The 57,671-nt window shown below is 68.0% G+C and carries 41 protein-coding genes and 1 pseudogene (2 of these 42 running past the window's edge); 19 read left to right on the top strand and 23 right to left on the bottom strand.

Annotated features, from left to right (window positions below; all coding sequences use genetic code 11):
• The 12 genes from THIX_RS03475 to THIX_RS03420 all read left to right on the top strand — a co-directional run.
• A protein-coding gene (locus THIX_RS03475; RefSeq protein WP_233224377.1) for a TolC family protein crosses the window boundary here: on the top strand, positions 1-478 show its 3' end. It extends 1,037 nt beyond the left edge of the window; only the last 478 of its 1,515 coding nucleotides appear in the window; its start codon lies off the left edge, out of view; the stop codon is at positions 476-478.
• Between the two features lie 73 nt (positions 479-551).
• On the top strand, positions 552-1,586 hold the full coding sequence (locus THIX_RS03470) for an efflux RND transporter periplasmic adaptor subunit (RefSeq protein WP_112488122.1): 1,035 nt from the start codon (positions 552-554) through the stop codon (positions 1,584-1,586).
• Positions 1,586-4,834 carry an efflux RND transporter permease subunit gene (locus tag THIX_RS03465; protein ID WP_112484960.1) on the top strand — a complete coding sequence of 1,083 codons (3,249 nt, stop codon included), beginning with the start codon at positions 1,586-1,588 and terminating at the stop codon, positions 4,832-4,834. The genes THIX_RS03470 and THIX_RS03465 overlap by 1 nt, the downstream gene beginning before the upstream one ends.
• 167 nt (positions 4,835-5,001) lie before the next feature.
• A complete protein-coding gene (locus THIX_RS03460; protein ID WP_112488121.1) occupies positions 5,002-5,565 on the top strand; it encodes a Cupredoxin in 564 nt (187 codons plus the stop codon).
• 144 nt (positions 5,566-5,709) lie between these two features.
• Positions 5,710-5,943 carry a hypothetical protein gene (locus THIX_RS03455; protein ID WP_112484958.1) on the top strand — a complete coding sequence of 78 codons (234 nt, stop codon included), beginning with the start codon at positions 5,710-5,712 and terminating at the stop codon, positions 5,941-5,943.
• Between the two features lie 227 nt (positions 5,944-6,170).
• Positions 6,171-6,815: a hypothetical protein gene (locus tag THIX_RS03450; protein ID WP_233224376.1), complete on the top strand. Its 645-nt coding sequence runs from the start codon at positions 6,171-6,173 to the stop codon at positions 6,813-6,815.
• 266 nt (positions 6,816-7,081) lie between these two features.
• The gene (locus THIX_RS03445; RefSeq protein ID WP_112484956.1) at positions 7,082-7,543 is read left to right on the top strand and encodes a hypothetical protein; all 462 of its coding nucleotides are present in this window, start codon (positions 7,082-7,084) and stop codon (positions 7,541-7,543) included.
• Between the two features lie 182 nt (positions 7,544-7,725).
• Positions 7,726-8,244, top strand: a complete 519-nt coding sequence (locus tag THIX_RS03440; protein ID WP_112488119.1) for a hypothetical protein — start codon at positions 7,726-7,728, stop codon at positions 8,242-8,244.
• A gap of 268 nt (positions 8,245-8,512) precedes the next feature.
• Positions 8,513-11,092: a penicillin-binding protein 1A gene (locus THIX_RS03435; RefSeq protein WP_112484954.1), complete on the top strand. Its 2,580-nt coding sequence runs from the start codon at positions 8,513-8,515 to the stop codon at positions 11,090-11,092.
• A gap of 246 nt (positions 11,093-11,338) precedes the next feature.
• On the top strand, positions 11,339-11,983 hold the full coding sequence (locus THIX_RS03430) for a TlpA disulfide reductase family protein (protein ID WP_112484952.1): 645 nt from the start codon (positions 11,339-11,341) through the stop codon (positions 11,981-11,983).
• Between the two features lie 247 nt (positions 11,984-12,230).
• On the top strand, positions 12,231-13,589 hold the full coding sequence (locus tag THIX_RS03425; RefSeq protein WP_233224375.1) for an MFS transporter: 1,359 nt from the start codon (positions 12,231-12,233) through the stop codon (positions 13,587-13,589).
• Between the two features lie 120 nt (positions 13,590-13,709).
• Entirely contained in the window at positions 13,710-15,419 is a 1,710-nt protein-coding gene (locus THIX_RS03420; RefSeq protein WP_112484950.1) for an Ig-like domain-containing protein, read from the top strand.
• Between the two features lie 322 nt (positions 15,420-15,741).
• Here THIX_RS03420 and hmgA read toward each other — a convergent pair whose 3' ends face one another.
• The gene (hmgA, locus tag THIX_RS03415; RefSeq protein ID WP_112484948.1) at positions 15,742-17,082 is read right to left on the bottom strand and encodes a homogentisate 1,2-dioxygenase; all 1,341 of its coding nucleotides are present in this window, start codon (positions 17,080-17,082) and stop codon (positions 15,742-15,744) included.
• 130 nt (positions 17,083-17,212) lie between these two features.
• On the opposite strand from hmgA, the gene THIX_RS03410 reads away from it, so the two are divergent.
• On the top strand, positions 17,213-18,136 hold the full coding sequence (locus THIX_RS03410) for a LysR family transcriptional regulator (RefSeq protein ID WP_112484946.1): 924 nt from the start codon (positions 17,213-17,215) through the stop codon (positions 18,134-18,136).
• A gap of 548 nt (positions 18,137-18,684) precedes the next feature.
• Complete coding sequence (locus tag THIX_RS03405) at positions 18,685-20,673, top strand: monovalent cation:proton antiporter family protein (protein ID WP_112484944.1); 1,989 nt, start codon at positions 18,685-18,687, stop codon at positions 20,671-20,673.
• Positions 20,674-20,857: 184 nt separating this feature from the next.
• Here THIX_RS03405 and gabT read toward each other — a convergent pair whose 3' ends face one another.
• The 16 genes from gabT to THIX_RS03320 all read right to left on the bottom strand — a co-directional run bounded on the left by gabT (position 20,858) and on the right by THIX_RS03320 (position 40,009).
• Positions 20,858-22,147 (bottom strand): 4-aminobutyrate--2-oxoglutarate transaminase, encoded by a 1,290-nt coding sequence (gene gabT, locus THIX_RS03395; RefSeq protein WP_112484940.1) that lies wholly within the window; start codon positions 22,145-22,147, stop codon positions 20,858-20,860.
• Positions 22,148-22,270: 123 nt separating this feature from the next.
• Positions 22,271-23,785, bottom strand: a complete 1,515-nt coding sequence (locus THIX_RS03390; protein WP_112488117.1) for an aldehyde dehydrogenase — start codon at positions 23,783-23,785, stop codon at positions 22,271-22,273.
• A gap of 121 nt (positions 23,786-23,906) precedes the next feature.
• The gene (locus THIX_RS03385) at positions 23,907-24,221 is read right to left on the bottom strand and encodes a cupin domain-containing protein (protein ID WP_112484938.1); all 315 of its coding nucleotides are present in this window, start codon (positions 24,219-24,221) and stop codon (positions 23,907-23,909) included.
• On the bottom strand, positions 24,221-25,606 hold the full coding sequence (locus THIX_RS03380; protein ID WP_112484936.1) for a DUF3138 family protein: 1,386 nt from the start codon (positions 25,604-25,606) through the stop codon (positions 24,221-24,223). The genes THIX_RS03385 and THIX_RS03380 overlap by 1 nt, the downstream gene beginning before the upstream one ends.
• A gap of 34 nt (positions 25,607-25,640) precedes the next feature.
• Positions 25,641-26,525, bottom strand: coding sequence for an ABC transporter permease (locus THIX_RS03375; protein ID WP_112484934.1), 885 nt, complete (start codon positions 26,523-26,525; stop codon positions 25,641-25,643).
• On the bottom strand, positions 26,522-27,451 hold the full coding sequence (locus THIX_RS03370; RefSeq protein ID WP_112484931.1) for an ABC transporter permease subunit: 930 nt from the start codon (positions 27,449-27,451) through the stop codon (positions 26,522-26,524). The genes THIX_RS03375 and THIX_RS03370 overlap by 4 nt, the downstream gene beginning before the upstream one ends.
• A gap of 12 nt (positions 27,452-27,463) precedes the next feature.
• Positions 27,464-28,585 carry an ABC transporter ATP-binding protein gene (locus tag THIX_RS03365; protein ID WP_112484928.1) on the bottom strand — a complete coding sequence of 374 codons (1,122 nt, stop codon included), beginning with the start codon at positions 28,583-28,585 and terminating at the stop codon, positions 27,464-27,466.
• 74 nt (positions 28,586-28,659) lie between these two features.
• Entirely contained in the window at positions 28,660-29,814 is a 1,155-nt protein-coding gene (locus THIX_RS03360) for a polyamine ABC transporter substrate-binding protein (RefSeq protein ID WP_233224374.1), read from the bottom strand.
• A gap of 130 nt (positions 29,815-29,944) precedes the next feature.
• Positions 29,945-31,345 carry an aspartate aminotransferase family protein gene (locus THIX_RS03355; protein ID WP_112484926.1) on the bottom strand — a complete coding sequence of 467 codons (1,401 nt, stop codon included), beginning with the start codon at positions 31,343-31,345 and terminating at the stop codon, positions 29,945-29,947.
• Between the two features lie 93 nt (positions 31,346-31,438).
• Positions 31,439-32,818: a glutamine synthetase family protein gene (locus THIX_RS03350; protein WP_112488115.1), complete on the bottom strand. Its 1,380-nt coding sequence runs from the start codon at positions 32,816-32,818 to the stop codon at positions 31,439-31,441.
• A gap of 91 nt (positions 32,819-32,909) precedes the next feature.
• On the bottom strand, positions 32,910-33,701 hold the full coding sequence (locus THIX_RS03345; RefSeq protein ID WP_112484924.1) for a gamma-glutamyl-gamma-aminobutyrate hydrolase family protein: 792 nt from the start codon (positions 33,699-33,701) through the stop codon (positions 32,910-32,912).
• A gap of 508 nt (positions 33,702-34,209) precedes the next feature.
• Entirely contained in the window at positions 34,210-35,469 is a 1,260-nt protein-coding gene (locus tag THIX_RS03340) for a DDE-type integrase/transposase/recombinase (RefSeq protein ID WP_112487438.1), read from the bottom strand.
• Positions 35,470-35,612: 143 nt separating this feature from the next.
• A complete protein-coding gene (locus tag THIX_RS03335) occupies positions 35,613-36,479 on the bottom strand; it encodes an ABC transporter permease (protein ID WP_112484922.1) in 867 nt (288 codons plus the stop codon).
• A gap of 51 nt (positions 36,480-36,530) precedes the next feature.
• Complete coding sequence (locus THIX_RS03330) at positions 36,531-37,421, bottom strand: ABC transporter permease (protein ID WP_112484920.1); 891 nt, start codon at positions 37,419-37,421, stop codon at positions 36,531-36,533.
• Positions 37,422-37,521: 100 nt separating this feature from the next.
• On the bottom strand, positions 37,522-38,811 hold the full coding sequence (locus THIX_RS03325; RefSeq protein ID WP_112484918.1) for a spermidine/putrescine ABC transporter substrate-binding protein: 1,290 nt from the start codon (positions 38,809-38,811) through the stop codon (positions 37,522-37,524).
• Positions 38,792-40,009, bottom strand: coding sequence for an ABC transporter ATP-binding protein (locus THIX_RS03320; RefSeq protein ID WP_112484916.1), 1,218 nt, complete (start codon positions 40,007-40,009; stop codon positions 38,792-38,794). The genes THIX_RS03325 and THIX_RS03320 overlap by 20 nt, the downstream gene beginning before the upstream one ends.
• A 414-nt stretch (positions 40,010-40,423) precedes the next feature.
• Between THIX_RS03320 and THIX_RS03315 the strand changes: the two genes are divergently transcribed.
• From THIX_RS03315 to THIX_RS24745, 5 genes and pseudogenes are all read left to right on the top strand, one after another.
• The gene (locus THIX_RS03315; protein ID WP_112484914.1) at positions 40,424-41,929 is read left to right on the top strand and encodes a PLP-dependent aminotransferase family protein; all 1,506 of its coding nucleotides are present in this window, start codon (positions 40,424-40,426) and stop codon (positions 41,927-41,929) included.
• Between the two features lie 245 nt (positions 41,930-42,174).
• Complete coding sequence (locus THIX_RS03310) at positions 42,175-45,783, top strand: indolepyruvate ferredoxin oxidoreductase family protein (RefSeq protein ID WP_112484911.1); 3,609 nt, start codon at positions 42,175-42,177, stop codon at positions 45,781-45,783.
• A gap of 22 nt (positions 45,784-45,805) precedes the next feature.
• Positions 45,806-46,189, top strand: coding sequence for a GlpM family protein (locus THIX_RS03305; protein WP_233224373.1), 384 nt, complete (start codon positions 45,806-45,808; stop codon positions 46,187-46,189).
• Positions 46,190-46,343: 154 nt separating this feature from the next.
• A complete protein-coding gene (locus tag THIX_RS03300) occupies positions 46,344-46,676 on the top strand; it encodes a chemotaxis protein (protein WP_112484909.1) in 333 nt (110 codons plus the stop codon).
• 147 nt (positions 46,677-46,823) lie between these two features.
• A pseudogene (locus THIX_RS24745) lies at positions 46,824-47,108 on the top strand (MFS transporter); the annotation flags it as partial.
• A 186-nt stretch (positions 47,109-47,294) separates the two neighbouring features.
• On the opposite strand, the gene THIX_RS03290 reads toward THIX_RS24745, so the two are convergent.
• The 6 genes from THIX_RS03290 to THIX_RS03265 all read right to left on the bottom strand — a co-directional run.
• Complete coding sequence (locus THIX_RS03290; RefSeq protein ID WP_112484907.1) at positions 47,295-48,233, bottom strand: transglutaminase family protein; 939 nt, start codon at positions 48,231-48,233, stop codon at positions 47,295-47,297.
• 64 nt (positions 48,234-48,297) lie between these two features.
• On the bottom strand, positions 48,298-50,871 hold the full coding sequence (locus tag THIX_RS03285) for a circularly permuted type 2 ATP-grasp protein (protein ID WP_112484905.1): 2,574 nt from the start codon (positions 50,869-50,871) through the stop codon (positions 48,298-48,300).
• 51 nt (positions 50,872-50,922) lie between these two features.
• Positions 50,923-54,597, bottom strand: coding sequence for a DUF2126 domain-containing protein (locus THIX_RS03280; RefSeq protein WP_112484903.1), 3,675 nt, complete (start codon positions 54,595-54,597; stop codon positions 50,923-50,925).
• A gap of 69 nt (positions 54,598-54,666) precedes the next feature.
• A complete protein-coding gene (locus tag THIX_RS03275) occupies positions 54,667-55,641 on the bottom strand; it encodes an alpha-E domain-containing protein (protein ID WP_112484901.1) in 975 nt (324 codons plus the stop codon).
• Positions 55,642-57,063 (bottom strand): circularly permuted type 2 ATP-grasp protein, encoded by a 1,422-nt coding sequence (locus tag THIX_RS03270; protein WP_112484899.1) that lies wholly within the window; start codon positions 57,061-57,063, stop codon positions 55,642-55,644.
• A 169-nt stretch (positions 57,064-57,232) separates the two neighbouring features.
• Positions 57,233-57,671 carry the 3' portion of a class I SAM-dependent methyltransferase gene (locus THIX_RS03265; RefSeq protein WP_158540789.1) on the bottom strand. The gene runs 431 nt beyond the window's last position, so the window shows 439 of its 870 coding nt (coding positions 432-870); the start codon falls outside the window, past its right edge; it ends in the stop codon at positions 57,233-57,235.

Below are 57,671 nucleotides of genomic sequence, written 5' to 3'. Positions count from 1 at the left end.
GCTGCCGCTGTTCAACCAGCACCAGGGACAAATTGCCGCCGCCCGCGCCCGCCTGGCACAGACCCGGGCGGCGCTGCAGCAGGTGCAAGGGCAGGTGCTTGAGCGCATCGAACAGGCCGAGGCCGCCTTGCAGGCCGCGCAAGACGAAACCCGCCGGGCCGACAGCCTGCGCGCGGCGAACCTGGAACTGCTGCAAGCCGACGAGGCCGCCCGGCACCAGGGCCTGATCGGCCCGGTGCAAGTGCTGCGCGCGAAGCTGCGCGCCCTCGCCACGGAACACGCCGCGCTGCAGGCCCGCACCGCGCAATGGCAGGCGCTGGGCGCGCTGCAGGCGGCTTTGCAGCATGAGCTGAAGCCACCGGATGGGCAGATGCGAAAAACCGCGGCACCCGCCGCTGCTCCCTTGGCGCCGCAGCCCAAGACCTCGCCACATCTTTCCGCCGTGGCGTGGCACTCCCAATTTTCAGAAGCGCGATGAGCGCCGCGCCTGTGGCGTGCCGCCGCCCGCGATCAACGCCCAACGCTTTCGCACAAACATCGATGAAGCCATCATGCAAACACCTGTAAATCCGCCGTCATTGCCACGCTTTTTCACGCTGGCCGTGGCCGCCGCACTGACCCTCGGCACCACGCCGGCCCACGCCGCGCTGCCGCAGGCGGTGCAGTGGAGCCTGGCGCAAATCGTCAGCGCCGACCTGCAGATCCAGCACCTCGCGCCAGGCGCGTATCGCCGGACGTTTCAGGCCAGCGCCACGGTGCAAAGCCCGGCCGCGCTCTTGCGCAACCTGAGCGCGCTGGACATGGCGCGCGCGCAACTCGCGGCGGCGCGTAGCAGTTTGCGACTCGCGCAATTGCAGGCGCAGCGGGCGCAGGGCTTGTTCCAGGCCGGGCAGAACATTGCGCTGGCCGAAGTGCAACAGGCGCAGACCGCGGCGCAAACGGCCCAGGCGCAGGTGGCTGTGGCGCAAGCCACGCTGCAGGCGGCGCAAGCCGAACTCACGGCCAGCCTCGGCCCGGCACTGGCGGCGCGGCTGCAAACGGCCCCCGCGCTGCGCAGCGCCATCGCCAGCGGGCGCGAACTCATCGTCGATCTCACCCTGCCACCAGGGACCGATCTGCCTGCGGCAGCACAGGTGCGGCTGCATGTCCCCGGGGGCTCGGGCGAGCTGCGCGATGGCTGGCTTCCCGCCACCGTCATCGGCCCGGCGGCGGTGGCTTCGGCCCATGTGCAGGGGCTGCGCTTTGTCGCCACCAGCCCGGCCGCGAGTGGCCTGATGCCGGGGCTGCAATTGCTGGCGCAGGTGCAGTCCGGCCAGGCGCAACAAGGCGTGCTGCTGCCTGCCGGCGCCGTGGTGTGGTCGGGCGGCCAGGCGCTGGTGTTCACGTCCACGCCCGCCGCCAACAACGCGCGCCGGTTCACTCCCCACGCGCTGTCCACCGCCTGGCCGCTGCAAGCCGGTTACATGCAGCCCGGCTGGGCGGCGCTGGATGTGGTGACGCACGGCGCGGGCCTGCTGCTCACGCCGCCGCCCAAGCCACAGGCCAAGGCCGTCGCGCATGACACAACCGCCGGGAACGACGACTGATGGCCCGCGCCCGTGGTCTGCAGGCGGCGCTGATCGGCGCCAGCATTCATCGCCGTGGCGTGGTGCTGGCGCTGGCCGTGCTGTTGGCGGCGCTGGCGGTCAACTTCTCGCGCCAGGCCACCACCGATGTGTTTCCCGAATTCGCCGCCAAGATGGTGAAGGTGCAGACCGAAGCTCCCGGCCTGTCGCCCGAGCAGGTTGAACTGCTCGTCACCGACCCGCTGGAAGCCGCGTCCAGCGGCATGCTGGGCGTGAAGCAGGTGACGTCGAAAAGCCTGCCAGGCCTCTCCATCCTGAAGCTGTATTTCGAGTCGGGCACCAAGCTTCAGGACGACCGCTGGCGCGTGGCGCAGCACCTTGCCACCGTGCATCTGCCCACGGGCGTCGGTGCGCCGCAACTGATTCCGCTGACCTCCAGCACCGGCACGGTGCTGATGGCTGGGCTCACATCGCAGCGCCACAGTCTGATGGACCTGCAGTCCATTGCGCAATGGCGCATCCGGCCGCAACTCATGGCGGTGCCGGGTGTGGACAACGTGCTGATCTTCAGCCAGCAGACACGCGCGCTGCAGGTGCTGGTGAATCCGCAGACGCTGCAGCGTTTTCACCTCGATCTGCAGGAGGTGCTGGCCGCCACGCAACACGCCACCGGTTTGCTGGGCGGCGGCTTCATGGCCACGCCCGAGCAGCGCGTGCTGCTGGTCAGCCACGGCCTCGCGCCCACGCCGCAGGCGCTGGCCGCCACGGTGCTGCGCGCCACGCCGCAAGGGGTGGTGACGCTGGGCGACGTGGCGCGGGTGGCCTACGCCTCGCTGCCCGCGATCGGCGGGGGCAGCGTCAGCGGCGAGCCCGCGGTGATCATCAAGATTCAGGAGTCTTACGGCGCCAACACCATGCAGGTGACGCGCGCGGTGCAGGCCGTGCTGCAGCAGCATCGCGCAGGTCTGCAAGCGCAGGGCATCACCCTGCACGGCACGCTGTTCAGGCCCGCCGACTTCATCACCATCGCCATGCACAACGTGCGCGACTCGCTCTTGCTGGGCGCTGCTCTGGTGGTGCTGGTCATCGCCCTCACGCTGCTGGACTGGCGCGCCGCGCTCATCTCCTCGCTCGCCATTCCGCTGTCGCTGCTGGCCGCCATCACGGTGCTGGTGTGGATGGGCGTGACGCTGAACGTGATGACCCTCGGCGGCCTGGCCATCGCCATCGGCGTGGTGGTGGACGACGCGGTGATCGACGTCGAGAACATCCTGCGGCGGCTGCGCGACAACGCCGTGGCCGAACAGCCGCAGCAGCCGCTGCGCGTCATCCTCGCCGCCTGCCTGGAAGTGCGCGGCGCGGTGGTGTACGCCACCGCCGCCGTGCTGCTGGTGGTGGTGCCGGTGCTGCTGCTGCCGGGGTTGTCCGGGCGGCTGTTCGCGCCGCTGGCGCAGGCCTATGCGCTGGCGGTGCTGGCCTCGCTGCTGGTGGCGCTCACCGTCACCCCGGCGCTGGCCGCGCTGCTGCTGGCGCGGCGCGGCCAGCGCCGCGCCATGCCGGACGGCACCAAGCCGCAGCACGGCACGTCCACGTCGATGTCCGCAGCAGCGCGCACTTCAGCGCCCCTGCACACCCCCGCCCCGGTGCGTGTGGCCCAGCGCGGCTACACCGCCTTGCTGCGGCGGCTGCTGCCGTACTGGCTGCCGGCTTCCATCATCATGCTCTTGCTCGTCATCGGCGCGGCGCTGCTGGCGCGGGGCATGGGCGGCAGCTTTCTGCCGCCGCTGCAGGAAGGGCAGTACATCGTGCACATGCGGCTGGCGCCGGGCGCGTCCATTCAGGCCTCGCTGGACGAAGGCGCCCGCGTGGTGAAAGCGCTGGAGCAGTTGCCCGAAGTGCGCCTGGTCGCCCAGCACACGGGGCGCGCCGCGCTGTCGCCCGACGCCTCCGGCACACAGAGCAGCTCGCTCGACGTCAACCTCAAGCCGGGGGCCGATTCGGCGCAGGCGCTCACCGCCATTCGACACGTGGTCGACGGCTTTGCCGGCGCCAGCTTCCGCATCAACAGCTTTCTCACCGAGCGCTTGGACAATACCGTGGCCGGCGGCGGCGCCGCCCCGCTGGTGGTGCAGGTGCTGGGCACCCATCTGCCGGCGATTGACGCAGTGGCCAAGCGGGTTGCGGCGGTCCTGGCCGCGCTGCCCACCGCCACCGGCGTGCAACTGCAAACCCCGCCCGGCGTGCCGCAGCTCGACATCGCGCTCAAGCCCGAGGCGCTGCGCGCCTGGGGCCTGCAGCCGCTGCCGGTGCTGCAGGCCATCCACACCGCCTTTGCCGGCAGCAGCGCAGGCACGGTGTTCCACGGTTCCGTTCCGGTGCCGGTGCGCGTGGTGCTGACGCGCAGCGCACGCAACAACCCGCAGGTGCTGGGCGACTTGCTCATCCACACCCCGTCGCTGGGCTTCGTCCCGCTGGCCCAGCTGGCCAGCATCAGCGCCGCCAGTGGCCCGTCGGACATTCGCCACCTCGGCGAGCAGCGGGTGCAAACGGTGCTGGCATCGACCACCTCGGCCGACATCACCGGCTTCGTGCAGCGCGCCCAGACCGCCATCCACGCGCAGGTTCAAGTGCCGCCCGGCGTCACCCTGCAGTTCCAGGGCGATGCGGCGCAGCGCAACGCCACGCTGCAGCGGCTGGGGGTGGACGTGCTCGGGGTGTTCGCCGGGCTGATGCTGTTGTTGTCCATGGCACTGGGGCGCAATGCCACCACCGCCGCTGGCGATGCGGCGGCGATCACACCACGCCAGGCCGCATCCACCACCACGCGGCAAGTGCTGCTGGTGCTGCTGTCCGTGCCCGCGGCCTGGGCTGGCGGGGTGTTCGCCGCCTGGCTGGTGGGCGGCGTGTTGTCGCTGGGCGCGGTCATCGGCCTGCTGGCGCTGATGGGCATCAGCCTGCGCAACGCCATTCTCATCTTCGCCCACGCCGCCCAGTTGCAGCGCGAGCATGGGCTGGCATGGAACGCCGACACCCTGCTGCGCGCCGTGGCCGACCGCCTCGCCGCGATCGTCATGACCTCGCTGGTCACGGCCCTCGGCGTGCTGCCGCTGGCGCTGGGCCTGCATGCGCCGGGCCGCGAAATTGAAGGCCCCATGGCCGTGGCCCTGCTCGGCGGCCTGCTCACCAGCCTGCTGTACAACCTGTTCGTGCTGCCGCAACTGGCGCTGCGCTTCGGCGTGGCGCCGGCGCAGCGCGAAAGCCGTGCATGAATGCCGCGCATGAAACCCGGCAGGCAAACCCCCATCAAACCAACTCAGCATGCCCACTTGGCCTGCCAACCAAGCCTGGCAGGAATGCCGCCTTTTCGTCCCCAGCCGACGCGCCGCGATGGGCGCTGCCGTCCTTCCCCTTCGATCCCATCGCCAAGGAGACTGCCATGACCAACGCCACCCTCGCATCCCGCGCCCTGCGCGCCGCTGGACGCCCGCTGCCGGCCGTTGCCGCGCTGCTCGCCTGCGCCCTGTTCGCCCCGCTCAGCCAGGCGGCCACGGCACCGGCCCACAAGCCCGCGCCGATCTACATCCACATGAACGGCGCCAATATGTTCCTGGAAAACGTGGTGGCAGTGCGCCCCGGGCAAGACGTGGTGTTCGTTGACCAGGACACCGGCGCGCACGCCATCGTCGGCTACAACCCGCTCACCGGCAAACCCAGCCCCCGCTTCGACGGCGCTGTGGAAGGCACGCCCGGGCCGGGGCACAAGGTGAGCACCTACGCAATAGCCTTCCGCCAGCCGGGATTGAAGTTCTACTACTGTTCCGTTCACGCCAAACTGATGAAGGAACCGGGCGGCCGCACCATGCCGAAAAAGCGCCCCACCGTCCACGGCTTCGGCGACCCGATGGCCGGCCTGATCATCGTCACCACCGACCCGCACTTGCTGGCCGACAACCCGGCAACGACGCACGAGAAGATTCTGCCGGGCTATTTTGGGGGGTGAGGTTTGAACGGCGGGACACGATTGGCCCCGCCCGCCGCGGCGCCTGTCCAGGGCTAGAACGTGTACCTAACTCACAGAAAAAGTCCGCCGTTTCCGCGGCAAACTGACCTGGGAAGGCGATCTCGATGCCATGAGGTCCGACAAGTGATCCTGGTCGATTCCAGCGTCTGGATCGACGACTTCCGTGGCTCCGCGACCCCGCAAACCGACAAGCTCGACAGCCTGCTCGGCAATCAACCCTTGGCCGTGGGCGACTTGATCCTGACCGAAGTCCTGCAAGGCTTGCGCCGCGACCAAGACTTCAACAAGGGCGAGAAACTGCTCACGTCCCTGATGGTGGTTGATGCAGGACAGCTTGCCTCCGCCCGCCACGGATGACCGGACACAATGCAGCAACAGGACTGGGTCAACATATGTAAATGGCGCCGTTCGGGCTTGGGCCCGGCAAACAGCAACCAACAAGCTGGCGCGGCGGGGGACCAACCCAGACCGGTGAACGGGCTGGCATGATTGATCCTGGGCGTGCCCCCGGCCGCCAATTTGCAGAGGCCCCGAGTTCTGAGAAGTCTTCGGGCGACCGTGCGTTTTCTCATGAAGGCACCAGCATGAAAACTCGATCCACCCCCACCTTGCGCACACTGGCGGCGCTGAGCCTGCTGGGCGCAGGCGCCCTGGCGCATGCGGAGGGGCCGCCGGTGAGCATTCAGTTCAGCATCGGCACGCCACCGCCGGTGTATGCCCCGCAGCCGATTTATGTGCAACCTGGCTACCCGCCTCCGGTGGTCGTGGCGCCGCCGTCGATGGTGTGGGTGCCGGCGCTCGGGGCGTATGTCGCCCTGGGAGTGCAGCAGCCCATCTTCTACCTCGGCGGGGTGTATTACTACAACTATGGCGGCGGCTGGTACCGCGGGCCGCATTACGGCGGGCCGTGGTACCGCCTGCCCGGCCCGCCACCGCAACTGCGCCGCTTCCACGACCGCGACTGGGGCCGCTACCAGGAGCAGGCGCGCCAGTATGGCCGCGACCCGCATTGGCGCCATTTCCGCGCGGCTGGCGACACGCAACAGCGACCACACGGGCCGCCGCAAGGCTATGGCCCTGGACGTGGCCCGGAGCATGGGCCTCAACAAGGTGGCCCTGGGCAGGGCCATGGACAGGACCACCAACAAGACCACGGCCGCGGCAACGGCGATGGCCGTGGTCCGGATCGCGGCCAGGGTGGACCTGGCCAGGGTGGCCCAGGTCACTGAAAACCAGGCACTGCGCGCTGCCAATCCGGCGCATGGCTCCAGGCAGGACGCTCGTGGCTGGAGCGCTCTGGGCGCAACAGAAACAGATCTTCAAACTGCGCACATCGACGGGACAAAAACCGGAGCTAGATTGACCCTGCCCGAAACCTCTCCTCGTGGCAAACCGAGCTTGAGGCCAGGCACGTTCCCCCGCGTACCTGGCCGTTTTTTTCCGGTGTGTCGGCAGGAACTGGACTGGATCGTTACAGTCAAAACATGAGAGGTGCATGATGATGGACGACTCCTTTGTTTCGCATCGCATCGGGCGCGTGGCTGGCGGCGTGTTCGGCTTGCTGGCGGCGCTGGCCTTGGCTTTGGCCCTGTCGCTGACCCTGGCTCCGGCCGCGCAGGCGCAGGGGCGTATGTACTGGAGCATCAGCGTGGGCATGCCGATGTATGCCGACTGGGACGGCGGTGATTGGGGTGACGGTTGGGATGGCGGCTGGGGCGACGATTGGGGCCCGGGCTGGAATGCCTGGGTCTATGCGCCGCCCTTGGTGGTGCAGGCGCCGCCGCAACGCATCCAGGTGCAGAACCTGCCCCTGGGCCCGGCTCCGCCCTCCTACTGGTATTACTGCAGCAACCCGGCCGGGTACTACCCGCAAATCGCCACCTGCCCGGCAGGCTGGGCGCAGGTCCTGGCGCAGCCTGCGCCTCCGGCGCCCACGGCCCCACCGGCCAAGCGCTGACTGGGGCGGCGACATGCAAGGCCCCGGCGCGCGCATGCCCCTCGGCTTCAGCCGCCCTTCAGCAAGGCACCGAACAATTTCCGACAATCCGGTATTGTCTGCTTCCCCGATCCGCTTCTCCCATCCATTCCCGCCTCTGCTCTGATTTCCCGACGACCCTTTCGACTCGCAGGATGAACACCATGCGCAAACTTCCCTTCCTCGGCCTGGGTGCCGTGGCCTCGGCCTTGTTGCTCGCCGGGTGCGCCTCCGCGCCCTTGGGTCCGACCATCGCCGTGATGCCGGCGCCAGGCATGCCGTTCGAGCAGTTCCAGGCCATCGATGCCTCCTGCCGCAACTTCGCGGCGCAGCGCATCGCCGGCTACAGCCAGTCCGCGAGCAATTCGGGGCTGGTCTCGGGCGCCACCGGCGCTGTGCTGGGCGCTGCAGCAGGCGCCCTGATCGGCGGCAACAGCCAGGGCGCCGGCGTGGGCGCGGGCCTCGGGCTGCTGGCCGGCAGCGCCGGCGGTGCCGGCACCTACAGCGACACCCAGGGCGGGGCGCAACGCGCCTACAACATCGCCTACCAGCAGTGCATGTACTCGCGCGGTGCGCAGGTGCCGGGTTATGCGGCGCCGCGCTATGTGCCGCCGCCCAGCTACGCGCCCCCCGCGCCGGGCTATGCGCCGCCGCAACCCGCCTACCGTCCGGCGCAGCCATAAACCCGCCCGCCAGCGCCATCGGGATGCTCAACCTGGGGATGCCGATCCTGGTTGGTGACCCTGATTGGCCACTGCCCGATTCCCGGAGGACTCGCGCCTCCGTGACCGCATGGCCCCTATGCGTGGAACAGCGGACGCAGGGCATGGCTCGATGGCGCGTCGCCTCTGCCATGGCATTGGGCGCCTCCGATGCCGAAACATCCCCTCACATTTCAGCCAGCCAAGCGCCCAAAAATGCGGCTTGCGGCGATTATCATCCCGCGCTGCAATGACTGAACCCACCTTCCAGCCGGACAAACCGGCGCCCTCGCCCGCCTCCCCGCCCCGCAAACCCCAGCCGCGTTCCCGCAAGCCCGCGCGCCGCGGCCTGCCGCGCTGGGCGTCCATCATCCTCGGGCTGGCGCTGCTGGGCCTGGCCGGAGCGCTGCTGCTGACGGTGTGTGTGGTGATGCTGTGGCCGCGCCTGCCCGACCTGAACAAAGTCACCGACTATCGCCCCGACCTGCCGCTGCGGGTGTACACCGCGCAGGGCACGCTGATCGGCGAATTCGGCGTGCAGCGCCGCGCCGTCATTGCCTACGACCAGGTGCCCAAGCAGCTCAAGCAGGCGGTGCTGGCGGCCGAGGACTCGCGCTTTTTCGAGCATGGCGCGGTGGACTTCACCGGCGTCATCCGCGCCGCGCTGGCCGACTTCGGCGCCGGTGGCGCGGTGCAGGGCGCATCCACCATCACCATGCAGGTGGCGCGTGACTTCTACCTCTCGCCCGAGAAAACCCCGCTGCGCAAGTTCGTCGAAGCGCTGATGGCCTACAAGATCGAGAACACGCTGAGCAAGGATCAGATTCTCGACCGCTACCTCAACCAGGTGTATCTGGGCCAGCGCGCTTATGGCTTCGCCGCCGCTGCGCAGGTGTACTACGGCAAGCCGCTCACCGAGTTGAGCCTGGCGCAGATGGCGGTGCTGGCCGGGCTGCCGCAAGCGCCCTCGGCCTACAACCCGCAGAACAGCATGAAGCTGGCCGTATGGCGCCAGCATTACGTGCTCGGGCGCATGCTGGCGCTGGGCGACATCAGCAAGCAGCAATACGACGACGCCATCGCCGCGCCGCTGAACGTGCTCGCCGGTCAGGGCGTGCTGCACTACAGCGTGGACGCCGATTACGCCGCCGAGGCGGTGCGCCAAATCATGGTGGCGCGCTTCGGCGAAGCCGCTTACACCGACGGCTACAAGGTCACCACCACGCTGTTGGACAAGGACCAGACCGCCGCCAACGCCGCGGTGCGCGCCGGCCTGCTGGCCTACGACCGGCGCCAAGGCTGGCGCGGTCCGGAGCGCCACATCGACCTGCCAGACGGCGAGCACGCCGCCACCCAAGCCGCCGTGGCCGCGCTGAAGAACGCGCACGACGTGGGCGGGCTGAAAGCCGCCGTGGTGTTGCAGGTGAGCCCCAAGACCGTGGTGGTGGTGCGGCGCGACGGCCAGCAGGAAACCATTACCGGCGACGGCCTGACGTTCTGCCGCCCCGGCCTGTACGACAAGGCTCCGGCCGCCAAGCGCGTGGTGGTGGGCAGCGTGGTGCGCCTGCTCAAACTGCCCAAGGGCGGCTGGGAAATTGCGCAACTGCCGCTGGCGCAATCGGCCCTGGTGTCGCTGCAGCCACAGACCGGCGCGGTGCAGGCCTGGGTGGGCGGCTTCGACTTCAACCACGAGAAGTTCGACCATGTGAACCAGGCCTACCGCCAGCCCGGCTCCAGCTTCAAACCCTTCATCTACTCGGCCGCGGTGGCCGAGGGGCTGGCGCCGTCCACCATCATCGACGACGCGCCCATCTCCATCAACCCCGGCGCCGGCCAGCCGCTGTGGCAGCCGCACAACTACGAGAACCACTTCGCCGGACCCATGCCGGCCGCTGCCGCGCTGGCGCATTCCGACAACGTCTGCGCCGTGCGCGTGGTGCTGGCCGTGGGCGTGCCGTATGCGCGCGACCATGCCTCGCAGTTCGGCCTGCCGCTCGACCAGATTCCCCCCTACCCCACCATGGTGCTGGGCGCCGGCAGCTTCACGCCGCTGCAGATGGCACGCGCCTACGGCGTGTTCGCCAGCGGCGGCTATCTGGTGCAGCCCACGCTCATCAGCACCGTGGTGGACGCGCGCGGCAATGTGCTGTTCACCGCGCCGAAAACGGCGCTCGGCCAGCCCGATGCGCCACGCATCATCAGCCCCGGCAACGCCTACCTGATGACGCGCATGATGCAGGACGTGATTCACTACGGCACCGGCGCCGCGGCGCAGGCGCTGGGCCGTACCGATCTGGCCGGCAAGACCGGCACCACCTCGCACTTTTTCGACGCCTGGTTCGACGGCTACAACCACAACCGCGTGACCATCACCTGGGTGGGCTACAACCAGCCGCGCAGCCTGGGCCGCGGCGAGCAGGGCGCCAGCGTGGCGCTGCCGATCTGGATGCAATACATGCGCACCGCGCTGCAGGGCGACCCCGACATCCCCTGGGCGGCGCCGCCTGACGTGGTGCAGATCCCGGTGAACCCGGCCACCGGCTTCGCCTCGGTGGGCCGCTTCGCCGTGCCCAACGCCAAAGAGGCCTATTTCCTGCAGCAATACCCGCCGCTGGACCCGGCCGCGGTGCCGGCGCAGTTGCTGGGCGCCGCCTCGGGCGCGGCGGCCGCTGCCGCGGTGGGTACGGCTGGCGGCCGGCTCACCTCCGGCTTCGGCGAGCCGATCACCAGCGGCACCCCGACGCCGAGCGCCAGACCCGCCGCCAAAGCCCAGCCGGTTCCGCAGCAGAACAACGCCCCCTTCATCGTGCTGCCGGGGCTCGGCAAGTAAGCCGGGCCGCGCCCATCGGGTCGGGTGGGGTGCGCCGTACGGCCTCCTGCGCGCCTTGGGCCGCTGGCCTGCGGCAGTCAAAGCCCAGGGGAACTTTCAGCCCCGGCCGGCGGCTCCAATCCGCATGGCTCGTGCGGGCGGGATTTTGCTTACAACCATTGCCGCCCGGCCTGCCTAAGATTGGTCAGTTCGGCGCGATCTGCCATGCTTTTCCCACAACTCGCACCCATCATTCGGAGATCGTTCATGTTGCGTTTCCTGCGTCACGCCCGGCCGGCTGCGGCCCTGTCGCTGGCCTGCCTGGTCCCCATGGCGCCGGCTTTTGCGGCCGGCTTCACCTTCACCCCCTACCCCACGGGCAAGCCGCTGCCGCTGGCCAAGGTCACGTTCGAAAACGCCCAAGGCAAGCCCATGACCCTGGCGGACTTCAAGGGCAAGGTGGTGCTGCTCAATATCTGGGCCACCTGGTGCCCGCCCTGCGTGCATGAAATGCCCACGCTGAACAAGCTGCAATCCATGCTGGGCGGCAAGAACTTCGAAGTGGTGCCGCTGTCGATCGACAAAGGCGGCATCTTCACGGTGAAAAGTTTCTACCAGGACAACTTCATCGACCATCTGCCCATCTACGTTGACCCCACCAGCCACGCGCTGGACATGCTCGACATTCTCGGCACGCCCACCACCATCCTGATCGACAAGCAGGGCCACGAAGTGGCCCGCACCCTCGGCCCGGAAGACTGGGACAAGCCGGCGGTCATCGCCCAGATCAAGCGCTACATGGCCGCGCCGGCTCCGGCCAAAACCGCCGCGCTGGCCCACACCCTGCCAACCCTGGCCGCGCTGGTTCCGGCGTCGGGAACCGACGGCACCAGGGCCCTGGTGCTGCGCTGAGCGCGACGCGCCACGCGACCCTGAGGCGACGCTGAACAAATCCCCGTGACGCCGCGCGCTGCAACCTGCGCGGAGACAGTCCGGCGAGGTCGCATGCGGCCTCGTTCGCCGATCAGGTGCGCGGAGCGAGTCTGCCGATCCGTCCGCTGACCGCTCGCCGACGCCCCCTTCATCACGTCCATGCATCACGTCCACCTGAAGCGTCAAACCGAAGCCCCGCCGCACTGTTCGCCACACCGCGATGTCCATGTCCACCGAAAGCCTGCCCAGCCCCGCGCGACGCGCGGATGAAGCCTGGCCGGCGGCGGTCAAGCTCGTCATGGGGGCGCGCTTTGGCCGCAGCGTCGGCCAGGGCGCGCTGGTGGTGGGCTTCTCCCTCTACCTGCACGCGCTGAACTGGAGCGCGGCGGCCATCGGCGCGGTGCTGTCGGCCGGGCTCTTGCTCGGCGTGGCGCTGACCCTGCTGATCGGCCCGGCCAGCGACCGGCTCGGGCGCAAACAGTTCCTGCTGGCGTACGAGGGTGTGCTCATCCTGAGCGCGCTGTTGGCGCTGGCCAGCAGCGCCACCTGGGTGCTGACCTTGGGCGCGGTGCTCGGCGGCTTCGGCCGTGGCGCCAACGGCGCGGCCGGTCCCTTCGGCCCGCTGGAACAGGCCTGGCTGGCGCAGGATCTGGCGCCGGCGCAGCGCTCGCGCGTGTTCAGCCTGAATTCCACGCTGGGCTTTTTCGGCATGGCGCTGGGCGCACTGCTCGCCGGGCTGCCCGCGCTGTGGGGCGGTTTGCTGCCCGGTGCGCTGGCCTATCGCCCGCTGTTCGTGCTGCCCCTGATGGGCTCGGCCATCGGCCTGGCGCTGATCTGGCGTGCGCCGGATGTGAAGCGGGCGCGGACCAAACCGCCGCTGTCCGCATCGGCCACGGCCATGCCGGATGCCGACACCGAGTTCCAGGCCGTGGAGGGCAACGGCCCAAGTGCAACGCCGGACACGCCCGCGGCCCATGAGGAGAAGACGCAGGGCCGCGGGCACTCCGCCACCCACGCCGAAGAGAACCGCATGCTCTGGCGCCTGGGTCTGGCCAATTCGCTCAACGGCCTGGGCATCGGCCTGGTGGCGCCGCTGATGGCGTATTGGTTCCTGCGCCGCTTCGACCACGGCCCGGCCACCATCGGCCCGGCGCTGGCGGCGAGTTTCGTCCTCGCCGCCGTCGGCGCGCAACTCGCCCAGCGCTTCGTGCCGCGCTATGGCGTGGTGCGCACGGTCGTGGGCATGCGCGGGGCGGGGCTCCTGCTCATGGTGCTCACGCCCTTCATGCCGGTGTTTGTCCTGGCGGCCGGGTTCTGGGCAGTGCGCGCCGCCTTCAACCAAGGCACGCTGGGAGTGCGCCAGGCGCTGACCATGGGGCTGACGCGCCAGCACCGCCAAGGCCTGGCGGCAACGGTGAACAACGTCTCCATCCAGGTGCCGCGCGCCATCGGCCCGGCCATCGCCGGCCTGATGCTGCACCAGGGCTGGTTGACCGCGCCGTTCATTGTGGCGGCGGGGTTTCAACTGGCCTACCTCGTCGCCTACCAGCGGTTCTTTGGCGACATGGAAAAGCCTGGCGCCTGATCCCCCAACACCGAGGAACGGCCTGGCCTGCGCAATGGCACGCCATCTTGCGCCGCCTTGTGCAGGCCTTGCGGGCCGGTGCTACAAACGGTGCCACACCGCCATCCAGCCATCCCCGCCATGCGCAAGCTCCATGTTGTCGTCGCACTCCTCACCCTTGGCATCACCCCGCTGGCGCTGGCCGGCACGCGAGCCGTGCAATGCATGCCGGCCGACGGCGCCACCCAGGTCGATCGTGTCGTGCAGCCCGGCGTGCGTCTGGCCTCGGCGCAAGCCGCAGCGGCGCTCACACCGGGGCGCTTGCAGTTGCGCACACCGATCGGCACGGTCGTCACGGGGCTGCTGAAAGTCAGCGGCGACACCGCGACCTTCGAGCCGGCCGCGCCACTGGCCGGTTGCACCCGCTACACGCTGGACTTCAGCGCCGCGCGCACGCCCGGCGCCCTGCCCGTCATGCCCGTGCGCAGCAGCTTCACCACGGCCTGCGGCGACTGGACACCGCCCACGGGAATCGACGACGCCCGCACCGCCCGCCTGACGGACCGCCCGGCCAGCGGCGTGCAGCTTGCGAGCGGCGCGAGCGGCACCGTAGCGGCGGCCTGGTTCCAGAACGACGGCGTGCGCAACGCCATCGAGCTCAGCCGCTTCACGCCAGCGACCGAATTCTGGAGCGCGCCTGTCGCCATCGACCTGCGCGGCCCCGAGGCTGGCGCCGCCAACATTCCGGCGCTGGTGGCCGATGCGCACGGACAGGTCACCGCCGTGTGGTTCCAGGCTCTGCAGGGGCACAACACCATCCAGGGCCGCCGCCTGGCAGCCGACGGCGATGGGTCGGCTCCGGTTCGGCTCGACAACCCGGCGTTGTCGGGCAACGCCACCAACCCGCAACTGGCGGCGAATGCCGCGGGTGATGTGGCCGTGGTGTGGCAGCAGCCCGACGGCCACCACACCGGCATTTTCGCCAGCGGTTTCAGGGTCTCGGCAGGGCATTGGCAGCCCGCCATGGCGCTGGACCACGGCGGCGGCAATGCCTACAACCCGGTCGTGGTGGCGAGCGCGGACGGCGGCTTCATCGCCGCGTGGCAACAGGGTGCGCGCGGGCATGAGGCGGTGATGGTGGCGGCGCAGTTGCCGGACGATGCCGCGCATGGCGCCACCGGCAGCACCCCGTGGTCGTGGACACGGCCCTGGCGACTCAGCCCCGCCGGCGCGCGGGCGCAAAACCCCGTGCTGATCGGCAACCCGCAAGGCGGGGCGGCGGTCGCCTGGGTGCAGGGCAGTGGCGCGCTCCGGCGCATCGCCGTGCGCCAGCTCGCCGCCGGGCAGCGCAACGCGCCGCTCACCGCTTCGCCAGTCAGGCTCATGCAAAGCCCCGCTTTCCGCGGCGCCGCCCTGGCCCCGGCGCTGGTGAGCGACGCCGCCGGCAACATCACCCTGGCGTGGGAGCAGGCCGATGTGGCCGCCCCGGCGCAGGCGCGCTACGCCATCCTCGCCAGCCGCTTCGACGCCGCCACGCGCCGCTGGAGCACGCCGGCGCAGTTGGACGACCCGAAACAGGCCAGCGCCGGCAACCCGGTGCTGGTGGCCGACGGCGCCGGCAACGTCACCGCCGCCTGGTATCAGGACGGCCCGCGCGGCATGCAGGTGCAGGCCGCGCGCTACGACCCGAGCATCGCGCGCTGGGGCGCCGCAACCCTGCTGTCGGACACGCGCACCACGGTGGAAGCCAGCTTCCCCGCCCTGGCGGTGGACGCCGCCGGCAGCGTCACCGCCGCCTGGCAGCAGTACAACGGCTGGCGCACGGTGGTGATGGCGAGCCGGTTGCCTTGAGTTCTCAAGGCAACGAAGGGGACGCTCGCGCCTTCGAGGCGGCCCACCAAAAAGTAAGGCACCGACGGACGCAAGGTCTGAACGGTGCCTGACGGTTCTGCTCCCATGGGCGGGAGCGGTTTCACGCCGCAGCGTGTGGCTGGATCAGAGAACTCCCTCGGTCATGGGCAATGGCGCCTCCTTCTTGTGGTGAGCCTGATCCGACTCTACGCCGCTGCCTGCCGCCATGCAAGCCCCGATCGCGCCCCATGCATCGCCGCGTTGCTCGGCGGCAAAACAGGCTGAACGAGGCTCCATCGCGCCGCCCCCAAGGCGACCCGACTCACGCCCCAGCCGCCTTGAACTGCTTGCTCAAACCCTGCCAGCATTGGGCATAGCCGCGCTGCAACAACGGGGTTTGCAGCGCCCAGGGGGTGGGGTGGATGACCTGGCGGGTTTCGAACATGAAGGCCATGGTGTCGGCCACCTTGTGCGGCTGGGTGGTGTCGGCGGCGCTGGCGCGGGTGAAGGTTTCGGCGTCGGGGCCGTGGGCGCTCATGCAGTTGTGCAGCGAGGCGCCGCCGGGGACGAAGCCTTCGGCCTTGGCGTCGTACACGCCATGGATCAGCCCCATGAATTCGCTGGCGACGTTGCGGTGGAACCAGGGCGGGCGGAAGGTGTTCTCGGCCACCAGCCAGCGCGGCGGGAAGATGACGAAATCCAGATTGGCCGTGCCCGGCGTGTCGCTGGGGGAGGTGAGCACGGTGAAGATGCTGGGGTCGGGGTGGTCGTAGCTGATCGAGCCGATGGTGTTGAAGCGCCGCAAGTCGTACTGGCAGGGGGTGTAGTTGCCATGCCAGGCCACCACGTCCAGCGGCGAGTGGTCGATGGGCGCACGCCACAAGCGGCCCTGGAATTTGGCGACGAGTTCGAACATGCCGTCGACATCCTCGTAAGCGGCATGCGGGGTGATGAAGTCGCGCGGATTGGCGAGGCCGTTGGCGCCGATGGGGCCGAGTTCGGGCAGGCGCAGGAGGGCGCCGAAGTTCTCGGCGACATAGCCGCGCGCCATGCCGTCGGGCAGTGCCACGCGAAAGCGCAGGCCACGCGGAATGAGCGCGATCTGCTGCGGCCCGATGTCCAGCCGCCCGAGTTCGGTGTCGATGCGCAGCCGCCCTTGTTGCGGCACGATCAGCAACTCGCCATCGGCGTCGTAGAAAAACCGCTCGCGCATGTCGGCATTGGCGGCGTAGAGGTGGATGCCGACGCCGCTCTGCGCATCCGGGCCGCCGTTGCCGGCGTAGGTGACGAGGCCGTCGATGAAGTCGGTGGGCTGCGTCGGCAGCGGCAAGGCGTCCCAGCGCGACTGCGTCGGCGGGGTTGGCGCTGCGCCGAAGGCATGGGTGAACAGCGACGGCGGCAGCAAGGTGAAATCGCCATGCACGGCGGCGGGGCGAATGCGGTAGAGCCAACTGCGGCGGTTGGCCGCGCGCGGCGCGGTGAAGGCTGTGCCCGAGAGCTGTTCGGCATACAGACCCAGCGGCGCGCGCTGCGGCGAATTGTGCCCCAGCGGCAGCGCGCCGGGCTCGGCCTCGGTGGCGAAGTGGTTGCCGAAACCGCAGAGGCCGGCGGCGGGGTTGGTGGCGACATGCGTGGCGTCTTGCGCGGCGGATGGGACTGGCATGCTGATCTCCGGGATGGGCGGGCTTGGCGCGCGGCAAGGCCGTGCACCGCACGTCGTCTCGGTCATCGTAGATATTTCCGTTGTCGATCGGATCAATAATGTCCATTCACGCCATGAATGGACAGCCGCCATGCGACAACTGCGCGATCTTGACCTCAACCTGCTGCTGGTGCTGCGCGAAATCCTGCAGCAAGGCAGCGTCTCGGCCGCGGCCCGGGCACTGCGCCTGTCGCAACCGGCCACCAGCAATGCGCTGGCGCGGCTGCGGCGGCAGTTCGACGACGACCTGTTCGTGCGTGGTCCGCGCGGCATGCAGGCCACGCCGCTGGCTTTGCTGCTGGCCGCGCCGCTGGACGAGGCGCTGCAGCGCCTGGCTGCGGCCGTCAACCAGCCCACCCGCTTCGACGCGGCCAGCAGCAGCCAGCGCTTCACCCTGGCGCTGACGGACGTGGGCGAGGTCTATTTCATGCCTGCGCTGCTGGAGCATTGCGCCCGCGTGGCCCCGGCGCTGGCCATTGGCAGCGTGCGCGCCGGGGGGCAAAACCTGGCCGAGGCGATGGCGGCCGGGCGTATCGACCTGGCCATCGGCGCCTTCGAGGACATGGCCCCCGGCCTGCTGCAGCGGCGCCTGTTCAGCCAGCCTTACGTCACCCTGCTGCGGCGCCAGCACCCGCTGGCGCGCGAACTCAGCGGCGGCCGCATTCCGCTGGCAGCGTTCAAGGCGGCGCGCCACCTGCTGGTGGACAACCCGGCCAGCCCCTACGGCCAGATCGCGCAGGCACTGACCCGTGCCGGGGTGCGCAACATCGCCCACACCAGCGTGCCGCATTTCGTCGCCGTGCCGTACATCGTCAGCCAGGCCGATTTGCTCGTGACGGTGCCGCGCAAACTGGCCGAACGCGCCGCCGCGCCCTTCGGGCTGGTGATGCTCACACCGCCGATCCGCCTGCCGCGCCTGACCACGCATGTGTTCTGGCACCGCCGCGTGCAGGGCGACGCCGCCAACATCTGGCTGCGGCGGCAATTGGTGAGCCTGTTCGCCGAGGCGGGGTGAGCGGTGCGCGGCCCTGGCAAAGCCGCGCATCTGCCCTGCCACGCGCCAAAGGCCATGGATATTTCCCCAGTCCGTACCATTGCGAACCCCTCCCCATGCATGGGGAAGGGGCCGGCCACCACTGCCATGGAAGATGCACCGGGTGGGTCATCCCTCCAGTTCGCGTAGCGCCGTTCTCATCTCGCGGTCCTGAGGGAGAGGCCAGGAGGGACGCGCCTCCAGCCCCGTTCTGATCTCCACCACCTGTGGAGGAAGCCGGGAGGGGTATCCCTCAAGCCCGCGCAACGCTGTTGTTCTCACCTCCCCCACATCGTGGGGGAGGCCGGGAGGGGGAGCGCCGTGCCCCGCCCCATCCCAGCCGCCCATTCTGGAAAACTCCATCACCGCCTCGACACGGCTCGGAGGCTTGCCGTCCCCAGCGGTGCTCAAGCAGGCATGCCTTATGCTCGTGTGACCGCGTATGACTGGCGCCGCATGGTGCGGCGCTGCCACGCGGCACACATGAGCGCCCCATCCACAAGCGGTGTGGGCACGCCTTCCTCCAGCGCATGACCGGTCTCGAAATCACCCTGCTCTACCTGGTCGCCGCCGTGCTCGGCGTGGCGCTGTTCCGCTATGTCCAGCTTCCGGCCATGCTGGGTTATCTGGCGGTGGGGGTGGTCATCGGGCCGAACGCGCTGGCGCTGGCAGGTGACCCGGCGACGGTGCAGCACCTGGCCGGATTCGGCGTGGTGTTCCTGATGTTTTCCATCGGCCTGGAGTTCAGCCTGGCGAAGATTCAAGCCATGCGCAGCCTGGTGTTCGGCCTGGGCGCGGCGCAGGTGGGCGCCACCATCGCCCTGGTGGTGGCCGGCAGCGTGTTGCTGGGTTGGCTGGCGCCGGGCTGGTGGGCGCGGCCGCTGAGCTATGGCGTGGTGCTGGGCGGGGCCATGGCGATGTCGTCCACCGCCATCGTCGTGAAATTGCTGGCGGACCGGCTGGAGCTGGAGTCCGAACATGGGCGGCACATCATGGGGGTGCTGCTGTTCCAGGATCTGGCGGTGGTGCCGCTGCTGGTGATCATTCCGGCGCTGGCCACGTCCGGCAGCCATCTGCCCATGACCCTGGGCTGGGCGGCGTTGAAGGCAGCGGTGGCGCTGGGCGTGATTCTGCTGGCCGGCGGGCGCCTGCTGCGGCCCTGGCTCAAGCTGGTGGTGCGGCGCAAGTCGGACGAGCTGTTCATGCTCAACCTGCTGCTCATCACGCTGGGGCTGGCCTGGCTGACGCAACTGGCCGGGCTGTCGCTGGCGCTGGGGGCTTTTCTCGCCGGCATGCTGATTGCCGAAACCGAATTCCGCCATCAGGTGGAGGCCGACATCCGCCCGTTCCGCGACGTGCTGCTCGGGCTGTTCTTCATCACCATCGGCATGCTGCTGGACTGGCGCCTCGTCCTGGCGCAATGGTGGGGGGTGCTGCTGCTGGCGCTGCTGCCGCTGCTGGCCAAGACGGCCGTGGTGTTCGCGGTGGAGCAGTGGCGCGCCACCCCGCCGGGGCTGTCGCTGCGCACCGCGCTGTGGTTGGCGCCGGCCGGAGAGTTCGGCATCGTGCTGCTGAATCTGGCGGCATCGCATCGTCTGCTGCCACCGCAGTTGCTGAGTCCGGTGCTGGCGGCGGCGGTGTTGTCGATGCTGGCCGCGCCGTTTCTGGCGCAGCACATCGACGCCATCGTGCTCAAGCTGGTGGCGAATGAATGGATGCTGGCTTCGCTGCAGCTCACCGACATCGCCCGCAAGACCATCAAGACCCAGCGCCACGTCGTCATCTGCGGCTACGGGCGCTGCGGCCAGAACCTGGCGCAGTTGCTGCAGGAGGAAGCCATTCCCTATGTCGCGCTCGACCTCGACCCCGACCGCGTCGCCAAGACCCGCGCCACCGGGCGCAACGTGGTCTTCGGCGACGCCGCGCGCCTGGCCAGCCTGCAGGTGGCCGGCCTCACGCGCGCCAGCGCCGTGGCCATCACCTATGTGGACAAGCGCTCGGCGCTGCGCGTGCTGCAACTGGTGCGCGCACATGCGCCGCAGGTGCCGGTGATCGTGCGCACGCGCGACGACTCGGGCCTGGACGAGCTGCGCGCCGCCGGCGCCACCGAGGTCGTGCCCGAGGTGCTGGAAGGCGCGCTGATGCTGGCCTCGCAGACCATGGCCGTGGTGGGCGTGCCGCTGCCGCGCGTGCTCGCCCGGCTGCGCGCGGCGCGGGCCGAACGCTACGGCCTGCTGCGCGATTATTTCCACGGCATCGACGACCCCGGCAGCACGGTGGAGCAGCGCGAACAGGCGCGGCTGCAGCCCCTCACCCTGCCCACCGGGGCGCTGGCCGTGGGCTCCAGCCTGGCCACGCTCAACCTCCACGGCGCCCATGTGGCGCAGGTGCACCGCGCCGATGGCCATGTGCTGCAAGCCGAGCCCGAACTGGTGCTGGCCGCCGGCGACACCATCGTGCTCTCGGGCTCACCCGAAGCCCTGGCCCTGGCCGAGGATGCCCTGCTGGGGGGCGATTGAGCCGATTGGCCTGCGTGGCGACCCGGCAGAATCAGCCCCGCGGCGCGACACGTTGCCGAGCTCATGCAGCGGCAGCGGCTTGCCCTTGGCCACGCCCTGCAGTCGGTGAACTGCGCCGGCAGGGTGTTGGCGCCTTGTGCGCTGCCCGGTGAGTTGCCACGCCTCCATCGCCGTCGCGCGTTTGTCAGCGACCCGCGTCCAGCAGCGCGGCTTGCAGCACGTCCAGCGCTTCAGCGAACAGGGCGTCGGGAATGGTCAGCGGGAACAGGAAGCGCAGCACATTGCCGTTCACACCGCAGCTCAGCAGGATGAGCCCGCGCTCCAGCGCCGCGGCTTGCACCCGCTTGGTCACGTCGGCGTCGGGTGCGCCGGTTTTCGGATCGGCAAACTCCACCGCCACCATCGCGCCCAGTCCGCGCACATCGCTGATCCGCAGCACCTGCCCGCGCAGACTGGTCAATCGCGCCTGGAGCTGGTCGCCGAGTTTCTGGCCGCGTGCGGGAAGTTGTTCCTGCTCCATCACCTCGATCACGGCATGCGCTGAGGCGATGGCCAGCGGATTGCCCGCATAGGTGCCGCCCAGGCCGCCGGGCGCGGGTGCGTCCATGATCTCGGCACGGCCCGTCACCGCCGACAGCGGCATGCCCGAAGCCAGTGATTTGGCGATGGTCATCAGGTCGGGAAGCACGCCGGTCCGCTCAAAAAAATGTTCCATCGCGAACATCTTGCCGGTGCGCCCGAACCCGGTCTGAACTTCGTCGGCGATGAGCACGATGCCATGCTCATCGCAGAGCTTGCGCAGCCATTTCACGGCTTCGGTCTGAATCACATTGAAGCCGCCCTCGCCCTGCACCGGCTCGAAAATGATGGCCGCCACGCGGGAGGGTTCGATGTCGGCCTTGAACAGATGCTCCACGGCCTTCCTGGTCTCGTCCAGCGAGGTGCAATGGCAGGGAAACGGCGCGTGATAAATCTCGGCCGGGAAGGGGCCGAAGCCGGCCTTGTAGGGCTGCACCTTGCCGGTGAGCGAGACGGCGAACAGGCTGCGGCCGTGGAAGGCGCCGCCAAAGGCGATCACCCCCGGGCGCTTGGTGTAGGCGCGGGCGATCTTGATGGCGTTCTCCACCGCCTCGGCGCCGGTGGAGAACAGCGCGGTTTTTTTCGCGTGGCTGCCGGGCGTCAACGCGTTGAGCTTTTCGGCCAGACTCACATAGCTTTCATACGGCACGACCTGGTAGCAGGTGTGGGTGAAGCGATTCAATTGCTCCTGCAGCGCGGCGACGATCTTGGGATGGCGGTGGCCGACGTTCATCACGGCGATGCCGCCGGCGAAGTCGATGTAGCGGCGGCCTTCGACGTCCCACAACTCGGCGCCCTCGGCACGGTCGGCGTAGAAACTGGCCATCACGCCGACACCGCGCGGCGTGGCAGCGGCGCGGCGGGCTTGCAGTTGTTCGTTGCGGGAATGGTTCATGGTGGCTCCTTGTGAAAGGTTTTCCCCACCCCGGCCCTCCCCACGAGTGGGGAGGGCGCCCAACCCCTCCCCCACACTGTGGGGGAGGCCGGGAAGGGGAGAGCGAGGTTCGATCGCGCTGAATCAGACCGATTCGATGCGCATCCAGGTGGTCTTGAGTTCGGTGTATTTGTCGAAGGCGTGGAGCGATTTGTCGCGGCCATTGCCCGACTGCTTGACGCCGCCGAAAGGCACGGTGATGTCGTCTTCGTCGTACTGATTCACGTGCACCGTGCCGGCTTGCAGCGCACGCGACACGCGCACCGCGCGGTCGAGGCTGCGCGACCACACGCCCGCATGCAGGCCGTAGGCGCTGTCGTTGGCGATGGCGATCGCCTCCGCCTCGGTCTTGAAGCGGATCACCGCGAGCACCGGGCCGAAAATTTCTTCCTGCGCGATTTTCATGTCGTTCCGTACGCCGTCGAACACCGTGGGGGCGACGAACTGGCCGCCGGTGGCTTCGAGCGCGCGGCGACCGCCGGCGACGCACTGGGCGCCCTCGTCCAGCCCGGCCTGGATGTAGCCCATCACCGTCTGCGTCTGGGTTTCATCCACCAGCGCGCCGAGCACGGTGCCGGGGTCGAGCGGGTCGGCGGGGGCGTATTGAGTGGCCAGCGCCTTGAGCTTTTCGACGAAGGCGTCGGCGATGGTGTCCTGCACCAGCAAGCGCGAGGGTGCGTTGCACGATTCGCCCTGGTTGTAGAACATGCTGCCGGCGGCGGTGGCGGCGGCGCGGTCGAGGTCGTCGAAGTCGGCGAACACGATGTTGGCCGACTTGCCGCCGAGTTCGTTGTACACGCGCTTGAGGTTGCTGCGGCTGGCGTAGTCGAGCATGCGCCGGCCGGTGCGGGTGGAGCCGGTGAAGGCGATGGCGTCCACGTCCAGGTGCAGCGCCAGCGCCTCGCCGGCCTCGTGGCCGAAGCCGGGAACGACGTTGAACACGCCTTCGGGCAGCCCGGCTTCGAGCGCCAATTCGGCAAGGCGCAGCGCGGTGAGCGGCGATTTTTCGCTGGGCTTGAGCACCACGCTGTTGCCTGCGGCCAGTGCCGGGCCCAGCTTCCACGAGGCCATCAGCATCGGGTAGTTCCAGGGCACGATGGCGCCGACCACGCCGATGGCCTGGCGCGTGACCAGGGCCAACGCGTTGTCGCCGGTGGGGGCGATTTCGTCGTAGATCTTGTCCACCGCCTCGCCGAACCACTGGATGCAGCGGGCGGCGCCGGGCACGTCGGTGGACAGGCTGTTCTTGATCGGCTTGCCCATGTCCAGGGTTTCGAGCAGGGCGAGTTCCTCGCGCGCGCCGCGCAGTTGCTCGGCGAAAGCCAGCATCACCTTCTTGCGCTGCGCCGGCGCCTGGCCCGCCCAGCGGCGGTCGTTGAAGGCGGCGCGGGCCGAGGTCACGGCGCGGGCCACGTCGGCCGCCTTGCCGCGGGCAACGCGGGCGATGACCTTGCCGTCGAGCGGGGAGATGCAGTCGAACAGCTGGCCGTCGGTGGCGTGGTAGCGATGGCCGTCGATCACCATGCGGCCGTCGATGCCGCGCGCGAGCAAGTCGGCAGCGCGGCCATGCCAGAGTCCACGGGGGTTGGGGGCGTTCATGCGAATCTCCTGGGTGTTGTGGTGTGTTGTGCTGTTGGGAATGCGTTGCGCCAACCGTGCAGGACGCAAACCCTGCCCTGGCCGAGGCTGGCAGGCCGCCTCAGCATACGCCGCAGCCGCATCAGCCGGAAGCGGGTACGGCCAGCGCCATGATGGCGTCATGCTTGCGCACGCGACTGTGGTTTTCCCAGACGCCGGTGAAGCCGCCAGGGACGACGAAAGCATCTCCAGCGCTGAACTGCCGGGCTGTGCCGTCATCGGCCGCGAGGGTCAGGCCTTCGAGCAAGACACAGAATTCTTCTTCATGCGCGTCGTAACGCACCCGCCAGGCACCGGGCTCGGGCTGCACCCCGGCGGAGTTGAAGGCGACGGGGTGGTTCATGCGGTTGAATGCGGTGAGGCGGTGGCAGGCTGCGCCCGCCACCGCTTGGACCATCAGAAGCTCACCACCACCGAGGCGGCGAGCAGGTTGTTGTTGTTCTTGTAGCTGCCGTTGGAGACGTTGTAGAAGCTGTTGAGGCTGGAACGGTCGTAACGGTATTCGAGCTTCAAGGTTGTCGACTGGGTGTAGAGGTAGTTCATGCCCAGGGACAGGGCGTAGCGATTGGCACCCGGGCAGGTTGTGGAACCGCTTGCCACGCATGCCGGATCAGGCCCGAAACCGTTGATGCCGTCAGGCCCGTTGAATCCACCCACCAAACCACCGCCATTCCTGGAATCGTTCAAGTAATCAAAGCGTGCGAAACCCAGGGTGCGCGGCGTGAAGTTGTAGGTGCCCATGCCCGACAAGCCATACCAGCGTGCGGTACCGCCGTTATAGGCCGCTTGGCTTTGCTGGCCGTAGCCGATCTGGCCGTAATAGCCCCAGTCGCCCTTGGTCACGTAACCATCGACCTCGAACATGGCCGTGCTGGAGTTGGTGTCGCCAGCGGGGTTGGCGGCGGCTAATGCAGCATTCGGCAACTTGCCCACCAAGCCCCAGAAACCGATGTCGGCGTTGTCGTAGCCGGGCACGCTGTAATCGGCACGGAACACTGCGGCGGGGGCGCGACCGCCGTTGCCGTTGTAGTAGTAGCGCGCGGAATTGACATTCGCCAACATCGCCTTCCATTCCCAGTTGCCGCGCGTCACGTCCATGCCGGCGCCGGTGTAGGCCGTGACTTCGGTGAAGTCGAACAACAGGTTGTGGGTGATGGCCTTGGTCTGGTTGTCCCAGGTGGATTCGTAGCCTTCCCAGTCGGGAATCTGGCCGGCGATCAGGCGCGTGTTCTTGTCGCCGTTCAGCGGCATGGACACCGAGGCCTCGTGCACGATGGAACTGCCATTGAAGATGCTGCCAGCGCCGCGGTCTGGCGCGAGGGTCAGGGTCCACTTCGTGCCGCCTTCGGTTTCCTTGGCGAAGGAAATATAGGCGCCACCGAAATAGGAGTTGTCGTAGTTGTAAATGGTGCTGCCGCCGGCCGCGCCGTTGGAACGGTTGAGGAAGACGAAGGAGCTGGCCTGCTGGTCCTGGTTGTAGACGTAGGCCGGGGCGATCATGCCGGTGATGGTCAAGCCCTTCAGGCCGGAGCCCTCGGATGCCTGCTTGATGCCGCTGATTTGCACGTCCGCATGGTTGGCGACCTGGGTCGCCTCGGTCGTCGCCTTTTGGTTGTCGTTGATTTGCGCCTGCTGGGTTTTCACCTGGGCCTCGAGTTGCTGCACCTTGGCCTGCAAGGCTTGCAGCTCCTTGAGGATGTCGGCATTGGTGTCGGCCATGGCGATGGCAGGCATGAGTCCGAGGCTCAATGCCAGAACCGATAACTTGAACGGCTGCTTCATGTTGACTCTCCCTAGAGTGTGGGTTGTGAACGGACTACGAAAGCACGATTCCGGTATCTCCCGCATGCACCCCGGGATGGAACTCGATTTCCTGGCGGTAGGCGGCGGCGCTTTCCAAAGCGCGCCGGCGTTCGCGGCGGGCGATGAGCACGCTGCTGATGGCCACGGCGACGACCACCAGATACACAGTGATGGCACCGACGACGTTGATGGTGGGGTTCAGCCCCAGGCGGGCGCGCGAGAAGATGACCACGGGCAGCGTGGTGGCGCCGGGGCCGGAGAGGAAGGCGGAGATCACCACCTCGTCGATGGACAGCGAGAACGCCAGCAGCCAGGCCGACACCAGGGCTTGCGAAATGGACGGCAAGGTGACGAGCATGAACACCTGGAAGGGGCGCGCGCCGAGGTCCATCGCGGCCTCTTCGATGGAGCGGTCCATTTCCTTCAGGCGGGACTGCACCACCACGGTGGCGTAGGAGATGGCCATGACGGTGTGGCCGATGAAAATGGTGAGAAAGCCTTTTTGCGGGAAGCCGATGGTTTTTTGCACGGTGACGAAAAACAGCAGCAGCGCCAGCGCAATGACCACCGTGGGCATGACCAGCGGGATGTTGATCATGAAATTGAGCAGGCTCTTGCCCTTGAAGCGCCGGTAGCGCGTGAGCGCGAAGGCCGCCAGCGTGCCCAGCACCACCGAAGCGGTGGCGGTGGACAGCGCCACCTTGAGCGAGAGGGCGAGGGCGGAGATGAGCTGATGGTCGTGCAGCACGGCGCCATACCACTCCACCGTCCAGCCGCCCCAGAGGGTGACCATCTTCGAGGCGTTGAAGGAATAGATCACCAGCACCACGATGGGCAGGTAGAGAAAGAAATAAACCAGGATCATCCAGACCGTGGGCAAAGCCGAGGACCGTTTCATCGCGCGGCCTCCAATGCCTTGGTCTGGTATTTGTTGAACACCGCGATGGGCCCGAGGATGAGGATGATCATGACGATGGCCACGGCCGAGGCGCGCTGCCAGTCGAGGTTGAGGAAGAACTCGTTCCACATCACCCGGCCGATGTTGAGCGTGGACGGGCCAGCCAGAAGTTCAGGAATGACGTACTCGCCCACCGCCGGAATGAACACCAGCAGCGAGCCGGCGATGATGCCCGAGCGCGACAGCGGAATGGTCACCAGCCAGAAGGTCTTGAGCGGTGTGGCGCCGAGGTCGGCGGCGGCCTCGATCATGCGGGTGTCGAGCTTGACCAGCGTGGCGTAGAGCGGCAGGATCATGAACGGGATGTAGCCGTAGACCATGCCGATCATGAAGGAGAACTCGGTGAACATCATGCGCAGCGGCGTGTGGATGATGCCGGCCCACATGAGGAACTGGTTGATCAGGCCGTTGACGTCGAGCAGGTTTTTCCAGGCGTAGATGCGGATGAGGAAGGAGGTCCAGAACGGCAACATCACCAGCATCAGCAGCGCCGAACGCACATTGGGGTTGGAGCGCGCCAGGAAGTAGGAGAACGGGTAGCCGATCACCAGGCACAGCACCGTGGTGAGGAAGGCATACCAGAGCGACGAGAGGTAGGTGAGGATGTAGAGGTTGTCGCGCACCAGTGCGAGGTAGGCGCCGAAGCGCAGCTTGAACTGCAGGCTGTCGTTGACGTAGGAAATGATGGGATCGAAGCCGATGCCCAGGGCGTTGCTTTCCGACAGGCTGATCTTGAGCAGGACGAAAAAGGGCGCGAGCAGGAAAGCAATGAGCCAGAGCTGCGGCGAGCCGATGACGGCGAGCCGGCCCCAGTTGAAGAGCTTTGCGGGGCGTTTGCCAACCGCCGGGGGAGCGAGGTCTGCCATGAGGACGCGCCTTCAGTCGACGATGACCACGGGCGAGGTGGCGGCCCAGCTCGCGGTGACCGCGGTGCCGACGTCGAAAGGGTCGGCATGGCGGTCGGCGTTGGACACGGTGACGCGCATGCGCCGCTGCGTGGGCAACTGCAGTTCGTACACGGTGTAGCTGCCCATGTAGGAGCGTGCGGAAATGACCCCGTGCAGGGCGTTGTTGGGGTGCGCGTGATGCCCGGCCTCGAGCAAGATTTTTTCGGGACGCAGGGCGACGTTGAGCTCCATGCCCAGGGTGCCGGCGATGCCGTGGCCGATGTGGAACAGGCCGTCGTCGCAACGCACTTCGCAGTGGTCGGGCTCGTCGGTGACGAGGCGGCCTTCGAACAGGTTGACGTTGCCGATGAAGTCGGCGACGAAACGGGTCTGCGGGTGTTCGTAGATTTCGCTGGGCGTGCCCAGTTGCAGGAAGCGGCCTTCGCGCATCACGGCGATGCGGTCGGCCATGGTCATGGCCTCTTCCTGATCGTGCGTGACCATCACGCAGGTCACGCCGACCTTGCGCAGAATGCTCACGAGTTCGAGCTGGGTGCGCTCGCGCAGCTTCTTGTCGAGCGCAGCAAGAGGCTCGTCGAGCAGCAGCATCTTGGGACTCTTGGCCAGGCTGCGCGCCAGGGCCACGCGCTGCTGCTGGCCGCCGGAGAGTTGGTGCGGCTTGCGCTTGGCGTAGGGCTTGAGTTGCACCAGATCGAGCATCTGCTCGACCCGCTGGGTCACGGCCCGCTTGTCCATCTTGTCGCGGCGCAGGCCGAAGGCGATGTTGTCGAACACCGTGAGGTGCGGGAACAGCGCGTAGGACTGGAACATCATGTTGATCGGACGCTCGTAGGGCGGCAGATCGGTGATGTCCTCGCCCGCCAGAAACACGCGGCCGCTGCTGGGCGTCTCGAACCCGGCGAGCATGCGCAGCAAGGTGGACTTGCCGCAGCCCGAGGAGCCGAGCAGGGCAAAGATTTCGCCCTTGGCGATGTCGAGTTCGATGTTGTCGACCGCGGTGACATCGCCGAAGCGCTTCGTCACCTGGTCGATCTTGAAAAAGGCTCCGCCCGCTCGAGGCAAGGGTGCCCCCTTGTTGCTGGTCTCCACCATGTTTGAGTTCTCGTGGCTTGCGCTGGAAGATGCCGCCCGCGCGGCACGGTGCTGCGCCGCGGGCGGCGCAGGCTTTACAGACCGGTCTTGAACTTGGTGTACAGGCGGGTGACCAGACGGCGTTCCTCGCTGGTGTAGACCTTGGGCGGGATGAGCTTGTTCATCATCGCCGGGTCGAGGAAGACGTAGTCGTTGTCCTTCACGCGCGGCAGCACCATGGGCAGCGAGGCTGGCACCGGGTTGGCGTAGTACACCGTGTTGGTGTCGGCGGCGCAGACCTTGGGTTGCAGACGGTAGTTGAGGAATTTGTAGGCGTTGTCGACATGCTTGGCATCGGCCGGGATGTCCATGGTGTCGATGAAGATGACGGCGCCATGGGTGGGCGGGAAGACCTTGATGTCCACCCCGTTCTTGGCTTCCTTGGCGCGGTGCGAGGCGATGCCCATATCACCCGACCAGCCGAGCGAGGCGCAGATATTGCCACCGGCCAGGTCGTTGATGTAGCCGCTGGAGGAGAACTCGCTCACATCAGGGCGGATTTTTTGCACCATGGCATAGGCCTTCTCGAAGTCGGCCGGGTTGTTCGTGGCTTGCGGAATGCCGAGGTAGTTGAAGGCCGCCTCCATGATGTCGCCACCCGAGTCGAGGAAGGAAATGCCGCAGGACTTGAGCTTGTTGGCATAGGTGGGGTTGAACACCAGGTCCCAGGGGTTGGCCGGCATGGGCGTGCTGCCCAGCGCCTGCTTGACCTTGCCCACGTTGATGCCCACGGTGGTGTAGCCCCACATCCAGGGAATGAGGTATTTGTTGCCCGGATCGACTTGCGCCAACAGCTTCATCAACTCGGGGTTGAGGTTCTTGTAGTTGGGAATCTTGGACTTGTCGATGGGCAGCAGCAGGCCGCCCTTGATGTCGATGGCGGCCCAGTTGGACGAGGGCACGACGAGGTCGTAGCCGGTATCGCCCGCGACCATTTTGGCGAACAGCGTTTCGTTGGAATCGAAGGTGTCGTAGCGCACCTTGATGCCGGTTTCTTTCTCGAAATCGGGCACCGTGGTGGGCGCGATGTAGTCGGACCAGTTGTAGATGTTCAGCACGTTGTCGGCCGCGGCGGCCGGTTGGCTGGCGCTGAAGCCCAGCGCGGCGAAGCCCAGCGCCAAAGTGGACACCAGTTTGGCCGCGATCGAGATTGTCGAAAGCGGCGATTTCAGACTCGGTTTGCGATGCATCAAAACTCCCCTTTGAAGTGGTTAGACCGGTTGTGACAAGCGCATGAGTAATTTATGCAAGTTTGATGCCAATATGGCGTGTTTTGCCGACTCGCATCCGTCTTGGCGTCAGTTGCATGGCGCAACGGGTTTATAGCAGCCCATCGGCCCGAAGACCAGCCACTGTGTCGTCCAGACTGCGTCGAATCCGGCGGATCATTTCGTCGATTTCAGCGTGGCTGATGACCAGTGGCGGCGCGATGATCATGCGTTCCTCCACGGCGCGCATCACCACCCCGTTTTTGAAGCAGTTGTCGCGGCAGCGGTAGCCCACGCCCAGCGCGGCATCGAACAAGGTGCGCGTCGCTTTGTCCTTGTAAAGCACCAGTCCCGCGACCATGCCCAAGGATTGGGCATCGCCCACCAGGGGGTGGTCGGCCAGGGTGGCGAACTGCGCGCCGAGGTAGGGCGCCGTGTCGTTGGCCACGCGTTGCACCACACCTTCGGCGCGCAGCGCCTGCACATTGGCGATGGCCACGGCGCAGCAGGTGGGGTGGCCGGAGTAGGTGAAGCCGTGGTTGAAATCGCCGCCCTGCTCGATGAGGACATTGGCGATGCGGTCGCTCACCAGCACGCCGCCGAGCGGCAGGTAGCCCGAGGTCACGCCCTTGGCGAAGGTGATGAGGTCGGGACGGAAATTGATGTGCGGATGCTGGCAGCCAAACCAGGTGCCGAGCCGGCCGAAGCCGCAGATGACTTCATCGGACACCAACAGCACGCCGTACTGGTCGCAGATGCGTTGAATCTCGGGCCAGTAGCTGGCCGGCGGGATGATGACGCCACCGGCGCCCTGCACCGGCTCGCCGATGAAGGCGGCCACCTTGTCGGCGCCCAGCTCCAGAATCTTGGCCTCCAGCCAGCCTGCCGCGCGCAGGCCGAAGGCATGCTCGCTCTCGCCCGGCCTGCCGTGCTGCAAGGCGTAGGGCTGGTCGATATGGGTGATGCCCGGCAGCGGCAGATCGCCCTGCGCGTGCATGCCGCTCATGCCGCCGAGCGACGCCCCGCCCAGGGTGCTGCCGTGGTAGGCGTTATGGCGGCTGATGAGGGTTTTGCGCTGCGGCTGGCCCATCAGATCCCAATAGCGGCGCACCAGGCGGATGATGGTGTCGTTGCCTTCGGACCCCGAGTTGGTGAAGAACACATGCTCGAAGCCGGGTGGCGCCACGTCGGCCAGCAGCGTGGCCAGCTCGATGGTCGGCGCGGTGGTGGTGCGGAAAAACGCGTTGTAGAACGGCAGCAGCTGCATTTGCCGGGTGGCCGCGTCCACCAGGTCCTGCCGGCCGTAGCCGAGGTTGACGCACCACAGGCCGGACATGCCGTCGATGATTTCGTGGCCCTCGGAATCCCAGATGCGCACGCCTTCGCCGCGCACGATGACACGGCTGCCGCCGGCGTTGAGATCCTTGGTGTCGGTGAAGGGATGCAGGTGGTGCGCGGCGTCCTTGGCGCGCAGGGTGGCGGTGTCGAAAGCGGGTAGATCGTTAAGTTTCATGCGGGTCTCTGCGCGATGCTGATCAGGATTGCCGACCGGCTCGTGGTCCGGTCTGTGCAAACAATGCGTGAACGGGTTCGAGGGTGGTTGACTTCAAACATGCAGCAGCAGGTGCTCGCGCTCCCAGGGGCTGATGACCTTCATGAACTCGGCGTACTCGCTCATCTTCACGGCCTTGTAGATGCCGCAAAAACGCTTGCCCAGAATCTGTTCCAGTTCGGGCACGTCGTCCAGCATGCGCACCGACTCGCTCAAGCTTTGCGGCAGCGGAATGGCGTTGGGGCGGTTGTAGGCATTGCTCTTCATTTCGGCCAGCGGTTCGATCCCGTTGACCATGCCGAGGTAGCCACAAGCCAGGCTGGCGGCCAGCGCCACATAGGGATTGGCGTCGGCGCCGATGACGCGGTTTTCCATGCGCCGGTTCTCCGCATTGGAGTTGGGCACGCGGATGCCCACGGTGCGGTTGTCGCTGCCCCACTCCACATTGGTGGGCGCGGCGGTGTTGGCCACCAGGCGGCGGTAGGAGTTGACGTAGGGCGCGAACAGCGCCATGACGTGCGGAATGTATTTCTGCAGCCCGCCGATGTAGTGGACGAAAGCGGGCGAAGCCTCGCCGTCCGGGTTGCTGAAAATGTTCTGCCCGGTCTTGCGGTCGACGATGCTCTGGTGCACATGCATCGCGCTGCCGGGCTCGCCGGCCATGGGCTTGGCCATGAAGGTGGCGAACATATTGTGGCGCAGCGCCGCTTCGCGCAGGGTGCGCTTGAAGAAGAACACCTTGTCGGCCAGGTCCAGCGGATCGCCGTGCAGGAAGTTGATTTCCATCTGCCCCGCGCCGACTTCGTGAATCAGCGTGTCCACGTCCAGGTCCATCGCCTCGCAATAGTCGTAGATGTCCTCGAACAGCGGATCGAACTCGTTCACCGCGTCGATGCTGTAGTGCTGGCGCGAGGTTTCGGCCCGGCCCGAGCGGCCGATGGGCGGACGCAGCGGCTGGTCGGGGTCGGTGTTTTTGTCCACCAGATAGAACTCCAGCTCCGGCGCCACCACCGGCGCCCAGCCCTTGTCGGTGTAGAGCTTGATGATGTTTTTCAGCACCGTGCGCGGCGCATAGTCCACCGGCTCGCCATCCTTGGAATAGCAGTCGTGAATCACCTGCGCGGTCGGGTCGGTGGCCCAGGGCACGACCCGCACGGTGCTGGGGTCGGGCACCAGATTCATGTCGCGGTCGGTGTCGGCGATGAGCTGGTCGATATTCGAGTCTTCCGGCCAGTTGCCCGTCACGGTCAGGCCGATGATGCTTTCCGGCAGGCGCATGCCGCGGTCTTCGGTGAACTTGCTGCGCGGCAGAATCTTGCCGCGCGCCACGCCGGTGAGGTCAGGCACCAGGCATTCGATTTCGGTGATGCGGCGCTCGTTCAACCATCGCTCCAGATCGTTGAAGGTCCACTGTTTTCGGTTGTCGGTATTCATGTTTTCGGTTTCCAGATCGCGTTTCATGGTTGCACCTCGAGGTGTCGGGTCGCAGAGTCGGTGCCTGGACGGGTTCGTCCGGCAGCATGCTTCAGGCGGCTTTCGCTTCAGGGGGGCGCAGACGTTCGCGATTGCGGTTGGCATGGTCGCGGCAGGCATCGCCAAAGGCGGCGAAGAGCTTGCGCGAAACGGGGTTGTTGGCGGCCTGCCATTCCGGATGCCACTGCACCGCGAGCAGGAAACCGGGGGCGTGGCGATGGCTGTAGGCCTCGACCAGCCCGTCGGGCGCGTGCGCCTGGGCGAGCAGATCGGGCGCCAGGGTCTTGATGCCCTGGCCATGCAGACTGTTGACCTGCCAGCTGGACGCTTCCACCAGGCCCTGCAGCCAGCCTCCGGGCACGGCGTACACGGCGTGGGCGGGGCCGTACTGGCCGTCGATGTCGAGATCGCCATCCTCGCGGTGATCGGCGAAACCTTCGGTGTTGTGCACCTCTTGCAGCAGGCTGCCGCCGAGGGCGACGTTGATTTCCTGGAAGCCGCGGCAAATGCCGAACACCGGAACTCCGCGGGCGATGGCAGCGCGGATCAGCGGCAGGGTCGTGGCGTCGCGCGCCGGGTCGGCGGGGGATTCGGGGTTGGCCAGCGCCGCGCCGTAGTGGCGTGGCTCCACATTCGACGGCGAGCCGGTGAACACCAGGCCATGCACGACGTCGAGCAGGGCGTCGATGGGCAGCGCCTCGCCCAGCGCGGGCAGCAGCAGCGGCAGGCAGCCGGACAAGTCGCGCACGGGGTCGACATACTTTTGCGCCACCGCGTAGGTCGGGTGACCGGCGAGGAGTTTGAGGTCGGTGGACACGGCCACCAGGGGCAGGACGGATTGCATACGAGCGAGTTCAGGATGCGAAACGGGCGGCTTGAAGCGGTGGCCAATTCGGGAACGGCTGCGACCACTTTGGCGGCGATGCAGACGACCGTTGAAACCACCTAAGCTACGGGTTTTCCTGGATCTTTTGGCTTTCGATGAACAAAGATACGTCAACAATGGCACCCTCGGAAGTGCCACTATCGGCTTTTCGGTTAGGGCCAGTGCCGTGTATGCAGCCTTGGCTGCGCCGGGTGCCCACCGAGGCCGGCCGAGTATTTTCTAATTCAGGAATGAGCCTGAAGCCAGGTTGAGTTGGGTTCTTTGAAGTCGGGTTGATCGAAGTTGAAAGGGTCAGTGTAAAGAGGGTTGGGTTGTGGCTTGGACCTTTGATTGGAAGGCCCCTGCCAGGCCGCCGGAGGCCCCCCTCCAGTCTTGCTGCAAGCACTGCCCACGCGCGCCGTCTTTTCTGTTTGGATCTGAGCGGGTTGGGATGGATCCGTTCCCCGCGGCGCAGAGTGGCCCCCTGTCAGGCCTGTTGCCGTGGCGCGTTGAACCGCGCAAAGAGCGCCGCCTTGGCCTGCTGCATGGCCTGAGCGGCGGCCAGATCGGTTTGCGCAGCCGCCTGAGCCTGCAAAGCGTCTAGCGTGATGCCTGCCTTGAAGCGCACCAAGCCCTGCGCACTGAGCTGCGCCAGGCAAGCCAGGGGCGTCTTCACATCGGCGTGGGCGTAGCGCTTGACGATCTTGCCCTTGGGGCTGGTGATCTCCGTGGCAAACAAGCACGGACGATGCCCATTGAGCCAAGGGTTGAAGACCGTTTGGTAGAAGGCATTGATCCTCTGGGCATACTGCTGCGGGATGTGGCTGTACCCCATGTGTTTGCGCACCACGCTGGCGTTCTTGCTCTCGGCCAGCGCGTTATCGTTGCTGTGGCGGGAGCGGGACTTGGTCTGCTCGATCCGCAGCTTCTCCAGCATCTTGGTCACGCGGGCGTTGATGTATTCCGAGCCGTTGTCCGAATGAAAGCCTGCGATCTCGAAAGGAAACTGGGCGATGACCAGGGCCAGCACGGGCAACAGATACGCCTCGCTGATGCCCTGCACGCAAGCCTGCACCTGCCATTGGCTGACCGCATCCACGCAGGTGATGTGATACACCCCCTTGATGCCGTCCTGGTCGCCCTGGTGCACGGTATCGATGCGCACAAAGCCTGCGCGTCCCTGGGGTTGCGGTGCGCGCCGCGTGCCAATGGGGTTGTTCACCGGGCGGGTCTTGGTGACATGCAGGCGCTGGGCGCGGTAGCCAGCGCTCTTGCGCAGGTTGTACAGGTGCGAGACTGACAGCGTGGCCAGGCGGGCATAGCGCGCGTCGCCATAGACGTGGTAGGCCCGCTGCAGCAGGTGCGCGATGGCCGGGCCGCAGACATCCTCATGGGCGCGGTCCATCTCCACGAGCAGCGTCACATCGCCGGGCGTGAACTTGCGGGCAAAGGGGGCTGCCGGGGCGCCGTAACGCTTGACCAGCGGCTCTGCGGCCAGGCGGTTGGCCTGCCACCGGCGCACCAGGCGCGTGAGTTGCGCGCGGCTGTAACCGCTGGTGTGACGCAAATAGGCCAGCACCACCCCGCGTTCACACTTGGTGCGTCGGGGGTAGTCAAGCCGCCGCAGAACCCGACTGATGTGGGCGTAGCGCTGCGCATCGTCGCCGTGCGGTGAAAACGCAACTTGTGCATTGGCGCTGAGAAATTGCTCGAGTTGCGCGATTGTGGTCAGTCGCGTGTCGTCCATGTTGATCACCATCCTGTGGATGATCAACCCGCTTGAAACTCAGACCCGAACCCGCCTTCAGGCTCATCCCTCGATGGAAAGACGCGCCTCGCTCAGGCTCATTCCACGTTGGACAAGGCTGGCCGTGCCCGGGCCTGCTAAGCTTATGGTAGGCTCGGGTTGCGCCGCGCCACCAGCGCGTTCACCCCGGCCAGAACCAGGCCGCCGAGGAAGATGTAGGTGCTGAGCACGAACACCTGCGGCGGAATGCCCACCTTCACCGCGCCGTAGACCCACAGCGGAAAGGTGAGCTTGGGGCCGGCGACGAAGTTGGTGATGATGACATCGTCGATCGACAGCCCGAACGCCAGCGCCCCGGCACCGAACAGCCCGGGCAGGATGAGCGGGAAGGTGACATGGCGGAAGGTGGCCCAGGGCGTGGCGCCGAGGTCGGCGGCGGCGCGGTCGAGCATGCGGTCCAACCCCGAGACGCGGGCGCGGATCACGGCGACGACGAAGGCCAGCTCGAAAGCCACATGGGCGATGAGGATGGTGAGCAGCCCCTGCGGCACGTTCAGGGCGATGAAAAACGACAGCAGCGAAGCCCCCACCACCACCGAGGGCGCGGCGATGTCGGTGAAGACCAGCAGGTCCGACAGCGGCTTGGCGCGAAACCGCCAGCGCCCCATGGCCAGCGCCATCGGCGTGCCCAGCAACACGGCGATGACGGTGCTGCCGCTGGCGATCTCCAGCGAATGCCACAGCGCCGTGGTGAGGTCGGCAATGCCGAAGGCGTGCGCGTACCAGTAGGTGGTGAAACCCTGCCAGTTCAGCGTCACGCGGCCGTTGGGCGTCTGGTTGAAGCTGTACACCACCATCACCACGATGGGCACCAGCACGAAGGCGATGACCAGCCAGGTGTAGGCATGCAGCAGGGTGCGGGCCCAGGCGCGGCGCGGGCGGTGGACCCGCGGGGCCGCAGGCGTGGTGACGGGCGGGGTGGACGCAGCGGCGCCGGGGGCGGAGGACATGGCGTGGCTCTCTTGGCCTCGGGCGGCGCTCAGGGGGCGCTCAGGCGGCGCTCAGGCGGCGTAATCCTGGATGCTCTCGGTGCCGAACACGCGTGCGTACAGCGCGATCACCAGCAGCATGGCCAGCAGCAGCAGCAGCGAGGACAGCGCCGCGGCCATCGAATAATTCTGGTCGGTGAAAAAGCCGTTGTTGATGATGTTGCCGATCATCAGCGTGCCGGGCCCACCGAGGATCTCGGCGTTGACGTAGTCGCCGGTGTTGGTGATGAACACCAGCAAAAAACCGGCGAAGATGCCCGGTGTGGACAGCGGCAGCACCACATGCATGAAGCGCGCGTAAGGGCTGGCGTACAGGTCTTCGGCGGCGCGCAGCAGGCGGCGGTCGATTTTTTCCAGCGCGACGAACAGCGGCATGACGTAATACGGCAGGCGGTTGTAGACCACGCCGGCGATGACCGCCTCCGGCGTGGAGAGGAAGTGCGCGCTTGGCGACAGCAAGCCCCAGTGCTTGAGCGTGCCCAGCACCATGCCCTGGTCGCTCAAGATGAACTGCCAGGCCAGGGTGCGGATGACGAAGGTGACGAAGAAGGGCAGCAGCAGCAGGAACAGATAGCCGGCCTTGCGGCGCCCACCGTAAAACGCGATCCAGTAGGACGCCGGGTAGGCGATGGCGAAGGTGATGAGGGTGGACGCCGCGCCGTACTCGAACGAACGGATGAACGGGCGGTGGTAGCGCTCGATGGCGTGCGCGAACTCGATGTAATGGCCGGTGTAGGCGTAGCCCGAAATCGGGTCGCCGGTGGCGGCCGAGAGCATCAGCATCGCGGCCAGCGGCACGACGAAAAACAGCAGCAGATAGGTCCAGGCCGGCAGGCTCAGCAGATAGGGGGCGGCGGCCCGCCCCCAGCGCCAGCGCCGGCCGGGGTGTGTTGCGGCAGTCATACGGGACTCGCAAGGAAACGCCGGGCCGTTCCCAAGTTTCCTTGGCCCCCCTCGGGGGGCCTGACGCGAAGCGGCAGGTCCGGGGGCGCTCATGCCGACGTCACATCACCACCGGATTGAAGATGCGCAGATAGTGCTGGAACTCGGCGTAGCTCTTGAACACGTAGTAGTTGCGCGCCTTGGCCATCATCGCCTCGTCGGGAAAGACGAGATCGCTGTCGGCCACCGCCGGATCCTTGATGACGTCGCGGATATAGGCCTGCGCCGCCGGGACCGGGCAGACGTAGTTCACATAGTCTTCCACCAGTCCGGCGATCTTGGGGGTGTAGTAGAAGTTCATCCATTCCAGCGCGCTCAGCGGGTTTTTCGCGCCGATGGGGATGAACATATTGTCGTGCCAGTACATCGCCCCTTCCTTCGGGATGATGAACTTGAGGTCCTTGTAGCCCTGGGTGTTGGCCTGGTAGATGTCGCCCGACCAGGCCATGGAAATCCAGGTGTCGCCGCTCTCGAGCGCCTTGATGTAGCTCTGGTCGTAGTACTGCCGCACCAGGCCCGCCTTGCGCTGCGCCAGCAGTTCCTCGGCGGCGGCCTCCCAGTCCGCCGGGGTGGCCTTGGCCGGGTCGATGCCGAGCTTGAGCAGGCCGAAGTCGCCGTACTGCGTGGGGTTCTTGAACATGCCCACATGGCCTTTGAACGCCGGGTCCCAGAGGTCGGCCACCGAGGTGATCTCGCGCTTGGTCAGCTTGGGGTTGTAGCCGATGCCGGTGAAGCCCGACTGCCACACCGTGGAGTAGGTGTTGTGCGGATCGTAGACGGGGTTGAGGATGCTGGGCGATGCGTACTTCCACACGTTCGGCAGTTTCTCCCTCCACAGCGGAATGGCCCAATGCTGCTGCAGCACTTCGGTGAACTGGTAGGCGTCGTTGGTCATCACCGCGAGGTCGTAGCCGGTGGCCTCGCCGGACTTGAGCAGCGGCGCGATCTTGGCGAAGAACTCGGGGTTGGACTGGATGGGCTCGAGGTATTTCACCGCGATGCCGGTTTCCTTGGTGAACATCTCCAGCGTGGGATGCGCGCCGGCCTTGGTGACGTCGATGTACAGCGGCCAGTTGGCGAACACCAGCTCCTTGGTGGGCTTTTGCTGCTTCCACCAGTCCATCCACTGCGCCATGCTCATCTTCGACCAGGCGGCCGCCTGCGCCATCTCGGGCAGGCCGAATGCGGCCAGGCCGATGGCTGCGCCGGTGGCGCTGAGGAAACCGCGCCGGTTCATTTTCAGCATCTCGGACAAGCGAGGCTGGGTGAGGCCGCGCAGCAGCGCGGGGGACAGGCGCAGGCCGGCGCCGTCGACTTGGCAGGTGTCGGATTCAGGGCGTGTGCGTTTCATTGTCTTGCTCCGGAGCGAGGACGCTGGACGGTTCGACCACAAAAGTGTGGCGCGGCTGCCAGCCCAGCCGCACGGCATCACCACGCTGCGGGGACAAGCCCGCGCCGAGGTTCTGGGCGACCACGGTGAAGGCTGGTCCGCCGTCCACCGCGACGCTGTATTGATGGCTCACGCCGATATAGGCGACCAGCTCGATGCGCCCCTCCAGGGCGTTCCAGCCATCCGGCAAGGCGGTGCCCGGCGCGAACAGCACGATCTTCTCCGGCCGCACGCCGACCTGCACCCGCGGGCCGCGCACCGTGGCTTCGCGCGCCGCGGCGTGCACCCGGCCGCCGCGCGGCAGCCGCACCGCCAGGCGCTCGCCGTCCTGGCCATCGAGCTCACCGTCGAGCAGGTTCGAGGCGCCGAGAAAGGTGGCGACGAATGTGTTCTCCGGGTGGTCGTACACCGCCTGCGGCGCGCCCACCTGGGCCACGCGCCCGCCGGACATCACCGCCAGGCGGTCGGACATGACCATCGCCTCCTCCTGGTCGTGGGTGACGAACAGGAAGGTGATGCCGACCTCGGACTGGATGCGCTTGAGCTCGATCTGCATCTGCTTGCGCAGCTTCAGGTCGAGCGCGCCCAGCGGCTCGTCCAGCAGCAGCAGCTTCGGCCGGTTCACCAGCGCCCGCGCCAGCGCCACGCGCTGCTGCTGGCCACCGGAGAGCTGGCTCGGCCGGCGCTTTTCGTGGCCGCGCAGCGCCACCAGATCGAGCATCTCATGCACCCGGCGGCTCAGCTCCTTGCCGCTCTGGCCCTTGCGACGCAGGCCGAAGGCGACGTTCTCGAACACGTCCAGATGCGGAAACAGGGCGTACGACTGGAACACCGTGTTGATGTCGCGCCGGTGCGCCGCCTGGTGGGTGATGTCCACGCCGCCGAGCAGGATGCTGCCCTGGCTGGGCAGCTCGAAACCGCCCACCATGTTCAGGGTCGTGGTCTTGCCGCTGCCGGAGGGGCCGAGCAGGCTGAAGAACTCGCCGGCGGCGATGTGCAGCGAAACGCCGTCCACCACATTGGCGGCGCCATAGGTCTTGCTCACGCGCTCCAGCCGCAGGTCCCAGCCGGAGGCCGATGCCGCTGCGCTGGCTTCGCGAAAATCATCGCGGTGATTTTCCGAAGGGCGCGTCGAATGCCAGGACGAGGGAGAATCCATCAGCCGATTCTAGGAATCCCAGGTTACGGCCTGGTGTAATTTTCACCTTCATCTGTAACACTTTATGGGGAATGCCCCGGGCTTTGATAAACCCCGTCTTGGTGCGTGAGAACCCCATCGCAGCGCGGGCTTGGTGCCTGGCGCCGGTCGCCAGGCCGCATCCCGGCATTCCGTTTGCATGGTGCCCCCGGTGGGGCGCGAGAAAATCAGCCCATGATCGAATGAAAACCCAAAAACTCGAATGACTCGATAATCGCTCACCGCTCCACGATAATCGAATGCACCCCATTCGGCGGCGCGGACCGGCTTGCGCGCGGTCGCGATCAATGGCCTCATGGGCATTGGTGCTCTAGGTTTTTTCGATGGAGCCACTTAAGCTTGCGTCACCGCCCGCTCCAGCACCGCCTCGCCCCCATGCGTTCTTACGATCTTGCCGAACTGCTGCTGACCGAGTTGCACCGGGCCGACAACCCGCATCACGCCGCACCGCTCAACCGTCGGCTGTACCAGACCTTGCGCAGCACCATCCTGGGCGGGCACCTCACCGCCGGCACGCAACTGCCATCCACCCGCGACCTGGCCCGCGACCTCGACCTGTCGCGCAACACCGTGATGTCGGCGGTGGGCCAGCTCGTCGCCGAGGGCTACCTCACGGCGCAGCAAGGCAGCGGCACCTATGTGTCGGACGCCCTGCCCGACCAGCGGCCGCTGACTCCCGCCAACTCCAGCCGCGCCCGCCAGGCGCGCGAGGCCGACGCCAACCCGCGCGATTTGTCGCAGCGCGGCTGCCTGCTGACGCAAAGCTCGGGCTCGGCGCAGTACGAGGTGCAGCCCTTCGCCCCGGGGACGATCGAGTTCACCGAATTCCCCATCCAGCTGTGGCAGAAGCTGCAGGCCAAATACTGGCGCAGCCTGGACCGCAACCTGCTGGACTACGGCCAGGAGGGCGGCTACATGCCGCTGCGCGTGGCCATCGCCCAATACCTCACGCTGTCGCGCTCGGTGCGGGTGACGCCCGAGCAGGTGCTCATCACCTCGGGCACGCAGCAGTCCATCGACCTCGCCGCGCGCCTGCTCACCGACCACGGCGACGAGGCCTGGGTGGAGAACCCATGCTACTGGGGCGCGCGCCGCGCGCTGCAGGCAGCGGGGCTGAAGCTGCGGCCCATCGGCGTGGACGCCGAAGGCATCGCCCCATCGGCCACCGACTGGCAGGGCAACCCGCGGCTGATCTACGTCACGCCCTCGCATCAGTACCCGCTCGGCCATGTCATGAGCCTGCCGCGCCGGCGTGCCCTGCTGGAGTTCGCCGCGCGCCGCCGCTGCTGGATTTTCGAAGACGACTACGACAGCGAATTCCGCTACACCGGCCGCCCCTACGCCAGCCTGCAAGGCCTGGACGAGCATGCCCAGGTGCTGTACTCGGGCACCTTCTCCAAGGTCATGTATCCCGGCATCCGCCTGGGTTATCTGGTGGTGCCCAAGGACCTGGTGCCGGCCTTCAACACCGGGCTGTACGACCTGTACCGGCCGGGCCAGCTGATGCTGCAGGCGGCGCTCACCGACTTCATCACCGAAGGCCACCTCAACACCCTGATCCGCCGCCTGCGCGTGGCCTACCAGACGCGGCGCGACGTCCTGGCGCGGCACATCCAGCAATGCCTGGGCGACCGCGTGCGCATCTCCGGCCAGGACTCGGGGCTGCATCTGTGCCTGGTGTTCCAGGACCCCGGCGTTGACGACGAAGCCATCGCCACCGCCGCCGCCGCCCAGGGCATGACGGTGCGCCCGCTGTCGCGCTACTCCATCGGCGAGCCGCAACAGCAAGGCCTCATCCTCGGCTACGCCTACGTGCCCACCGAACGCGTGGCGCCGTGGGCCAAGAAGCTGTGCGAGCTGATCCGCCAAGCGCTGGATTGAAGCTTGGCGCATGGGCCTGGCGCGTGGTCTGCCGAGCTGCGCGTCGAGCCGTGTTTTCCCCGCGCGTTCTGGCAATTCCGGCGTTGTCGCACTAGCATCGTTCTGCTGATGATCAGCCCGCGCCCACAAGGCGCGGAGGCGGCCCGGGGTGCAACACGTTCCAGGGCCAGACGCACAAACCGCAGCTTGCGCTGCACCGGCTGGCCGCATACCCTGCACAGGCCGCCACTCAGGAGACACGCGCCATGAACGCACCTTTGCCCGAATCCATCCGTCGGGCGCTCGAGCTGGTTTCGCTCGACGACAAATACACCCTCGAATCCGGCCGCGCCTTCATGAGCGGCATTCATGCCCTGGTGCGCCTGCCGCTGTTGCAGCGCCAGCGCGATGCCTTGTCCGGGCTCAACACCGCGGGCTTCATTTCCGGCTATCGCGGCTCGCCGCTGGGCGGTTACGACCAGGCGCTGTGGAAGGCCCAGAAGCAGCTGGCGGCGAACAACATCGTGTTCCAGCCGGGGGTGAACGAGGAGCTTGGCGCCACCGCCTTGTGGGGCACGCAGCAGCTCGACCTTTACCCCGAGCAGAACAAGTTCGACGGCGTGTTCGGCATCTGGTACGGCAAGGGCCCGGGCGTGGACCGCTGCTCGGACGTGTTCAAGCACGCCAATATGGCAGGCACCGCCAAACACGGCGGCGTGATCGCGGTGGCGGGCGACGACCATGTGGCGAAAAGCTCCACCGCCGCACACCAGAGCGACCACATCTTCAAGGCCTGCGGCCTGCCGGTGTTCTTCCCCAGCAATGTGCAGGACATCCTGGACCTGGGCCTACACGCCTTCGCCATGAGCCGCTATTCCGGCGTCTGGGCGGGGATGAAGACCATCCAGGAAGTGGTCGAGTCGTCGGCCTCGGTGGACGTGGCGGCGGACCGCGTGCGCATTGCACTGCCGAGCGATTTCGCCATGCCCGAAGGCGGCGTGCACATCCGCTGGCCGGACGATCCGCTCTCCCAGGAAGCGCGGCTGATGGACGTGAAGTGGTACGCCGCGCTGGCCTATATCCGCGCCAACCGGCTGAACCACACCGTCATCGACAGCCCGCATGCGCGTCTCGGCATCATGGCTTCGGGCAAGGCTTACAACGACACCCGCCAGGCGCTGGCCGACCTCGGGCTGGACGACGCCACATGCGCGCAACTCGGCATCCGCCTGCACAAGGTGGCCGTGGTGTGGCCGCTGGAGGCCCAGCTCACGCGCGAGTTCGCAACCGGGCTGCAAGAAATTTTGGTGGTGGAGGAAAAGCGCCAGGTCATTGAATACCAGCTCAAGGAAGAACTCTACAACTGGCGCGAAGACGTGCGCCCGAACGTGATCGGCAAGTTCGACGAGCTTCCCGGCGACAACTCCGGCGGCGAATGGAGCCAGCCCAACCCCGGCGCCAACTGGCTGCTCACGGCCAAGGGCGACTTGAATCCCGCGGTCATCGCCCGCGCCATTGCCGGTCGGCTGGAACGGCTGGGCATCCTGCGCGAGGCCGGGGTGGACGTGCAGCGCCGCGTGCAGCAGCGCGTGGACGTGATCAACGCCAAGGAGCGCGCGCTTGCCGCCATGCCGGTGGGCGAGAAACGCCCGCCCTGGTTCTGCTCCGGCTGCCCGCACAACACCAGCACCCGCGTGCCCGATGGCTCGCGCGGCCTGGCCGGCATCGGCTGCCATTACATGGTGGTGTGGATGGACCGCAGCACCTCCACCTTCAGCCAGATGGGCGGCGAAGGCGCGGCCTGGGTGGGCCAGGCGCCGTTCACCAAAGACAAGCATGTGTTCGCCAATCTGGGCGACGGCACCTACTACCACTCGGGCCTGCTCGCCATCCGCCAGGCGATCTCGGCCAAGGCCAACATCACCTACAAGATTCTGTACAACGGCGCCGTCGCCATGACCGGCGGCCAGCCGGTGGAAGGCAGCCTGAGCGTGGCGCAGATCAGCCGCGAACTGCAGGCCGAGGGCGCGCGGGAGATCGTCGTCGTCACGGACGAGCCGGAGAAGTACCAGCAGGTCACCGACCTCGCCTCCGGCGTGACAGTGCACCACCGCGACGAACTCGACGCCATCCAGCTGCGCCTGCGCGAAGAGGCGGGCGTGACGGTCATCATCTACGACCAATACTGCGCCACCGAAAAACGCCGCTTGCGCAAGCGCGGCAAGATGGTGGACCCGGCCCGCCGCGTGGTCATCAACCCCCTGGTGTGCGAGGGCTGCGGCGACTGCTCCGAGCAAAGCAACTGCCTGTCGGTGGAGCCGCTGGAAACCGAGTTCGGCCGCAAGCGCACCATCAACCAGAGCACCTGCAACAAGGACTTTTCCTGCCTCAAGGGCTTCTGCCCCAGCTTCGTCACGGTGGAAGGCGGGCAGTTGCGCAAGCCCGTGGCCAAGCAGGGACCGAACCTCGACGCGCTGCCGCCGCTGCCCGAGCCCGTCGTCCCTGCCCCGGTGAAGGCCGACCGCGCCGGCGGTGGCTGCTACGGCATTCTGGTGGCGGGGGTTGGCGGCACCGGGGTCATCACCATCGGCCAGTTGCTGGGGGTGGCGGCGCATATCGAAGGCAAGGGCATCGTCACGCAAGACGCTGCCGGCTTGGCGCAAAAAGGCGGCGCCACCTGGAGCCATGTGCTCATTGCCGACACGCCACAGCAGATTCACACCACCCGCGTGGCCATGGCCGAGGCCGAACTCATCCTCGGCTGCGACCCCATCGTCACCGCCGACCGCGAAACCCTCTCCCGCGTGCGCGAGGGCCGCACGTTCGTGGCGCTCAACACCCATGGCGCGCCCACCGCCACCTTCGTGCACCAGCCCGACTGGCAGTTCCCCGGCGCGGTCTGCAGCCAGACCATCGCCCAGGCTGCCGGCGCCGACCAGGTGGCCGGTTTCGACGCCGAAGCCGCCTCGCTGCGCCTGCTCGGCGACGCCATCTATGCCAACCCCATGCTGCTCGGTTTCGCCTGGCAAAAGGGCTGGATTCCGCTGGGCCAGGCCGCACTGCTGCGCGCCTTCGAGCTCAATGCCGTGCAGGTGGAGAAGAACAAGGCCGCATTCGAATGGGGCCGCCGCGCCGCGCACGATCCGCAAGGCTTCGCCGCGCTGGCCACCACGGAACAGGTCATCACCCTGGCGCGCCGGCCGTCGCTGGACGAAGTGGTGAAGCGCCGCGTCGAGTTCCTCACCGCCTACCAGAATGCGGCCTATGCGGCGCAGTACGCCGAGGTGGTCGCCCGGGTGCAGAGCGCCGAGGCTGCGCTGCCATCCACACGCCTGAGCGAGGCCGTGGCCAAGGACCTGTTCAAACTCATGGCCATCAAGGACGAATACGAAGTCGCCCGGCTGCACGCCGACCCCGCATTCGCGCAACAACTGCAAGGCCAGTTCGAAGGCGACTTCAAGCTGCATTACCACCTGGCCCCGCCCATGCTCGCGAAGCGCAACACCAAGGGGGAGTTGGTCAAACGCGAGTTCGGCCCCTGGATCGGCAGCCTGTTCAAGCTGCTGCGCCACGGCAAGGCGCTGCGCGGCACCGCGCTCGACCTGTTCGGCCGCACCGCGGAACGCCGCGAGGACCGCGCCACCCTGGCCCGCTACCGCGCCACCGTGGACGAACTGCTCGCCGGCCTGACGCCGCAGAACCTGGCGCTGGCGGTGCGGATCGCCAGCCTGCCCGAGCACATCCGCGGCTACGGCCACATCCGCGCCCGGCATCTCGCCCAGGTGCTGCCGCAGTGGGATGGGCTGATGCGGCAGTGGCGCGAGGGTGGTGAGGCCGTGCTGCCGCGCGCTGCGGCGGACAACGTCGCCGCATGAGCGGCGCTTGCGGCGGCGCCGCGTGTCCACACCGGCCATGGGCGCGCGCACCATCGCGCCCATGCTGACCCTCGCCCTCAAGGCCGCGCTCGGCGCTGCCGCAGCCCTGCTCATCGCGGTGCTCGCGGCCAGCCGCAACTACGTCATCGCCGGGCTGGTGCCGTTGTTTCCGACCTTCGCCCTCGTCGCCCATGTGCTGGTGGGGCGTGAACACGGGCCTGCCGCGCTCAGGGCCACGGTGGTGTTCGGGCTGTGGGCCATGCTGCCGTATGCGGCGTATCTGCTGGCGGTGTACGCCCTGGCCGACCGCCTGCCGCTGGGATGGGCCCTGGCCAGCGCCACGCTGCTGTGGCTGCTGGCGGCGGGCGTGCTGATCCTGGCCTGGTCGCGGCTGCACGCGGGCTGAGGGCGCTGGCCGCCGGGCATCAGCGGCGCGACATCAGCGGCTGTCGCGCCGCGCTCGCGCGCAACCTCGCGCCGATTTGCCGATACGCTTGTGCCTTGCCGCGCACCGCGCCGCATCGCCCGGCGCATCTCCACATTCACGACCTCGCCCCATCATGCCCGCCTCCTGGCTTGCCGCCCTCAACACCGCCCTGCCCTATCTCGAATCGCTGGCCAAGGTTGCGCTGCCGGTGTTTGGTCAGCGCAAGCAGGCCAAGGAAGCGGCCGATGCCAGCCAGCAGCAACTGGCCGAACTGCAAACCGCCGTGACGCGCAACGCCGAGCATGTGCGCGAACTGGCGCTGCAACTGCAGCAGGCGCTGGGCGCGCTGGAGCAGGCCGGGGTGGAACTGGCCGCGGCCCAACGCCGGCAACGCTGGTGGAGCGCCGCCGCGCTGGCCCTGGCGCTGCTGGCCACGGTCTTGGCGGGCTATGCGGTCTGGCGCTGAAGCCCCGTCAAGGGCGAAGGCAGCGGGGCCGACACCGGTCCCGCTGCCGCGCCGGCGGATGCGACGGCCCAGGCCCCGGCTCGACCCTCAAGCTGGCTGCGCTTGTGGCGCCTGCTGGTGCTGAGCCTGCTCACGGCGTTTGCGCCCATGTCGATCGACAGGATCCGCCCGCTTTCGGGCCAGATCGGACAGGACTTGCGCACCAGCCCCGGCGCGGCGCAGGGTTTGAGCGGCTGCGCCGGCATCGTCCTGGTGCGCAGCATGGTGCGCGACTGGTTCGCCCCCGAGCAGGTGGCGCGGGTGTTTTCGCGCCTCGCCCTGGTGCTCGGCCTGGCGCCCATCCTGGCGCCGCTGGCCGGTGGCTGGCTGGTGCGGCATGCCGATTGGCGCTGGGTGTTCGGCGTGCTGGCGGGCTTCGGCTTGGCCGGCACCGCGGTGGCCGCGCTGGCGCAACACACGCCGCCTGGCCCATGGCCGCGGCCCTGGCCTGCCGCGCCTGGGCGGGATGGGCGATGCCTCGGCGCATGGCAAGCAGGGCCTGCCGACCCTGCCCCGCCTGCGGACCGCGCTGAAGCGCGTGGCGCCACTGGCTCCAGCATGCGCGGATGCCACCCCGTCTCACTCCTCCACCGCACTCACCCTGACCGCCACGTCCAGCGTGTGTTCGCCACCGCCGCGGATGACGCCACGCAGGGGGGAGACGTCGGCGAAGTCGCGGCCGACGGCGACGCGCACGTAGTCGGCCGCGGGTTGGCGGTCGTTGGTGGGGTCGAACTCGACCCAGCCATGCGCCGGGCACCAGACCTCCACCCAGGCGTGCGAGGCGTCGGCGCCCACCAGCTGCGCTTCGCCGGGGGGCGGGCGCGAGCGCAGGTAGCCGCTGACGTAACGCGCCGCCAGACCCACGCCGCGCAGGGCGGAGAGCATGACATGGGCGTAGTCCTGGCAGACGCCGTGGCGCAGTTCCAGGGCTTGCGGCGCGCGGGTGTGGGCCTCGGTGCTTTCGGGGTCGTAGGTGAAATCGGCGTGGATGCGGTGCATCAGGTCCAGCGCGCCTTCGAGCAGCGGGCGGCGCGGGGTGAAGCTGGGCGCGGCGTAGGCGGTGGCTTGGGCGAACAGCGGCGAGAAATGGCTGCCGAAGCTGAACTCGGCCTGCGCCACGAAGGGCTTGCCGGCGCGGTAGAGCAGCAGGTCGCGCACGTGGCCCCAGGCGGGGCTGGCGGCGAAGTCGGGCGGGGTCGGCGCCTGCACCCGCACCAGGCTGATGGCGTTGACGCTCAAGGTGTCGTGCGGGGTGTAGAAGGCGAACAGGCGGCGGGCGTTGCCGAACACGTCGTGGCCTTCGCTGGCGTGGTCGGGCGCGGGCCCGACGACGCATTCGTGCAGCACGCATTGCTGCGTGGTTTCGTCACGCGGGCGCAGGTGGGCGAGGTGATGAGCCAGTTCCACCGGCGCCTCGTAGGTGTAGGCGGTGAGGTGTTCGACGCGGTAGAGCACGCCGGCTGCGCTGTGCCGCGGCAGGAGGTTGGCGCTGGTCTGCGTCTGCGACTGATTCATGGCGATGGGAGGGGCGTGCAACTGGCGTGGGATGGCGATGGCGCGAGCGCGGCGAGCAGCCCGTTCAGTAGCCACCCAGGCTGCGATCGACCGCGCCGACATGGGCGAAGTAGCGGCGGCTGATTTCTTCCGACAGGCGCCAGGTGCTGGCGCTGATCTGCGCCAGGGTCTGCTCCAGCCAGGCGTGGCGCTGGGCCGAGTCCTGCACGCAAAGCTCGGGCAGATGCCAGGCGTCGGGGTCGGGCGCGAGTGCCAGCAAGGCTTCGCGGTCGGCAGCACTGCCCGGCAGCTTGGCCAGACGCGCCTGCAGGGTTTGCGCCACCCAGCCGAGGGCGCGGGGGTTCTCGCGGTCGAGCACCAGCAGGTCGAGCAAGGGCGGAACCTCGAGCCGCTTCTGGTACAGCGCGCGGTAGGTGATGATGCTGTCGAACAGGCGCAGCAGCAGGTTGAAACCGCTGTCGCTGCGCACCGCGCCGGTGGCGAAGGCGCTGCTCAGGGCATCGGCCATGAGGATCAGGCGTTCGATGTGGCGGCCGATGCTGAGCAGGCGCCAGCCGTCGTCGCGGGTCATGCGGTCGGTTTGCGCGCCGGTGATGGCGCAGAGGATTTCGCTGATGCGGTCCAGCCCCTGCATCGCCTGGCCGGGCTGCCAGTCGGCATGGTGCGCGGCGCTGGACGGCGGCAGGATTTCGACCGCAGCCGCGGCCCCGATCCACTGGCGGTGCTCCGCGCCCAGGCGCTCGCGCACCTGCCCCGCCGCATGCCCCAGCGCCTGCAGGTTCTGCACGATGCCGCCGGCATGCCGCCCGGCCACCAGACCGCGAATCAGGGCGCGCTCGAAGCCCTGCGGCTGCTCGGCAAGTTCGGGCGTGTCGAACTCGACCAGGCCGCTGCGGCGGCACCATTGATCGAGCACGGCGCACACCGCCGGGCCCAGGTCGTCGTCGCCCGCAAGCGCCTGCAGCGCGAGTTGCGCCAGGCGCGTGCTGTGCTCGGCGCGCTCGGTGTAGCGCCCGATCCAGAACAGGTTTTCCGCCGCGCGGCTGGTGACCACGCGGTGATGCTGCACCAGGTCTTGCGGGCGCATGGGAGCGGGCAGCATGGTGCTGTCGTCCACCGCCTCGCCGGTGATGATCCAGGCGTCCTGGCTGCCGCCGCCACGCTGCATCGACACGGTGTTGCCGCCCGGCGGCGCGGTGCGCACCAGGCCACCGGGCAGCACGCGCCAGCCGCCGCGGCCGTCGGCCAGGGCATAGACGCGCAGCATGGCGGCGCGCGCGCCCATGCGGCCGTCGCTCCACACCGGAACATGCGGCAGCGGCAGGTATTGCTGCAGCGCGACCTGCGCCGGCTCGCTCTGCACCCGGCGGCGCCAGGCCGGGAGCTGGCCGAAGTCCAGACTGGCGGTGACGACGGCCTCGAAGCCGCTGTCGGCATGCACCGGCTTGATCACCCAGGCGCGCAAGTCGTCCAGCGGCGCATCGCACACGCCCGGCTCGCCGCACCACCAGGTGGGCAGCGAAGGCAGCAGCAGCGGCTCGCCGAGCAGGGTCTGGCACAACCGCGGCATGAAGCCGTGCACCGCAGGCGATTCGAGGAAACCGGCGCCCAGCGCATTGGCCAGCAGCACATTGCCGGCGCGCACTGCTTGCAGCAGGCCGGGCACGCCGAGCATGGAATCGGGGCGCAGTTCCAGCGGGTCGCAAAAGCTGTCGTCCAGCCGGCGCAGCACCGCGTGCACCGGTTCCAGCCCGCGCAGGGTCTTGAGGTAGAGGCGGTCTTCGCGCACCGTCAGGTCGTTGCCTTCGGCCAGGGTGATGCCGAGGTAGCGGGCGAGATAGACCTGCTCGAAATAGGTTTCGCTGTAGGGGCCGGGCGTCAGCAGCACGATGCGCGCCTGCGGCCCGCCCGGGGCCAGGCGCTGCAGCGTGTCCATCACCAGGCGGTAGCTGGCGGCCAGGCGCTGCACCCGCAGGCTGCCGAATGCTTCGGGGAACAGGCGGGAGATGAGCAGCCGGTTTTCCAGCAGATAACCCAGGCCGGACGGCGCCTGCACCCGCTGGCTGACCACGCGCCAGTTGCCGTCGGGCCCGCGCGCCAGGTCGAAGGCGGCGATGTGCAGCCACAAGTCGCCCGGCGGGCTGTGGCCGTGCAGCGCGCGCAGGTAGCCGGGGTTGCCCTGCACCAGCGCCGGCGGCAGCAGGCCTTCGCGCAGGGTGCGTTGCGGCCCGGTGTAGATGTCGGCGAGGATGGTGTTGAGCAGGGCGGCGCGCTGGGCGGCGCCGGCGGCGATTTGCCCCCAGGAGGCGGCGTTGACGATCAGCGGAAACAGGTCGACCGACCAGGCGCGGCTGGGCTGCTCGGCGTCGGCGTGGACGTTGTAGGTGACGCCGTCGTCGTGAATCTGCTGGCGCAGCAGCGCTTCGCGCGCCGGCAGGCCGTCGAAGCCGTCGGGCCCGAGTTGGCGGAAGAACTGCGCCCAGTGCGGTGCCAGCGGCGCGCCGGTGCTGCCGTCGCCCAGGCGGGCGCGCAGCGAGTCCCAGTGGCCGGGTGGCACCGGCGAGGCGAGGTCAGCTGCGAGGTCGACCAGGGCGTCGGCCGGGTCGGCGGTGGGGTCGGTGTGGAACAGGCTTGCCATGTGGCGATTGTCACATTGTCAGGGTGGCCCGGCGTCCAGCCGGGGGCGGACTCAACCCTTGCGCTGGCGCAAGTCCAGCGTGAACGGGAACTCCAGGCTGGGCTGGGCCGGCGCCACCACCATGCGCCCGGGGGTGTGGCCAAGGCCGATGAAGCGCGCCAGCCGCCGGCTCTCGGCCTCGTAGGAGTTCACCGGGAAGGTGTCGTAACTGCGGCCGCCGGGGTGGGCGACGAAGTATTGGCAGCCGCCGAGCGAGCGCTCCATCCAGGTGTCGACGATGTCGAAGGTGACCGGCGCGTGGGTGCCGATGCTGGGGTGCAGCGCCGAGGGCGGCTGCCAGGCGCGGTAGCGCACGCCGCAGACGAATTCGCCGCTGCGCCCGGTGGGTTGCAGCGGCACGGCGCGGCCGTTGACGGTGAGCACGTGGCGGCTGTCGGCCATGCCGCTGAGCTTGACTTCCAGCCGCTCCAGTGAGGAATCCACATAGCGCGCGGTGCCGCCGGCGGTGGTTTCTTCGCCCATCACATGCCAGGGTTCGAGCGCCATGCGCACTTCGAGCTTGACGCCGCTGGCGGCGTATTCGCCCAGCAGCGGGAAGCGGAAGGTGTGGTGCGGCGCGAACCATTGCGGGTCGAAGTCGAAGCCGGCGTCGCGCAGCTCGGTGAGCACGTCGTCGAAGTCCATGGCAATGAAGGTGGGCAGCAGGAAGCGGTCGTGCAGCGCCGTGCCCCAGCGCTGCAGCGCTGCGGTGTAGGGCTGGGCCCAGAAGCGCGCCACCAGCGCCCGCAGCAGCAGTTGCTGCACCACGCTCATGCGCGCATGCGGCGGCATCTCGAAGGCGCGCAGTTCCAGCAGGCCCAGGCGGCCGGTGGCGCTGTCGGGGCTGTAGAGCTTGTCGATGCAGAACTCGCTGCGGTGGGTGTTGCCGGTGACGTCGATGAGGATGTTGCGCAGGCTGCGGTCCACCAGCCAAGGAGGTAAGTAGGGTCCCCCAGTCTCACTGCGTTCGCCACTCCCCGAGGGGGTGCTCGCAGCTTGGGGCGGCCCGGCGCTGCTCGCGTCGCGGCCGAAGCGCTCGCGGTTGCGGCGCAGTTCCTGCAGCGCGATTTCCAGTTCGTACACCTGATCGTTGCGCGCCTCGTCCACCCGCGGCGCCTGGCTGGTGGGGCCGATGAACATGCCGCTGAAGAGATAGCTCAGGGATGGATGGTTGTGCCAGTACGCCACCAGGCTGGCGAGCAGGTCGGGGCGGCGCAGGAAGGGGCTGTCGGCCGGCGTGGCGCCGCCCAGCACCACATGGTTGCCGCCGCCGGTGCCGGTGTGGCGGCCGTCGAGCATGAACTTCTCGGCCCCCAGGCGGGTTTCGAACGCCGCCTGGTACAGGAACTCGGTGTGATCGACGATTTCGGCCCAGTGGTGCGCCGGGTGGATGTTGACTTCGATGACGCCGGGGTCGGGCGTGACCTGCAGCAGCACCAGGCGCGGGTCGCGCGGCGGCGGGTAGCCTTCCAGCACCAGCTTGACCCGCAGGCGCTGCGCGGTGGACTCGATCGCGGCGAGCAGCTCCAGATAGTCTTCCACCTCCGCCAGCGGCGGCATGAATACATAGAGAATGCCGCCACGCGCTTCCACGCACAGCGCGGTGCGCACGGTGTTGGCGGCGGAGACGAAGCGTGCAGGTTTGCGGTCGGGGTCGAGGACATGAGAGGAAGGCTGGGTGCTCGCGGGCCTCCCACCCCAGCCCTCCCCGCCCGCGGGGAGGGGGCTTTCACTCCTCCCCCACGCGTGGGGGAGGTCGGGAGAGGGAGCGCCGCCCGACCCTGGTGCGCCACGACCCTGGCCTTGCACCGCAACGGTGCCGCCCACGGCAAAGCCACCCCCAGGACGGTGCGCGTCCACGCCACCACCAGGGTTGTATTGCTGCCGCAGTGGCGCGGCGTCGGGCAGCGGCCGGCGTGGGGCGAAGGGGTCTTGCGCGAAGTCCGTCTGGCGCTCGCCTTCGGTGGCCCAGGGCAGCGAGTCCAGCGGCAGGCGCCAGCCCATGGCGGAGTCGCCGGGGAACAGATACATGCGCTCGTCACGGAAAAACCAGGGACCGGAGACCCAGCGCGGCCCGGCCAAGGAAAGGCCGGCCCGCCCCAAGTTTCCTTGACCCCCTCGGGGGGCGGACTGGGCAGCGCCCAGGCCTGGGGGCGCTGCCATGTCTGCAGCACCGGGCTCGCGCCGCAGCGGCAGGGCGTAGCCGGTGGGGTTGCGCAGGCCCTGCTCGAACACTTTGTGCAGGCGCTGGCGTTCGAGTTCGTCCTCGACGCGCGAGTCGAACGGGTCGGCATTCACCGGCAGGCGGCGTTCGCGCCAGAGGTAGTACCAGGCGTCCTCAAAACCGGCCTGGGCATGCGAAGGGTTCACGCCGAGGGCATCGATCAGCGCCAGCATGAAGGTGTGGGCGTCCTCGCGCGTGGCCCGTCCGCCGAGGCGTTCATCGGCGAACAACGACGCGTCGCGCCAGCAAGGCTGGCCGTCGCGCCGCCACACCGCCGACAGCGCCCAGCGCGGCAGTTGCTCGCCCGGATACCACTTGCCCTGGCCGAAGTGCAGAAAGCCGCCGGGGCCGTAGCGCTGGATGAGTTTGCCGATGAGTTCGCCAGCGTAGCCGCGCTTGGTCGGACCTTGCGCGTCGGTGTTCCATTCGGGCGCGTCGCGGTCGGTGACGGCGACGAAGGTGGGCTCGCCGCCTTGCGTCAGGCGCACGTCGCCATTGTTCAGCTGCTGATCGACCACCTCGCCCAGGGCCAGCACCGCCTGCCACTGGGCGTCGGTGTAGGGCTTGGTGACGCGCGGCGACTCGTACACGCGCGTGACAGCCATGTGGTGGCTGAACTCGACCTCGCATGCGTCCACCAGCCCCTCCACCGGAGCGGCGCTGGACGGTGACGGGCTGCAGGCCAGCGGAATATGGCCTTCGCCGGTGAGCAGGCCGGAGGTGGGGTCGAGGCCGATCCAGCCGGCACCGGGGAGGAAGACTTCGCACCAGGCGTGCAGGTCGGTGAAGTCGGCGGTGGCGCCGCTGGGGCCGTCCAGCGCCTTCACGTCGGGCGTGAGCTGGATGAGATAGCCCGAGACGAAACGCGCCGCCAGCCCCAGATGCCGCAGCACCTGCACCAGCAGCCAGCCGGTGTCGCGGCAGGAGCCGCAGCCCAGCTCCAGGGTGCGCTCCGGGGTTCGCACCCCCGGCTCCATGCGGATGAGGTAGCTGATGTCGCGCTGCAGGCGCTGGTTGATGTCGACGATGAAGTCCTGCGTGCGCCGCGGCTTGGTCAGGTCGATGCTGTCGAGCAGCGCCGCCAGCCGCGGGGTGCGCGCACCGGCCAGCAGATAAGGCGCCAGCTCGGCTTTGAGCTCGGGCGCGTACTGAAACGGAAACTCCTCGGCTTCGGGTTCGAGGAAGAAATCGAAGGGGTTGTAGACCGACATTTCGGCCACCAGATCGACGGCGATCTGCAGCAGCCGTGTCTTTTGCGGAAACACCAGCCGCGCCTGGTAATTGGCGAACGGATCTTGCAGCCAGTTGATGAAATGATCGGCCGGCTCGACCCGCTGGCTGAACGACAGGATGGGCGTGCGGCAATGCGGCGCCGGGCGCAGGCGCACCACATGCGGCGAGAGGTTGACGGGCCGGTCGAAGCGATAGGTGGTGATGTGGCTGAGCGCAACGTGGATGGCCATGATGGCACCTGTGGGCTTGGAGCGGGGGGCGGAAGGCTAGCTGGACGATGCGCGGTGGGGAGCGGCCATTCAGGCGGCGAGGAAGTCCTGGCTGATGCCGCCGCCCAGGTCGTTGATGCGTTCGAGAAAACGGGTGAGCCAGGCGTGCAGGCCGGTGGCCATGATCTCGGCCACCTGGCCGTACTGCAGTTCGGCGTTGAGCTGGCCGGCGCGGCGCAGGGTTTCGTGCGAGCGCCGGTTGGCCACCGCGCGCAGATGCGCCGTGCCCTCCAGCATGCAGGCGGCGAGCGAGCGCGGCATGTCGGGCCGCAGGATGAGCAGCTCGGCCACGCGCTCGGGGGTGATGACGTCGCGGTAGACCTTGCGGTATACCTCGAAGCCCGAGACCGAGCGCAGCACGCTCGACCAGTAATAGAAGTCGTATTCCTGCACCCGGCCGTTGGCCGAGCCGTGGAACTCGGCTTGCAGCGCGTGGAACTTCACGTCGAGCAGGCGCGCGGTGTTGTCGGCCCGCTCCAGGAAGGTGCCGATGCGCAGGAAGTGAAACGCCTCGTCCTGCAGCATGGTGCCGGAGGTGACGCCGCGCGACAGGTGCGAGCGGTTTTTCACCCATTCGAAATACTCGCCGGGATCACGCTCGAAGCGCCCGTCGGCCAGCAGGCGCCACGACTCCAGCCAGGTCTGGTTGATGGTTTCCCACATCTCGGTGGTGATGGCGCCGCGCACCGCGCGGGCATTCTCGCGCGCCGCGCGCAAGCAGCTCTGGATGGACGAGAGGTTGTCCATGTCGCGCACCATGAAGTCCAGCACTTTGCCGGCCTCGATCGCGCCGTGGCGCGTGGTGTAGGCCTCGGTCAGCTCGGAAATGCCGAGCAACCCGCGCCAGTCCAGGTGCTCCGACGCGCGCTCGGCCGCCCCGATCCCCGCATCCGGCGGCGGCAGCAGCGCGGCCTGGTGCTGCACGTCGAGCATGCGCGCGGTGTTTTCGGCGCGCTCGGTGTAGCGGGCCATCCAGAACAAATGATCGGCAGTGCGGCTCAGCATTCAGCGCTCCAGCACCCAGGTGTCTTTGGTGCCGCCGCCCTGGGAAGAATTGACCACCAGCGAGCCCTCGGCCAGCGCCACGCGGGTCAGGCCGCCAGGCACCAGCGAAACCGTTTTGCCCGACAGCACGAACGGCCGCAGGTCGATGTGGCGCGGCGCGATGCCGACCTTGACGAAGATGGGGCAGGTGGACAGCGCCAGCGTCGGCTGGGCGATGTAGCGCTCGGGGTGGGCCTTGAGCCTGGCGGTGAAATCGGCGATCTCGGCCTTGCTCGCCGCCGGGCCCACCAGCATGCCGTAGCCGCCCGCGCCGTGCACCTCCTTCACCACCAGTTCGGGCAGGTGCGCCAGCACATAGGCCAGGCTGCCGGCCTCGCGGCACTGGTGGGTGGGGACGTTGTTCAGCAGGGGTTTTTCGCCCAGGTAGAACTCGATCATGGCCGGCACATAGGGGTAGATGGACTTGTCGTCCGCCACCCCGGTGCCGATGGCGTTGGCCAGGTTGACGTTGCCGGCGCGGTAGGCCGCCATCAACCCGGCGCAGCCGATGGCGGAATCGGCGCGAAAGGCTTGCGGGTCGAGGAAATCGTCGCCGATGCGGCGGTAGATCACGTCCACCCGCTGCGGGCCTTGCGTCGTGCGCATGTAGACGAAGTCGTCCTCCACGTACAGGTCTTTGCCCTCCACCAGCTCGATGCCCATTTGCTGGGCGAGAAAGGCATGCTCGAAATAGGCCGAGTTGTACATGCCCGGCGTGAGCACCGCCACGGTGGGATCGTTCACCGCCGGCGGCGCCACGGCGCGCAGCTTCTCCAGCAGCAGGTCGGGGTAATGCGCCACCGGGGCGACGGCGTGGCGGGCGAACAGGCCGGGGAACAGGCGCATCATCATGCGGCGGTTTTCCAGCATGTAGCTCACGCCCGAGGGCACGCGCAGGTTGTCTTCCAGCGCATAGAACTCGCCAACGCCCCGCGCGTTTTCGGCGCGCACGATATCCACCCCGGCAATGTGCGCGTAAACCTGCTGCGGCAGGTTGATGCCCTGCATCTGCGGCCGGTACTGCGCATTGCCCAGCACCTGCTCGCTTGGCACCACCCCGGCGCGCAGGATGGCCTGCTCGTGGTAGATGTCGTGCAGGAAGCGGTTGAGCGCGTTCACCCGCTGCTTCAGACCGGCCTCCAGATGGCGCCATTCATGCGCCGGAATGATGCGCGGAATCAGGTCGAAGGGAATCAGCCGCTCGGTGCCGGCGTCGTCGCCATAGACCGCGAAGGTGATGCCGACGCGGCGAAAAATCAGCTCCGCCTCCTCGCGCTTGGCCTGCATCGCCAAGGGCGGCTGCGCCCCCAGCCACTGGTCGTAACCGGCGTAATGGGACCGCACGGCGCCGTCGGCCGCATGCATCTCGTCGAAGTAGGGCATGGTTCGCTCGTGACCAGCTTTGGGGGAAATCCGGGGATGGTCCCGACTGACTTGCAAAAAGCAGGCCAGTCGGGGTCATGCCGCGAGCATGCCGGCAAAACGTCCGACAGGCGGTCCGACAAGGCCGGCAGCTTCCGCCTGATTGTGCCTGCCGCCCGTGGCGGCCGCCTCATACCCCCGCAAGCCGGGCGCGGGCAAAGAGCGAGGTGCAATCGTTCCAGATGCCCTGCGGCGTGCAGGCGGCCTGCATCGCCGCGGCGTAACCCTCGCGCAGCGCCTGCAGTTGCGCCGGGGTGCAGGCGGCCAGTGGCGGCGGATATTGCCCCGGGGCGGGAAAGTGGCTGTCCGGCCCGAAAGACAGCGCCTGCTCCAGGCTCAGCCAATAACCGTCCGGCTCGGTGTGGATGTCGATGTCGGCAAAGCCCGCGCCTTGCAGCAGCGCGCGCAGCCGCGCGGGCGTGCCCACCTCGCGGTGCAGGCGCAGGTCGATGCCCTGCTCGGCCGCCAGCCCTTGCAGCGCACGCGAGCTGACGAAAGCCGTCTCCGGATGGGTCTGCAGCCCGATCCACCCGCCCGGCCGCAACAGGCTGCGCCAATGCGCCAGCACC

This window comes from Thiomonas sp. X19, assembly GCF_900089495.1.
In the GTDB taxonomy this organism is placed as follows: Bacteria; Pseudomonadota; Gammaproteobacteria; order Burkholderiales; family Burkholderiaceae_C; genus Thiomonas_A.
The sequence above is the reverse complement of the archived record's forward strand: the minus strand, read 5'-3'. Positions and strand labels throughout refer to the sequence as shown.

Bases quoted from the DNA above. Each gene is read 5' to 3' on its own strand.
- THIX_RS03470 (WP_112488122.1), top strand. From the start codon at position 552: ATGCAAACACCTGTAAATCCGCCGTCATTGCCACGCTTTTTCACGCTG.
- THIX_RS03465 (WP_112484960.1), top strand. From the start codon at position 1,586: ATGGCCCGCGCCCGTGGTCTGCAGGCGGCGCTGATCGGCGCCAGCATT.
- THIX_RS03460 (WP_112488121.1), top strand. From the start codon at position 5,002: ATGACCAACGCCACCCTCGCATCCCGCGCCCTGCGCGCCGCTGGACGC.
- THIX_RS03450 (WP_233224376.1), top strand. From the start codon at position 6,171: ATGAAAACTCGATCCACCCCCACCTTGCGCACACTGGCGGCGCTGAGC.
- THIX_RS03445 (WP_112484956.1), top strand. From the start codon at position 7,082: ATGATGATGGACGACTCCTTTGTTTCGCATCGCATCGGGCGCGTGGCT.
- THIX_RS03440 (WP_112488119.1), top strand. From the start codon at position 7,726: ATGCGCAAACTTCCCTTCCTCGGCCTGGGTGCCGTGGCCTCGGCCTTG.
- THIX_RS03435 (WP_112484954.1), top strand. From the start codon at position 8,513: ATGACTGAACCCACCTTCCAGCCGGACAAACCGGCGCCCTCGCCCGCC.
- THIX_RS03430 (WP_112484952.1), top strand. From the start codon at position 11,339: ATGTTGCGTTTCCTGCGTCACGCCCGGCCGGCTGCGGCCCTGTCGCTG.
- THIX_RS03425 (WP_233224375.1), top strand. From the start codon at position 12,231: ATGTCCACCGAAAGCCTGCCCAGCCCCGCGCGACGCGCGGATGAAGCC.
- THIX_RS03420 (WP_112484950.1), top strand. From the start codon at position 13,710: ATGCGCAAGCTCCATGTTGTCGTCGCACTCCTCACCCTTGGCATCACC.
- hmgA (WP_112484948.1), bottom strand. From the start codon at position 17,082: ATGCCAGTCCCATCCGCCGCGCAAGACGCCACGCATGTCGCCACCAAC.
- THIX_RS03410 (WP_112484946.1), top strand. From the start codon at position 17,213: ATGCGACAACTGCGCGATCTTGACCTCAACCTGCTGCTGGTGCTGCGC.
- THIX_RS03405 (WP_112484944.1), top strand. From the start codon at position 18,685: ATGACCGGTCTCGAAATCACCCTGCTCTACCTGGTCGCCGCCGTGCTC.
- gabT (WP_112484940.1), bottom strand. From the start codon at position 22,147: ATGAACCATTCCCGCAACGAACAACTGCAAGCCCGCCGCGCCGCTGCC.
- THIX_RS03390 (WP_112488117.1), bottom strand. From the start codon at position 23,785: ATGAACGCCCCCAACCCCCGTGGACTCTGGCATGGCCGCGCTGCCGAC.
- THIX_RS03385 (WP_112484938.1), bottom strand. From the start codon at position 24,221: ATGGTCCAAGCGGTGGCGGGCGCAGCCTGCCACCGCCTCACCGCATTC.
- THIX_RS03380 (WP_112484936.1), bottom strand. From the start codon at position 25,606: ATGAAGCAGCCGTTCAAGTTATCGGTTCTGGCATTGAGCCTCGGACTC.
- THIX_RS03375 (WP_112484934.1), bottom strand. From the start codon at position 26,525: ATGAAACGGTCCTCGGCTTTGCCCACGGTCTGGATGATCCTGGTTTAT.
- THIX_RS03370 (WP_112484931.1), bottom strand. From the start codon at position 27,451: ATGGCAGACCTCGCTCCCCCGGCGGTTGGCAAACGCCCCGCAAAGCTC.
- THIX_RS03365 (WP_112484928.1), bottom strand. From the start codon at position 28,585: ATGGTGGAGACCAGCAACAAGGGGGCACCCTTGCCTCGAGCGGGCGGA.
- THIX_RS03360 (WP_233224374.1), bottom strand. From the start codon at position 29,814: ATGCATCGCAAACCGAGTCTGAAATCGCCGCTTTCGACAATCTCGATC.
- THIX_RS03355 (WP_112484926.1), bottom strand. From the start codon at position 31,345: ATGAAACTTAACGATCTACCCGCTTTCGACACCGCCACCCTGCGCGCC.
- THIX_RS03350 (WP_112488115.1), bottom strand. From the start codon at position 32,818: ATGAATACCGACAACCGAAAACAGTGGACCTTCAACGATCTGGAGCGA.
- THIX_RS03345 (WP_112484924.1), bottom strand. From the start codon at position 33,701: ATGCAATCCGTCCTGCCCCTGGTGGCCGTGTCCACCGACCTCAAACTC.
- THIX_RS03340 (WP_112487438.1), bottom strand. From the start codon at position 35,469: ATGGACGACACGCGACTGACCACAATCGCGCAACTCGAGCAATTTCTC.
- THIX_RS03335 (WP_112484922.1), bottom strand. From the start codon at position 36,479: ATGTCCTCCGCCCCCGGCGCCGCTGCGTCCACCCCGCCCGTCACCACG.
- THIX_RS03330 (WP_112484920.1), bottom strand. From the start codon at position 37,421: ATGACTGCCGCAACACACCCCGGCCGGCGCTGGCGCTGGGGGCGGGCC.
- THIX_RS03325 (WP_112484918.1), bottom strand. From the start codon at position 38,811: ATGAAACGCACACGCCCTGAATCCGACACCTGCCAAGTCGACGGCGCC.
- THIX_RS03320 (WP_112484916.1), bottom strand. From the start codon at position 40,009: ATGGATTCTCCCTCGTCCTGGCATTCGACGCGCCCTTCGGAAAATCAC.
- THIX_RS03315 (WP_112484914.1), top strand. From the start codon at position 40,424: ATGCGTTCTTACGATCTTGCCGAACTGCTGCTGACCGAGTTGCACCGG.
- THIX_RS03310 (WP_112484911.1), top strand. From the start codon at position 42,175: ATGAACGCACCTTTGCCCGAATCCATCCGTCGGGCGCTCGAGCTGGTT.
- THIX_RS03300 (WP_112484909.1), top strand. From the start codon at position 46,344: ATGCCCGCCTCCTGGCTTGCCGCCCTCAACACCGCCCTGCCCTATCTC.
- THIX_RS03290 (WP_112484907.1), bottom strand. From the start codon at position 48,233: ATGAATCAGTCGCAGACGCAGACCAGCGCCAACCTCCTGCCGCGGCAC.
- THIX_RS03285 (WP_112484905.1), bottom strand. From the start codon at position 50,871: ATGGCAAGCCTGTTCCACACCGACCCCACCGCCGACCCGGCCGACGCC.
- THIX_RS03280 (WP_112484903.1), bottom strand. From the start codon at position 54,597: ATGGCCATCCACGTTGCGCTCAGCCACATCACCACCTATCGCTTCGAC.
- THIX_RS03275 (WP_112484901.1), bottom strand. From the start codon at position 55,641: ATGCTGAGCCGCACTGCCGATCATTTGTTCTGGATGGCCCGCTACACC.
- THIX_RS03270 (WP_112484899.1), bottom strand. From the start codon at position 57,063: ATGCCCTACTTCGACGAGATGCATGCGGCCGACGGCGCCGTGCGGTCC.